Origin of the sequence: Ideonella oryzae (genome assembly GCF_024055665.1) — a bacterium.
GTDB lineage: Bacteria > Pseudomonadota > Gammaproteobacteria > Burkholderiales > Burkholderiaceae_C > Ideonella > Ideonella oryzae.
Map to the genome: position 1 here is coordinate 168,438 of NZ_JAMXMC010000004.1, position 56,003 is coordinate 224,440.

The 56,003-nt window shown below is 68.8% G+C and carries 51 protein-coding genes and 1 tRNA gene (2 of these 52 cut by a window edge); 29 read left to right on the plus strand and 23 right to left on the minus strand.

Annotated elements, in window-relative coordinates; genetic code table 11:
* From lysA to M0L44_RS07690, 5 genes are all read left to right on the plus strand, one after another.
* A protein-coding gene (gene lysA / locus M0L44_RS07670; protein WP_252769052.1) for a diaminopimelate decarboxylase crosses the window boundary here: on the plus strand, positions 1–25 show its 3' end. 1,214 nt of this gene lie to the left of the window's left edge; the window shows 25 of its 1,239 coding nt (coding positions 1,215–1,239); its start codon lies beyond the left edge, outside the window; its stop codon occupies positions 23–25.
* A gap of 47 nt (positions 26–72) precedes the next feature.
* Positions 73–522 (plus strand): GatB/YqeY domain-containing protein, encoded by a 450-nt coding sequence (locus tag M0L44_RS07675; RefSeq protein WP_252769053.1) that lies wholly within the window; start codon positions 73–75, stop codon positions 520–522.
* A gap of 20 nt (positions 523–542) precedes the next feature.
* On the plus strand, positions 543–890 hold the full coding sequence (locus M0L44_RS07680) for a protein tyrosine phosphatase family protein (RefSeq protein ID WP_252769054.1): 348 nt from the start codon (positions 543–545) through the stop codon (positions 888–890).
* 142 nt (positions 891–1,032) lie between these two features.
* Positions 1,033–1,632, plus strand: coding sequence for a TRAP transporter small permease subunit (locus M0L44_RS07685; RefSeq protein WP_252769055.1), 600 nt, complete (start codon positions 1,033–1,035; stop codon positions 1,630–1,632).
* On the plus strand, positions 1,629–3,332 hold the full coding sequence (locus M0L44_RS07690; RefSeq protein WP_252769056.1) for a TRAP transporter large permease: 1,704 nt from the start codon (positions 1,629–1,631) through the stop codon (positions 3,330–3,332). The genes M0L44_RS07685 and M0L44_RS07690 overlap by 4 nt, the downstream gene beginning before the upstream one ends.
* 147 nt (positions 3,333–3,479) lie before the next feature.
* Here M0L44_RS07690 and M0L44_RS07695 read toward each other — a convergent pair whose 3' ends face one another.
* Both M0L44_RS07695 and pmbA read right to left on the minus strand, forming a co-directional pair.
* Positions 3,480–4,562 (minus strand): TRAP transporter substrate-binding protein, encoded by a 1,083-nt coding sequence (locus M0L44_RS07695; protein WP_252769057.1) that lies wholly within the window; start codon positions 4,560–4,562, stop codon positions 3,480–3,482.
* A gap of 115 nt (positions 4,563–4,677) precedes the next feature.
* Positions 4,678–6,048 carry a metalloprotease PmbA gene (pmbA, locus tag M0L44_RS07700; RefSeq protein WP_252769058.1) on the minus strand — a complete coding sequence of 457 codons (1,371 nt, stop codon included), beginning with the start codon at positions 6,046–6,048 and terminating at the stop codon, positions 4,678–4,680.
* Between the two features lie 85 nt (positions 6,049–6,133).
* Between pmbA and yjgA the strand changes: the two genes are divergently transcribed.
* From yjgA to M0L44_RS07715, 3 genes are read left to right on the plus strand one after another with little or no spacing between them, the layout of a single operon-like run.
* On the plus strand, positions 6,134–6,736 hold the full coding sequence (yjgA, locus tag M0L44_RS07705; RefSeq protein WP_252769059.1) for a ribosome biogenesis factor YjgA: 603 nt from the start codon (positions 6,134–6,136) through the stop codon (positions 6,734–6,736).
* A complete protein-coding gene (gene mog / locus M0L44_RS07710; protein ID WP_252769060.1) occupies positions 6,729–7,334 on the plus strand; it encodes a molybdopterin adenylyltransferase in 606 nt (201 codons plus the stop codon). The genes yjgA and mog overlap by 8 nt, the downstream gene beginning before the upstream one ends.
* Before the next feature lie 8 nt (positions 7,335–7,342).
* The gene (locus M0L44_RS07715; protein WP_252769061.1) at positions 7,343–8,995 is read left to right on the plus strand and encodes a FecR family protein; all 1,653 of its coding nucleotides are present in this window, start codon (positions 7,343–7,345) and stop codon (positions 8,993–8,995) included.
* Between the two features lie 39 nt (positions 8,996–9,034).
* Here the strand turns inward: M0L44_RS07715 and cysE are convergent, their stop codons facing one another.
* Positions 9,035–9,814: a serine O-acetyltransferase gene (cysE, locus tag M0L44_RS07720; protein WP_252769062.1), complete on the minus strand. Its 780-nt coding sequence runs from the start codon at positions 9,812–9,814 to the stop codon at positions 9,035–9,037.
* Between the two features lie 78 nt (positions 9,815–9,892).
* Positions 9,893–10,603, minus strand: coding sequence for an RNA methyltransferase (locus M0L44_RS07725; RefSeq protein ID WP_354004114.1), 711 nt, complete (start codon positions 10,601–10,603; stop codon positions 9,893–9,895).
* A gap of 288 nt (positions 10,604–10,891) precedes the next feature.
* Between M0L44_RS07725 and M0L44_RS07730 the strand changes: the two genes are divergently transcribed.
* Positions 10,892–11,875, plus strand: a complete 984-nt coding sequence (locus tag M0L44_RS07730; RefSeq protein WP_252769064.1) for an inositol monophosphatase family protein — start codon at positions 10,892–10,894, stop codon at positions 11,873–11,875.
* 21 nt (positions 11,876–11,896) lie between these two features.
* Here M0L44_RS07730 and fdhD read toward each other — a convergent pair whose 3' ends face one another.
* The 11 genes from fdhD to fdnG form a co-directional block, all read right to left on the minus strand.
* Positions 11,897–12,787 (minus strand): formate dehydrogenase accessory sulfurtransferase FdhD, encoded by an 891-nt coding sequence (fdhD, locus tag M0L44_RS07735; protein WP_252769065.1) that lies wholly within the window; start codon positions 12,785–12,787, stop codon positions 11,897–11,899.
* Positions 12,788–12,828: 41 nt separating this feature from the next.
* Positions 12,829–14,049, minus strand: coding sequence for a ferritin-like domain-containing protein (locus M0L44_RS07740; protein WP_252769066.1), 1,221 nt, complete (start codon positions 14,047–14,049; stop codon positions 12,829–12,831).
* Positions 14,006–14,872: a phosphate/phosphite/phosphonate ABC transporter substrate-binding protein gene (locus M0L44_RS07745; RefSeq protein ID WP_252769067.1), complete on the minus strand. Its 867-nt coding sequence runs from the start codon at positions 14,870–14,872 to the stop codon at positions 14,006–14,008. The genes M0L44_RS07740 and M0L44_RS07745 overlap by 44 nt, the downstream gene beginning before the upstream one ends.
* Before the next feature lie 16 nt (positions 14,873–14,888).
* Positions 14,889–16,004: an acyl-CoA dehydrogenase family protein gene (locus tag M0L44_RS07750; RefSeq protein ID WP_252769068.1), complete on the minus strand. Its 1,116-nt coding sequence runs from the start codon at positions 16,002–16,004 to the stop codon at positions 14,889–14,891.
* A gap of 212 nt (positions 16,005–16,216) precedes the next feature.
* Positions 16,217–16,309, minus strand: a tRNA-Sec gene (locus M0L44_RS07755).
* A 13-nt stretch (positions 16,310–16,322) separates the two neighbouring features.
* On the minus strand, positions 16,323–18,290 hold the full coding sequence (gene selB, locus M0L44_RS07760; protein ID WP_252769069.1) for a selenocysteine-specific translation elongation factor: 1,968 nt from the start codon (positions 18,288–18,290) through the stop codon (positions 16,323–16,325).
* Positions 18,287–19,753 carry an L-seryl-tRNA(Sec) selenium transferase gene (gene selA, locus M0L44_RS07765; protein ID WP_252769070.1) on the minus strand — a complete coding sequence of 489 codons (1,467 nt, stop codon included), beginning with the start codon at positions 19,751–19,753 and terminating at the stop codon, positions 18,287–18,289. Before selA ends, selB begins: the two co-directional genes overlap by 4 nt.
* Complete coding sequence (fdhE, locus tag M0L44_RS07770; RefSeq protein ID WP_252769071.1) at positions 19,750–20,703, minus strand: formate dehydrogenase accessory protein FdhE; 954 nt, start codon at positions 20,701–20,703, stop codon at positions 19,750–19,752. Before fdhE ends, selA begins: the two co-directional genes overlap by 4 nt.
* Before the next feature lie 74 nt (positions 20,704–20,777).
* Entirely contained in the window at positions 20,778–21,404 is a 627-nt protein-coding gene (locus M0L44_RS07775; RefSeq protein WP_151123423.1) for a formate dehydrogenase subunit gamma, read from the minus strand.
* Positions 21,401–22,324 carry a formate dehydrogenase subunit beta gene (gene fdxH / locus M0L44_RS07780; protein WP_252769072.1) on the minus strand — a complete coding sequence of 308 codons (924 nt, stop codon included), beginning with the start codon at positions 22,322–22,324 and terminating at the stop codon, positions 21,401–21,403. Before fdxH ends, M0L44_RS07775 begins: the two co-directional genes overlap by 4 nt.
* 11 nt (positions 22,325–22,335) lie before the next feature.
* Positions 22,336–25,404 carry a formate dehydrogenase-N subunit alpha gene (fdnG, locus tag M0L44_RS07785; RefSeq protein ID WP_252769073.1) on the minus strand — a complete coding sequence of 1,023 codons (3,069 nt, stop codon included), beginning with the start codon at positions 25,402–25,404 and terminating at the stop codon, positions 22,336–22,338.
* A gap of 189 nt (positions 25,405–25,593) precedes the next feature.
* Here fdnG and mutS point away from each other — a divergent pair, with 189 nt between their 5' ends.
* The 9 genes from mutS (at position 25,594) to M0L44_RS07830 (ending at position 35,525) form a co-directional block, all read left to right on the plus strand.
* Complete coding sequence (mutS, locus tag M0L44_RS07790; RefSeq protein ID WP_252769074.1) at positions 25,594–28,203, plus strand: DNA mismatch repair protein MutS; 2,610 nt, start codon at positions 25,594–25,596, stop codon at positions 28,201–28,203.
* Positions 28,200–29,024, plus strand: a complete 825-nt coding sequence (locus M0L44_RS07795; protein WP_252769075.1) for a proteasome-type protease — start codon at positions 28,200–28,202, stop codon at positions 29,022–29,024. Before mutS ends, M0L44_RS07795 begins: the two co-directional genes overlap by 4 nt.
* 5 nt (positions 29,025–29,029) lie before the next feature.
* Entirely contained in the window at positions 29,030–29,830 is an 801-nt protein-coding gene (locus M0L44_RS07800) for an alpha/beta fold hydrolase (RefSeq protein ID WP_252769076.1), read from the plus strand.
* Between the two features lie 135 nt (positions 29,831–29,965).
* Positions 29,966–31,624, plus strand: a complete 1,659-nt coding sequence (gene pyrG / locus M0L44_RS07805) for a CTP synthase (RefSeq protein ID WP_252769077.1) — start codon at positions 29,966–29,968, stop codon at positions 31,622–31,624.
* Between the two features lie 11 nt (positions 31,625–31,635).
* Positions 31,636–32,493: a 3-deoxy-8-phosphooctulonate synthase gene (gene kdsA, locus M0L44_RS07810; RefSeq protein ID WP_252769078.1), complete on the plus strand. Its 858-nt coding sequence runs from the start codon at positions 31,636–31,638 to the stop codon at positions 32,491–32,493.
* Positions 32,494–32,547: 54 nt separating this feature from the next.
* Entirely contained in the window at positions 32,548–33,831 is a 1,284-nt protein-coding gene (gene eno, locus M0L44_RS07815; RefSeq protein WP_252769079.1) for a phosphopyruvate hydratase, read from the plus strand.
* A 49-nt stretch (positions 33,832–33,880) separates the two neighbouring features.
* Complete coding sequence (gene ftsB / locus M0L44_RS07820; RefSeq protein WP_252769080.1) at positions 33,881–34,162, plus strand: cell division protein FtsB; 282 nt, start codon at positions 33,881–33,883, stop codon at positions 34,160–34,162.
* 48 nt (positions 34,163–34,210) lie between these two features.
* A complete protein-coding gene (gene pnuC / locus M0L44_RS07825; RefSeq protein ID WP_252769081.1) occupies positions 34,211–34,846 on the plus strand; it encodes a nicotinamide riboside transporter PnuC in 636 nt (211 codons plus the stop codon).
* Positions 34,839–35,525, plus strand: a complete 687-nt coding sequence (locus M0L44_RS07830) for an AAA family ATPase (RefSeq protein ID WP_252769082.1) — start codon at positions 34,839–34,841, stop codon at positions 35,523–35,525. The genes pnuC and M0L44_RS07830 overlap by 8 nt, the downstream gene beginning before the upstream one ends.
* A gap of 18 nt (positions 35,526–35,543) precedes the next feature.
* Here the strand turns inward: M0L44_RS07830 and hslO are convergent, their stop codons facing one another.
* The gene (gene hslO, locus M0L44_RS07835; RefSeq protein ID WP_252769083.1) at positions 35,544–36,500 is read right to left on the minus strand and encodes an Hsp33 family molecular chaperone HslO; all 957 of its coding nucleotides are present in this window, start codon (positions 36,498–36,500) and stop codon (positions 35,544–35,546) included.
* A gap of 34 nt (positions 36,501–36,534) precedes the next feature.
* On the opposite strand from hslO, the gene M0L44_RS07840 reads away from it, so the two are divergent.
* The 3 genes from M0L44_RS07840 to M0L44_RS07850 all read left to right on the plus strand — a co-directional run bounded on the left by M0L44_RS07840 (position 36,535) and on the right by M0L44_RS07850 (position 39,095).
* Positions 36,535–37,347, plus strand: coding sequence for a ferritin-like domain-containing protein (locus M0L44_RS07840; protein WP_252769084.1), 813 nt, complete (start codon positions 36,535–36,537; stop codon positions 37,345–37,347).
* A 103-nt stretch (positions 37,348–37,450) separates the two neighbouring features.
* Positions 37,451–38,311, plus strand: coding sequence for a basic amino acid ABC transporter substrate-binding protein (locus tag M0L44_RS07845; protein WP_252769085.1), 861 nt, complete (start codon positions 37,451–37,453; stop codon positions 38,309–38,311).
* A gap of 31 nt (positions 38,312–38,342) precedes the next feature.
* Complete coding sequence (locus M0L44_RS07850; protein ID WP_252769086.1) at positions 38,343–39,095, plus strand: amino acid ABC transporter permease; 753 nt, start codon at positions 38,343–38,345, stop codon at positions 39,093–39,095.
* Positions 39,096–39,169: 74 nt separating this feature from the next.
* Here M0L44_RS07850 and M0L44_RS07855 read toward each other — a convergent pair whose 3' ends face one another.
* A complete protein-coding gene (locus M0L44_RS07855; RefSeq protein WP_252769087.1) occupies positions 39,170–39,769 on the minus strand; it encodes a MarC family protein in 600 nt (199 codons plus the stop codon).
* A 251-nt stretch (positions 39,770–40,020) separates the two neighbouring features.
* On the opposite strand from M0L44_RS07855, the gene M0L44_RS07860 reads away from it, so the two are divergent.
* Positions 40,021–40,968, plus strand: coding sequence for a porin (locus M0L44_RS07860; RefSeq protein WP_252769088.1), 948 nt, complete (start codon positions 40,021–40,023; stop codon positions 40,966–40,968).
* Between the two features lie 63 nt (positions 40,969–41,031).
* Here M0L44_RS07860 and xerD read toward each other — a convergent pair whose 3' ends face one another.
* On the minus strand, positions 41,032–41,964 hold the full coding sequence (gene xerD, locus M0L44_RS07865; protein WP_256490155.1) for a site-specific tyrosine recombinase XerD: 933 nt from the start codon (positions 41,962–41,964) through the stop codon (positions 41,032–41,034).
* A gap of 100 nt (positions 41,965–42,064) precedes the next feature.
* On the opposite strand from xerD, the gene M0L44_RS07870 reads away from it, so the two are divergent.
* A complete protein-coding gene (locus M0L44_RS07870; protein ID WP_252769089.1) occupies positions 42,065–42,967 on the plus strand; it encodes an AEC family transporter in 903 nt (300 codons plus the stop codon).
* Positions 42,968–42,978: 11 nt separating this feature from the next.
* On the opposite strand, the gene queG is transcribed toward M0L44_RS07870, so the two are convergent.
* A complete protein-coding gene (gene queG / locus M0L44_RS07875; protein WP_252769090.1) occupies positions 42,979–44,073 on the minus strand; it encodes a tRNA epoxyqueuosine(34) reductase QueG in 1,095 nt (364 codons plus the stop codon).
* On the opposite strand from queG, the gene tsaE reads away from it, so the two are divergent.
* Together tsaE and M0L44_RS07885 are read left to right on the plus strand one after the other, a co-directional pair.
* Positions 44,074–44,550, plus strand: a complete 477-nt coding sequence (tsaE, locus tag M0L44_RS07880; protein WP_252769091.1) for a tRNA (adenosine(37)-N6)-threonylcarbamoyltransferase complex ATPase subunit type 1 TsaE — start codon at positions 44,074–44,076, stop codon at positions 44,548–44,550.
* Positions 44,547–45,917, plus strand: a complete 1,371-nt coding sequence (locus M0L44_RS07885; RefSeq protein WP_252769092.1) for an N-acetylmuramoyl-L-alanine amidase — start codon at positions 44,547–44,549, stop codon at positions 45,915–45,917. Before tsaE ends, M0L44_RS07885 begins: the two co-directional genes overlap by 4 nt.
* 22 nt (positions 45,918–45,939) lie before the next feature.
* Here M0L44_RS07885 and pabB read toward each other — a convergent pair whose 3' ends face one another.
* Complete coding sequence (gene pabB, locus M0L44_RS07890; protein ID WP_252769093.1) at positions 45,940–47,787, minus strand: aminodeoxychorismate synthase component I; 1,848 nt, start codon at positions 47,785–47,787, stop codon at positions 45,940–45,942.
* A gap of 1 nt (position 47,788) precedes the next feature.
* Positions 47,789–48,436 carry a DedA family protein gene (locus M0L44_RS07895; protein WP_252769094.1) on the minus strand — a complete coding sequence of 216 codons (648 nt, stop codon included), beginning with the start codon at positions 48,434–48,436 and terminating at the stop codon, positions 47,789–47,791.
* Positions 48,437–48,484: 48 nt separating this feature from the next.
* Between M0L44_RS07895 and mutL the strand changes: the two genes are divergently transcribed.
* From mutL to M0L44_RS07915, 4 genes are all read left to right on the plus strand, one after another.
* Positions 48,485–50,398: a DNA mismatch repair endonuclease MutL gene (gene mutL, locus M0L44_RS07900; protein ID WP_252769095.1), complete on the plus strand. Its 1,914-nt coding sequence runs from the start codon at positions 48,485–48,487 to the stop codon at positions 50,396–50,398.
* A 388-nt stretch (positions 50,399–50,786) separates the two neighbouring features.
* The gene (locus M0L44_RS07905; RefSeq protein ID WP_435526396.1) at positions 50,787–51,680 is read left to right on the plus strand and encodes a pseudouridine synthase; all 894 of its coding nucleotides are present in this window, start codon (positions 50,787–50,789) and stop codon (positions 51,678–51,680) included.
* On the plus strand, positions 51,667–52,641 hold the full coding sequence (gene miaA, locus M0L44_RS07910) for a tRNA (adenosine(37)-N6)-dimethylallyltransferase MiaA (RefSeq protein ID WP_252769096.1): 975 nt from the start codon (positions 51,667–51,669) through the stop codon (positions 52,639–52,641). The genes M0L44_RS07905 and miaA overlap by 14 nt, the downstream gene beginning before the upstream one ends.
* A gap of 43 nt (positions 52,642–52,684) precedes the next feature.
* On the plus strand, positions 52,685–53,458 hold the full coding sequence (locus M0L44_RS07915) for an oxygen-binding di-iron domain-containing protein (RefSeq protein ID WP_252769097.1): 774 nt from the start codon (positions 52,685–52,687) through the stop codon (positions 53,456–53,458).
* Positions 53,459–53,542: 84 nt separating this feature from the next.
* Here the strand turns inward: M0L44_RS07915 and M0L44_RS07920 are convergent, their stop codons facing one another.
* Together M0L44_RS07920 and M0L44_RS07925 are read right to left on the minus strand one after the other, a co-directional pair.
* Positions 53,543–54,346 carry a GGDEF domain-containing protein gene (locus M0L44_RS07920; RefSeq protein ID WP_252769098.1) on the minus strand — a complete coding sequence of 268 codons (804 nt, stop codon included), beginning with the start codon at positions 54,344–54,346 and terminating at the stop codon, positions 53,543–53,545.
* Between the two features lie 111 nt (positions 54,347–54,457).
* Positions 54,458–56,003 carry the 3' portion of a DHA2 family efflux MFS transporter permease subunit gene (locus tag M0L44_RS07925; protein WP_290429043.1) on the minus strand. 20 nt of this gene lie beyond the right edge of the window, so 1,546 of the gene's 1,566 nt are visible here — the last part of the coding sequence; the start codon falls outside the window, past its right edge; the stop codon is at positions 54,458–54,460.

A 56,003-nucleotide genomic window follows, 5' to 3' on the forward strand; every position in this document is an offset into this window, starting at 1 on the left:
ACTGATCGCCCTGGAAAACGTCTGAGCGCGCTTCGGGACGACAATGCAGGCTTTGCTGCCAAGACATCGACCATGAGCACGCTGAAAGAACGCATCACCGAGGATATGAAGGCCGCCATGCGGGCCAAGGAAGCCGAGCGACTGGGCACCATCCGCCTGCTGCTGGCCGCCTGCAAGCAGAAGGAGGTCGACGAGCGCATTGAGCTCGACGACGCCGCCGTCATCGCCGTGGTGGACAAGCTGATCAAGCAGCGCAAGGACTCGGTGGCCGCCTACAGCCAGGCCGGCCGCAGCGACCTGGCCGACAAGGAAAGCGCCGAGATCACCGTGCTGCAGGTCTACCTGCCCCAGCGCCTGAGTGAGGCCGAGATCGCCGCAGCCGTGGCCACCATCGTGGCCGAGGTGGGCGCCACCGGCCCGGGCGACATGGGCAAGGTGATGGGCACGGTCAAGAGCCGCCTGGCCGGCAAGGCCGACATGGGTCTGGTGTCCGCCGCGGTCAAGAAAGCCCTTCAACCCTGATGCCCCACGAGGTCCCCCCGATGCAGACCACCCTGCCCCTCCAGGCCATCGCGCCAGACGTCTATGTCGCCCCGCAGATGCCCCCCGAGGCCATGGCCGAGCTGGCCCGCCTGGGCTTCAAGGCGGTGATCAACAACCGCCCGGACTTCGAGGGTGGACCGGATCAGCCCACCAGCGCCGCCGTGCAGGCCGCGGCCCTGGCCGCTGGCCTGCAGTACCGGCATCTGCCGGTGCAGGGGGCCTACCAGAGCCCGGAGGAGATCGCTGCCTTCGGTGTGCTGCTGGCCGAACTGCCCCGCCCGCTGCTGGCCTTCTGCCGCTCGGGCGCACGTTCAACCAAGCTCTACACGGCGGCCCGCACCGTCTGAGTGCACCGACCGACGGCGCAGGCGTCCGCCGTCCTAGGACTTTCCCGCAGTTGCGCTGAGCCATTGCTGCAAAGCGCCATGACTTCCGTACAGTGCGGCGATTCACCGGCCCAGGCCGGTGTTGCTTTACTCAGGAGACGCTGTGTCCGCATTGTTAGCCCTTTCACGATGGATCGACCGACTCAACGAGTGGGTTGGTCGCAGCGCCGCCTGGCTGGTCCTGGCCGCGGTGCTCATCAGTGCCCTCAACGCCATTGCCCGCAAGGCCTTCGACGTCGGCTCCAATGCCTTCCTGGAGATCCAGTGGTATCTGTTCGCCGGTGTCTTCCTGCTGGCCTCGGGCTACACCCTGCTGCGCCAGGAGCACGTGAAGATCGATGTGGTGCTCAGCCGCTTTTCCAAGCGCACCCAGATCGTCATTGAAGCCGTCTGCCTCGTTGTCTTCCTGCTGCCCTTCTGCGGGGTGGTCATCGACCTGGTCCTGCCCCTGGTCACACGGGCCTATGAGACGGGCGAGACCTCCAGCAATGCCGGGGGCCTGATCCGCTGGCCGGTCTACGCCCTGGTGCCCGTGGGCTTCAGCCTGCTGGGCCTGCAGGGCATCTCCGAGCTCATCAAGCGCATCGCCTTCCTGATGGGCCTGATCGAGGACCCGACCGAGAAAAAGCAGGAGAAGACCGCCGAGGAGGAACTGGCCGAAGCCATCCTGCGCGCCCAGAAGAACCAGGGGGCCGCGCAATGACCGAGTTCCTGCACGCCAACATGGCCCCGGTGATGTTCGGGGGCCTGATCGTCTTCCTGCTGATCGGCTTCCCCGTCGCCTTCTCGCTGGCCGCGGCCGGCCTGATGTTCAGCTTCATCGGCATCGAGTTCGGCATTCTGCCGTCCTCGCTGATGCAGGCCCTGCCGCTGCGCATCTTCGGCATCATGCAGAACGAGACGCTGCTGGCGATCCCGTTCTTCACCTTCATGGGCCTGATCCTGGAGCGATCCGGGATGGCCGAGGACCTGCTCGACACCATCGGCCAGCTCTTCGGCCCGATCCGCGGCGGCCTGGCCTTCGCGGTGATTCTGGTCGGCGCCATGCTGGCCGCCACCACCGGGGTGGTGGCGGCCTCGGTGATCTCGATGGGCCTGATCTCCCTGCCCATCATGCTGCGCTACGGCTATGACCGCCGCATCGCCTCGGGTGTCATCGCGGCCTCCGGCACGCTGGCCCAGATCATCCCGCCCTCCCTGGTGCTGATCATCATGGCCGACCAGTTGGGCCGCAGCGTGGGTGAGCTCTACAAGGGCGCCTTCATCCCGGGCTTCACGCTGACCGCGCTGTACACCGGCTTCATCGTCCTGGTCGCCATCTTCCGCAAGCACTGGGTGCCGGCGCTGCCCCCCGAAGCCCGCACCATCCGTGAAGACAATGGGTCGTCCGGCCTGCCCTCGCTGGGCCTGTTGGCCCTGGTGTCGGTCGGTGCGGCCGTCGCCTTCGCCAAGAGCCGCCCGGCCGAGACGCCCACCGACGAACTGATCGTGGTGTCGATGTGCGTGGGCGTGGGTATGGCCTTCGTGCTGTCCGTGCTCAACAAGGTCTTCAAGCTGGGCCTGCTCTCGCGCATGGCCGAACGGGTCACCTTTGTGCTGATCCCCCCACTGGGTCTGATCTTCCTCGTGCTGGGCACCATCTTCCTGGGCGTGGCCACGCCCACCGAGGGTGGCGCCATGGGCGCCGTTGGCGCGCTGGTCATGGCCCTGCTGCGCAAGCGCATCGACATGAAACTGCTGCGCCAAGCCATGGACTCGACCATGAAGCTGTCCTGCTTCGTGCTGTTCATCCTGATGGGCTCGACGGTCTTCAGCCTGACCTTCCAGGGCGTGGACGGGCCGAAGTGGGTCGAGCACCTGCTGACCAGCCTGCCCGGCGGCCAGGTGGGCTTCCTGATCGTCGTGAACATCCTGGTGTTCGTGCTGGCCTTCTTCCTGGACTTCTTCGAACTGTCCTTCATCATCGTGCCGCTGCTCGGCCCCGTGGCGGACAAGTTGGGCATCGACCTGGTCTGGTTCGGCGTGCTGCTGGCGGTCAACATGCAGACCTCCTTCATGCACCCGCCGTTCGGCTTCGCGCTGTTCTTCCTGCGCAGCGTGGCCCCCAACAAGGAGTACAAGGACCGCGTGACCGGCAAGCCGATCGCCCCGGTGACCACCGGCCAGATCTACTGGGGATCGGTGCCTTTCGTGATCATCCAGATCATCATGGTGGGATTGATCATCGCCTTCCCCAACCTGGTTTCAGGCGGGCTGGGACCGAAGGAAAAGATCGACCTCGACAAGGTGCAGATCCAGATCCAGCCGGAAAACGACTACGGCAATGACAGCAACCAGGACGTCAACGCCCTGTTCGGTCTGCCACCGGCGGCCAGCGGTGCCGCCTCGGACGCTGCACCCTGACCTTCTTGTGTCTCCATCGCAAAGGCCTCCTCGGAGGCCTTTTTTCATGGCGGGCTGCACAAGGATACCGATGACCCCACCGCACAACGACAGCCATGAAAAAGGGCGCCCCGCGGGGCGCCCTCTGCACGGCGTGAGCCGGTTCGCTCAGAGCTTCTGGGCTTGCATGAAGTCGTCGAAGCTGGCTTCGGCGAAGCGGAACCACAGGTTCTGGTCGCGACGGAACACGGCCATGTCCTCGTACACCTTCTTCCAGCGCGGGTTCTTGGCGTTCAGCTCGCTGTAGAGCTCCATCGATTCCTTGAAGGCCAGTTCCATCACGTCCTTCGGGAAGCGGGCCAGTTTGGTGCCGGAGCCCACCAACTGCTTGAGCGCGCCCGGGTTGCGGGCATCGTACTTGGCCTGCATGTCCACGTGGGCGGCGGCCGAGGCGGCATCGACGATCGCCTTGTACTCGGCCGACAGTGCGCCGTAGGCCTTCTGGTTGACGAACAGGTCGATCTGGGGACCGCCTTCCCACCAGCCGGGGTAGTAGTAGTGCGGGGCCACCTTGTTGAAACCCAGCTTCAGGTCGTCGTAGGGGCCGATCCACTCGGCCGCATCGATGGTGCCCTTCTCCAGCGCCTGGTAGATCTCGCCACCCGGGATGTTCTGCGGCACGCCGCCCATGCGCTCGATGACCTTGCCGGCGAAGCCGCCCACGCGGAACTTCAGGCCCTTGATGTCGGCCACCGACTTGATCTCCTTGCGGTACCAGCCGGCCATCTGGGCGCCCGTGTTGCCGCAGGGGAAGCTGATCATGTTGTAGCCGGCGTAGAACTCACGCATCAGCTTCAGACCATTGCCTTCGAACATCCAGGCGGTCATCTGGCGGGAGTTCAGGCCGAAGGGCACGGCCGCGCCCAGGGCGAAGGTCTCATCCTTGCCGAAGAAGTAGTAGGGCACGGTGTGGCAGGCCTCGACGGTGCCGTTCTGCACGCCGTCCACCACGCCAAAGGCAGGCATCAACTCACCGGCAGCATGCACAGTGACCTGGAACTTGCCGCCGGACATCTCGCCGACCTTCTTGGCGAAGACTTCGGCCGCGCCGAAGATGGTGTCCAGCGACTTCGGGAAGCTGGAGGCAATGCGCCAGCGCACGGCGGCTTGGGCATGAACGATGGCCGGTGCGGCACCAGCCGCCAGCACGCCAGCCAGGCCCGCACCTCTCACAAACGAACGACGTTCCATCAGCAAGTCTCCTGTTGAGTGTTGCATGTTGCAGCACTCATTCTCAGGGACGCCTGCCCCATGCGGCAGCCGGGGTATTCCCACCCGTCCAGTGGCTCGGCAGGTCAGTCTGGCGTCAGCTGCCTGCGACCTTCATGCGCTCCAGCAGCATGGAGCCGACCGTCTTGGCGCCCAGGTTGTAGGCGTCGGCGCCAACGGCCACCACCCCCCGCAGCATCTCGCGCAGGTGACCGGCGATGGTGATCTCATGCACTGGGAAGGCAATGCGGCCGTCCTCGACCCAGTAGCCCGCGGCACCGCGCGAGTAGTCACCGGTCACGTAATTGACGCCCTGGCCCATCAGTTCGGTGACGAACAGGCCGCGGTGCAGCTTGCGCAGCATCTCTTCCAAATGGTCGCCTGGTCGGGTCAGGCGGCTGACCAGGCGCAGGTTCTGCGAGCCGCCGGCATGGCCGGTGGTGTGCATGCCCAGCTTGCGGGCCGAGTAACTCGACAGGAAGTAACCCTGCACCACACCGGCCTCCACGACGCGGCGGGCCCGGGTGCGCACCCCTTCGTCGTCGAAGGGCGCACTGCCCTTGCCGCCGACGATATGGGGGTCCTCTTCAACGTTGATGTGGTCGGCCCAGACGGGCTGGCCCAGGCTGTCCTGCAGGAAGCTGGCCTTGCGGTACAGCGCGCCACCGCTGGTGCCCTGCACATAGGCGCCCAGCAGGCCGGCGGCCACCGTGGACTCGAACAGCACCGGCACCTCGCAGGTGCCGATCTTGCGGGACTTCAGGCGCGACAGTGCGCGCTCGGCGGCGTAGCGGCCCACGGCCTCGGGCGCGGCCAGGTCCAGCGCATTGCGCATCGAGCTGTACCAGTAATCGCGCTGCATGTCGCGGCCCTTGCCGGCAATCGGCGAAACCGACAGCGAATGGCGCGAGCTGGCATAGCCGCCGCGGAAGCCCCGGCTGTTGCCGGCCCAGAAGTGCGACTGCTGGGCCGACACCGAGCCGCCCTCGGAATTGGTGATGCGCTTGTCCACCGACAAGGCGGCCGCCTCGGCGCGCCGGGCCAGTTCGGCGGCCTCCTCGGCCGTCACGTCCCAGGGGTGGAACAGGTCCAGGGACAGCGCGGCCTCCTCGGCCGTGGCCAGGTCGGCCTCGTCGGGCAGGCCGGCGGCCGGGTCTTCTGCCGTGAAGCGGGCGATGTCGTAGGCCGCCCGCACCGTCTGCTCCAGCGCCAGCGTGGAAAAATCGGAGGTGCTGGCGTTGCCGCGGCGCTGGCCCAGGTAGACCGAGACGCCCACCGACTTGTCGCGGTTGCGCTCGACGTTCTCCACCTCGCCCTTGCGCACCGAGACGCTCAGGCCGCTGCCCTCGGACACTTCGACGCCAGCGTCCGAAGCCCCCAGCGCCTTGGCCATGGACAACACGTCCTCGACGATCTGCTGGAACTGGTCACGGGAAAAGCCGAAGCCCTGGGTGGCGGAGGAGGTCATGGACAGATGGAATGGGGAACGATTGGGGAACAGATGCGGGACAATCATAGCGACCCACCGATCTCCGCCGATTCCACTGCCCCACATGCGCGCTGCACCGCCCCGTTCCGCCCCCGCCGACTCTGCCGATGATTTCGACACCGATGGCCGGCCCAGCAAGTCCGCGCTCAAGCGCCAGATGCACGAGCTGCAGGCCCTGGGCCTGGCCCTGGCCGAGCTGCCAGTCTCGCGCAGCAGCAAGCTGGACCTGCCCGATCAGCTGCGCGACGCGCTGCAGGAATACCACCGCACCCGCTCCCACGAAGGGCGCCGGCGCCAGGTGCAGTTCATCGGCAAGCTGATGCGCCAGATCGACCCCGAGCCGGTGCGCGAGGCCGTGGCCGCGTTCAAGCTCGGCAGCGCCGCCGAGACCCTGGCCCTGCACGGGATCGAGCGCTGGCGCGAAGAGCTGATGGCCAGCGACGATGCCGTCACCCGCTGGATGGCAGATTATCCCGAGACCGACGCCCAGCAGCTGCGCAACCTGCTGCGCTCGGCCCGCAAGGATGCCGGCAAGGCCGCCCCTGACGACGGCCTGGGCCAGCGCCACGGCCGCGCCTACCGCGATCTGTTCCAGCTGATCAAGTCAGCGCTGGCCGCCCCGGGCGCCTCCGCATCCGATGAAGACGACGAGGCCCACAATGCCTGAGGCGGCGAGCGACGCCTTCGAGCCCGTGCGCATCGGCGTGGTGTCGGTCAGCGACCGCGCCTCCAGCGGCATCTACGAGGACAAGGGCATTCCGGCCCTGCAGGACTGGCTGGGCCGCGCGCTGCGCAACCCGATCACCTGGGAGACCCGGCTGATCCCCGACGAGCAGGACACCATCAGCGCCGCACTGCGCGAGCTGGTCGACACCGCCGGCTGCCATCTGGTGCTCACCACCGGCGGCACCGGCCCGGCACCGCGCGACGTCACCCCCGAAGCCACGCTGGCCGTGGCCGACAAGCTCATGCCCGGCTTTGGCGAGCAGATGCGCACCATCAGCCTGAACTTCGTGCCCACGGCCATCCTGTCGCGCCAGGTCGCGGTGGTCCGTGGCCAGGCCCTGATCATCAACCTGCCGGGCCAGCCCAAGTCCATCGCCGAGACCTTGCAAGGCCTGCCCCAGGCCAGCCCACCGGTGCACGGCATCTTCGCCGCCGTGCCTTACTGCATCGACCTGATCGGCGGCCCTTACCTGGAAACCGATCCGGCCCTGTGCCAAGCCTTTCGCCCCAAGTCGGCCCAACGTCCCGCCCGAGCCTGAGCCCCACCATGCGCCTGCTGGCCCTTCGCCGTCTGCCGGGCCTGCTGGCCCTGTGCCTGCCCGCCCTGTCCTGCCTGCCCTCGCATGCCGGCCCCGCCCCCGAGCCGATGCTGCGCTACACCGTGCAGCCGCAGGACACCCTCTGGGACCTCAGCGCGCGCTGGTTCCGCCGCCCTGCCAGCTGGCCCGAGGTCGCTCGGCTGAACCGCCTGTCCCAGCCGGACCGACTGACGCCAGGGCAGACGTTGAAGCTGCCACTGCGCCTGCTCAAGCCCGAGAACGTGCCCGCCACGCTGAGCGGGGTCGAAGGCCAGGTGCTGCTGGACGGTCAGCCCGCCCAGGCGGGTGCGGCCATCCAGCCCGGGCAACGGGTGCAGGCCGGCGCCGACAGCTCGGCCGTGGTCCAGCTGGGCGATGGTTCGCGCGCCAGCCTGCCGCCCCAAAGCGAGGTGGAACTGGTCCAACATCAGCGCTACACCCTGAAGGCCGCGCAGCCGGTGCAGGACGAGGGGCTCTACGCCGCCACACTGCGCCTGCTCCGGGGCACGCTGGAGATGCTGGCCACCCAGGTCCAGCGGGCCAAGCCGCTGGAGGTGACCACCCCCACGGCGGTGATTGGCGTGCGGGGCACCCGCTACCGCGTGCATGCCGATGCCCAGCAGCCCCGCACCCAGACCGAGGTGCTGGAGGGGCGGGTCTGGGCTCAGACCCAGGCGCGGCCACCGGCCAGCGCCACGCTGGACGCCGGCCAGGGCGCCGTGCTGCGCAATGACGCGCCGGTGATGGTCCAGCCGCTGGCGGCCGCCCCCGATCTCTCGGGTGTGCCCACGCGCTTCGAGCGCCCTCTGCTGCGCTTCACGCTGCCCAGCCAGGCCGGCGAGGTCCGAGTGCAGATCGCCTCGGACGAGGGCTTTCTGCGCATCGTCCGGGATCTGATGCTGCCTGTGGGCGCCGAGGCCAGGATCGCCGGCCTGGCCGATGGCCCCTGGTACCTGCGAGCCCGCCAGGTGGCACCCGATGGGCTGGAAGGCCAGGACGCCGTGCACCCCTTCGCGCTCAAGGCCCGTCCGGAGCCGCCCCCGAGCACCGCCCCGCGGCCCCAGGCCCGGCAAAGCGTGGGCACGGTGGACTTCGCCTGGACGAGCAACACCGAAGCCGCCCGCTACCACCTCCAGGTGGCCCGCGACGCCGGCTTCCAGCAGATCGTGGCGCAGCAGGATGCGCTCGGCGACACCACCAGCAGCGTGACGCTGGATGCCCCGGGCACCTACCACTGGCGCCTGGCCAGCGAACGGGCCGACGGCGATCGCGGCCCCTGGGGCGACGCGCAGCGCTTCGAACTGCGCCCCCTGCCCGAGCCGCCGCAGGTGCACACCGGCGAAGACGGCCAGATCCAGCTCAGCTGGAGCGCCCGTCCGGACGAGAAGCAGCAGGTGGAGCTGGCGCGCGATCCGGGCTTCAGCTCGGTGGTGACCAGTGCCGAATTGGAAGGTGGCCAGTGGACGCTGCCCAGCCTGCCGGTGCCGGGCACCTACTACTTCCGCTACCGCTATGTGGACGACCAGGGCTTCGTCTCGCCCTGGACGGCTGCGCTGGGCGTGGACGTGCCGGTGGACTGGCACATGCTGCTGCTGGGCGCGCCGCTGCTGTTCGCGCTCTGACCCCGAACTGATCTCGACCGCCCGTGGGGCGGCCCGGGCTCACTTGACCAGGCGGTTCAGACGCTCGGCGTCGAACTGCTCGGTAGTGCGGGCCCCTTGCGGCACGCAGGTGTCGGCCGGCAGCTCGCGGGCCTGCATCGAGAGCTTCTCGATCGCCTGCCACAGCAGGGCGATCTGGTGCTCGTGCGAGGAGGCGTTGTCGATCAGGCCCTTCATGGCCTGGGCCACCGGGTCATCGCCGCTGGTCACGCCGTAGGCCGAGAACCCCATGCGCGCTGCTGCAGCCTCCCGCTTGGCATCGGCCTCGGCCTGGATGATGCGCGCCGGGTTGCCCACAGCCGTCGCCCCGGCGGGCACCGGCTTGGTCACCACGGCACCGGAGCCCACGCGGGCGCCCGTGCCCACCGTGAAGCCGCCGAGCACCGCGGCATTGGCGCCGACGATCACCCCGGCCTCCAACGTCGGATGGCGCTTGGCCCCCTTGACGAGCGAGGTGCCACCCAGCGTCACACCCTGGTAGATCGTGCAGTCGTCGCCGATCTCGGCCATCTCGCCAATGACGACGCCCATGCCGTGGTCGATGAAGACACGTCGGCCGATGGTGGCGCCAGGGTGGATCTCGATGCCGGTGGCCCAGCGGGCGATGTGCGAGATGAAGCGGCCCAGCCACTTGAAGCCACGCAGCCAGCACCAGTGGCCCAGGCGCTGCATCCACAGCGCGTGCAGGCCGGGATAACAGGTCAGCACCTCCCAGCGGCTGCGCGCGGCAGGGTCGCGCTCCAGAATGCAGGCGATGTCTTCGCGCAGGCGGGAGAACATGGCGGCTCCGTGGGTGGTTGATTCGTAAAACGAGAATGAAAACTCAGTGTAGCCGGGCCTCCCGGATCCCGACCGGGCTCAGGGCTCTTTGCCCTGCGCCGGAGAGAGCTTCTGCATGGCCCGGGCGATGCCGCGCAGGATGTGCACTTCCTCCTGGGTCAGCTGGGCCCGGTTGGCCAGCTGGTTCAGGCGCGGCAACAGCTTCTTGGGCGCAGCCGGGTCCAGAAAGCCGATGTCCACCAGGGCAGCCTGCCAATGGGCCAGCAGGCCCTGGATGGCCGCGCCATCGGCCCACTGTACCGGGGCCGTGCGCGGCTCGACGGGGAAGCCACCCAGCGCCTGACGCCAGTCATAGGCCAGCACCTGCACGGCCTGGGCCAGGTTGAGCGAGCCGTAGGACGGATCGGTGGGAATGGACAGGCAGGCGTGGCACCGGTAGACATCCTCGTTGCCCAGGCCGAAACGCTCGCTGCCGAAGACGAAGGCCACCCGGTGGCCCTGCGGTGCCAGCTCGGCGAAGTGGGCCCGCGGCGCATGCGTGGGCGGGCCGAAGTCACGCGGTGTCATCGCCGTGGCGCAGGCCCAGGTGATGCCGTCCAGCGCCTCGGCCAGGGTGGGCACGATGCGGGCCTGCGCGAGCACATCGGTCGCGCCGCTGGCCAGAGCCAACGTGTCCTCGTGCTGCAGCACATCGGCAAAGCGCGGGGCCACCAGCACCAGGTCGGAAAAGCCCATCACCTTCATCGCGCGGGCGGTCGCCCCCACGTTGCCGGGATGGCTGGTGCGCACCAGCACGAAGCGTGTATCGTCAACCGGCGAGGCCGTGGTTTCGTGATCTTTTGCTGCTGTGCTGGGAGAGGGATCGAGGGGACGGGACATTGCCAAACGGGCGCTGAGCGCTAGAATCAAGGGTTTTCCGCAGCCCGTATTGTCGCTGCGATGCTCTTTGTCCATCGCCAAGATCGCTCCACGAGAGCACCCGCCACGCGCTGCACTATCCTTGCAGGTTGGCGTGCCCTCGTCCCCCACCCCGGGAACCCAGGCCGCACGCCGACCGTCCCCTTCGCAGGTTGAACCATGACCCAGCAGACCCTCCACCCCATGCTCAACATCGCCGTGAAGGCCGCCCGTGCCGCCGGAGCGATCATCAACCGGGGATCGATGGACCTGGATCTGCTGAAGATCAACACCAAGAGCCCCAACGACTTCGTCACCGAAGTCGACCAACTGGCTGAAGAAGCCATCATCGACATCATCCTGCAGGCCTATCCCGCCCACGGGATCCTGGCCGAGGAGAGCGGCCGCGAGCGGGGCAACAAGAGCAGCGATTTCGTCTGGGTCATCGACCCGCTCGATGGCACGACCAACTTCATCCACGGCTTCCCGGTCTATTGCGTGTCCATCGCGCTGACCTTCCGCGGCAAGGTGGAGCAGGCGGTGGTCTACGACCCCAACCGCAACGACCTCTTCGTGGCCTCGCGCGGCCGCGGCGCCTACCTCAATGACAAGCGCCTGCGCGTCTCGCGCCGCACCCGCCTTCAGGACAGCCTGATAGGCACCGGTTTCCCCTTCCGCCGCGGCGACAACTTCCAGCGCTACATGAAGATGTTCGAGACGCTGATGCCGCTGTGCGCCGGCCTGCGCCGCCCGGGGTCCGCCGCGCTGGACCTGTGCTACGTGGCCGCCGGCTACTACGACGCCTTCTTCGAGACCGGCCTGAGTCCCTGGGACATCGCCGCGGGCTCGCTGATCGTCACCGAGGCCGGTGGCCTGGTGGGCAACTTCACCGGCGAGCCCGACTTCATGAACCAGCGCGAGATCCTGGCCGGTGCGCCCAAGATCTACGGCCAGCTGGTGCCGCTGCTGAGCCCCTTCACCCGCGTGATCCAGGAAGAGGACGCTGCGTCCGCCGAAAACGCGGCAGCGGCCAGCACCTCGACCACCGACACCGCCGCCGAGGAGGCGCCCAAGGTCCGCAAGCCGCTGCGCCTGCGCAAGAAGGTGGCTGAGGGCGACGATGCAGCCCCGGCCGCAGGCACCGCCGAGGACGCTCCGTTCTGACCCGGGCCTGATGCCGCTGCTTCAGCCTGCGGGCGTGTAGAGCACGGCCCGCGGCGGGCGGCACAACCCCCACAGGCGCAGGCCGGCCGCCTGCGCCGCCTGCACGCCCAGCGCCGTGGGCGCGGACACCGTGGCCAGCGCCTGCAAGCCCACACGCGCGCACTTGGCCACCAGCTCGTGGCTGGCGCGGCTGGACATCAACACCACGCCGGGCGCGCCCAGCAACCCTTGCCGGGCCAGCACGCCGATCAGCTTGTCCAGCGCGTTGTGCCGACCCACATCCTCGCGGGCCCAGCGCAGCCCACCTGCCAGGTCGGCCCAGGCCGCCACGTGCACCGCGCCGGCCTGCAGGTTGAGCGGCTGGAAGGACGGCAGCTGGGGGATCACCTGAGCCAGCAGCGCAGGATCGACGCGGTCCAGCCAGTCCGCAGCCGGCAGGCTTGGCGGCAACAGCTCCAGCGCCTGCAGACTCTCGATGCCACAGATGCCGCAACCGGTGCGCCCAGCCAGGGTGCGACGCCGCCGCTTGAGGCCCTCCAGCCGGCGCGGCGACAGTTCGATGTGCACCTCCCAGGCCGGGGGACTCCCCGGCGTCTGGCAGGCCGCGGGCCGGGCTTCGACGTCCCGCAGCTCATCGGCCGAAGCCACGATGCCCTCGCTGAGCGCGAAGCCCAGGGCGAAGTCCTCCAGATCCAGCGGCGAAGCCATCATCACCGCGTGCGAGATGCCGTTGAACACCATGGCCACCGGCACCTCGTCGGCCAGCCAGTCATCTGCCCGGTCCAGGGCTGCACCAGCCACGCTGCGCTGCACCGGCATGCGGACCAATCCTGGCGGCGCGACAAAGGCTTCCTCGGAGGGATCGGTGGCTGGAGCGGGCTTGACGACGGGATGGGCGAGCGACCGGGACATGGTGGGCAGGATTATCGGCGGCCCTTCCCGGCCCTGCTGGCTCACATGAAATTGCGCGTGTGCAGCGCCGACAGCCGCGCGGCCTGCTCGGGCGCGAAACCCAGCCGCACAAGCTTGGCATGGCGCCCATCGGCCATGTCACCCATGAGCTGCTGGACCTGGGCATAGCCGTGGGCCACCTGGGCAGGTGAAAGACCGCCGGCCGCGATCAAGACCAGGGCGTCAAACACTTCCTCGTTGAGCCCGGAGGTGCCGGCCAGGGCATCAAAACGCTGCTCCACCGCGGCCGCCAGGCGGTGCCGGAAATCCGGCTCCTGCTGCAGCCGGTACAGCAGGTGCGACATGCCCAGGGCCACATGCCGGGCCTCGTCCCGTGCGGCCAGGCGGGCGATCTGGCGGGTCAGCGGATCGGGCGCCTGGGCCTGCAGGAACTGCAGCAGATTGACGAAGGTGCCCTCGCCCAGCACAGACAACAGAAAGCTCGCGACCGAGAAGTCCGGCTCGTCCAGCAGGCTCTTGAGCGAGGCCTGCCCACCGGCCGTGGACAGGGCAGGTGCCAAGCCCCCATGGCGGATGCGCCGGGTGAACACCTCGATGTGGCGGGCCTCGTCGCAGACCTGCATGGCCAGCGCGGCCTGCATCTCGCGGAAGTGCGGATGCAACTGCCCCAGGAAGCGCGCAGGCACCAGCAGAGCGGCATTCTCGTTCTCGATCATGTAGGTCATGACCTGGACGATGGCCTGCTCCACCGGGGCCGGCAGTTCCACCGGTTGCGACCAGTCGATGGCCTCGTCCGGGTTCCACTGCGCTGCCACGGCCTGGGCGTAGAGATCGGCCGCGCTGTCGCTCCAGGCCTCGTCCTTGTACACCAGCCGGAAATGATGGGCGGGTGCCCCGGCCTCCACGGTGGCACCACGCGCGGCCAGCCCCCAGTGGGGCAGGGCCTCCTGCGCCACGGCCCCGGGCTGGCGCGGGTCGATCGCCCCCGTGGGCTCGGCCCCTCGCCAGCGGCCGCTCTGCAGACCGCCGCGGGTCACCCGCGCCACGCTCTGGGCCTCGGCTGGCCGCTCGCAGCCATGGCCCTGGCTGCGGCACCAGTCGGCCAGTTGGACGGCCCAGCCCGGCGCCCGGCCCTGGACCTCAAGCAGGCCGCCCACCGGCAGCGCGATCAGCGCCTGCTTGACCAATAGATGGGCCCCGGCGTCAAAGCCGAGGGCCTCAATATCGATACGCGGGTTCGGTGATGTGGCCTTGGTCGTCATAGAAGTGCTCATCGCTCACCGCCCGCTCCAGCAGGGCATACCCCGTACTGCGGCCCGGCTGCCAGGCCTTGAGGCCTTCGAGTTCCAGCAGCGGCCGCACCGCGGGGTCGTTCCAGTCCATCGCCAGCAGGATCTCGCCAAAGCGGCGGGCCACCTCGGCCGGCACCCCGGGGCTGACAGTCATGTTGCAGTGATCGAACAGGCCGGTGGTGGCGACGATGCGGCTGCCCCCTGCCGGCAGCGTGCCCTCGTGCGCGAACGCGCGGTGGTTGCCGGCGATCATCCAGGCCGCGTCGATCTCGCCGTTCATCAGCGCCAGCGCCGCATCGCGCTCGCCGCCGATGTGGTCGCCATGTTTGCCGCCCAGCACGTCGAAGCGACGGGCGGTGTAGTCACGCCCGGCCACCAGATCGGCTTGATAGCGCAGATGGTCCAGCGGAATCAGCGTGGCCTGGGGCGAGTCGATCGCCCCGAAGCCGATGGTCTTGCCCCGCAGGTCGGCCAAAGCCTGTACCGGGCTGCCGCTGCGCACCACCAGCACCGACGCCAGGTCGATGTCGCTGTCGCGCATGGCCAGGGCCTGCACTTCCTGCCCTCTGGCGCGCGCCATGCGCTCGGCCCGCACCCAGGCCAACGGGGAATTCCAGGCGAAGGCGATGTCGCCCTTGAACTGGGCCTCCACCTGGGTCTCGTAGTTCGAATAGAGCAGGTAGTCGAAGGCAAAGCCACGCTCGGCAAAGTAGGCCTTGAAGCCCTCCCAGATGGTGACCACTTTGGGCGCGTAGGCCACGGCCCCCAGCATCCACGGTTGTGCTTGCGTCATGTCGAAGATCCTCTGTTCAGGCCAGGGGCAGGCCACAGAGGGCCCGGCCGATGAAGTCGTACAGCACGTCCGAGGTCGGCGCCATGACCGAGGCCGCGCGGGCATCCCGGAACAGGCGTTCAATGCCCACGTCCTTGCGGAAGGCCGCACCGCCGCCGATCCGCATTGCGGTGTCGGTCACCTCCAGCGCCGCCTCGGCCGCACAGGCCTTGACCTCCAGCACGCGCAGCATCGCATCGGGCCGGCCCGCGGCCAGGGCGGCCACCGTGTCGTCGCGCAGCAGCCGCGCCTGGTCAACACGAATGCGTGCCCGGGCCAGGTAGGCACGGATGGTGGGCAGGTCGGCCAGCGAACTGTCGCTCTCGGCGAAGCGGGTGCGGGTGAGGTGGGCGGTCACGCGGGCCAGCACACCGTCCATCAGGCCGATGGAGGCCGAAGCGATCAGGCTGGCAAAGACCGGCAGCTCCTCGCCGTTCATGATGTCGGCCCCCGCGCCATCGGCACCCAGCATGGCGTCCTCGCCCACCACCACGCCCTGCGCCGTCACGGGCGCCGAGGCATTGCCGCGCAGGCCCAGCCCGTCATAGCGGACCGGGATGCTCAGGCCATCGGCCCGGCTGCTGACCAGCCACAGCGTGCTGGCCCCCTCGGCAGCCACCGGCCTGGACGACCACACATACGAATCGGCCTCGCCCGCCGAAGTGACCATGCTCTTCTGGGCATCCAGCCGATAGCCATCGGAAACACGCTGGGCCGTGCCGACCGGAGCCCAGAAGTGGCTGCGCGAACCGATCTCGGACCAGGCCAGCGTGGACACATGGCGGCCCGCCGCGATCTCGCGCCGTACGGCCTCGGTGCCATGCTTCTCGATGAGCACCGTGGCGGCGTAATGCATGCACACCACCATGGCGGTGGAGGGGCAGTCCTGCGCGATGCGCTCGACCACCGCAGCCGCATCAGCCAGCCCGCCCCCCAGGCCCCCGACAGCCTTGGCACTCACCAAGCCCAACAGACCCGACGCGCCCAGCGCCTGCAGTGCAGCACGCGGGAAGCGTCCCTCTCGGTCCGTGTCCAGCGCCGCAGGGGCGATGGTGTTCTGGGCGATGGGCTCGAGAAGGGCGAGATGGCTCATAGAATGCGACTCCGGCTGAGCCGCCGGCAGCCGTGCTCGGCACGCCTCAACCCACCGTGCAGGGCCATGGCCTTGCGGCGACCTCCGGGTGCAGACCTGCAACACGCCCTGCCTGACGGCGGGTGAAGAACGCCGGCAAAAAGCACCGGGTTCAGGTTCAGATGATTATTGCACCCGCATGCCGTGAAGCCACGGTGACGGCCCACGGCGGGCGGAAGGCAGCCGGAGTCGAACCGACCAGGGAGCGGCTGACGCCCCCTACCGGGTTTGAAGCCCGGGCGCACCACCGGATGCGTTTGCCTTCCAGAACCCCCCCCATCAAGGGGGCGGCGCGGATTGTAGGGGGCCCTCAGAGGCCTGTTCGGGCTGGGGCCACCCGGCTTCGGCCCGCAGCACATGGCTGTCCTGCACGCGCCGGGTGTACCCCACCCGGTTGAAGAATTCCAGCACCTGGATGGCCCGCTTGCGGCCCAGGCCGGCGTGGTCCCGGAACACGCGGGCCTCGACCTGCCCGCCGGGGCCGCGTGCCGCCAGCAGGGCCAGCAGGCCCGACAGCAGCTGCACCTGCGAGGCGGCATAGAACAGGTCCTTGACGACCTGGAACAGCTGCCCCTGGCGGGCCAGCTTGCGCAGGAGTTGGCGGACCACCTCCTCGGGCGCACCGGCGCGACCAGCCAGGTCACGCACCCAGGGCGGGTCGAAACCGCCCTCCTCCACCCAGGGCAGCAGGCGCTCGGCCAGCGCCCGCTCGCCCTCGCTCAGGCGCACCTCGTGCCCGGGCAGGTGCAGCCAGGCGCCGCTGGACGCAATGGCGCCGTCCTGCCACAGCGCCGCCAGCAGGGCGCGCCACAGCGCATCGTGCTGCGGCTGGGCCTGGCCAGGCAGGGCCATGCGACGCAGCCGGGCGGCGTTCACCCCCGGTTCATCGGGCGTGCGCTCGTGAAAGCGCGCCAGCGCCGCCAGCACCTGCTCGCGCCAGCGCTGCCAGACGGCCTCGGTCAGCAGCAGCGCGTCTTCCGGCCCGCTGGGCAGCTGCACCAGCCCGGCTTCGACCAGGGCCAGCGCCTCGGGCGGGCGGCCCATCAGCAGCGCCAGGCGGCTGCGTAGCAGGCCGGTGGGCGACTGCGCCACCAGATTGGCCAGCGGCCCACCGGCCAACGCCGCTTCCAGCGCATCCAGGTAGGCCAGGCGTTCGGTGCTGCGGCGCTTGCGCTCGGGGGCGAAGGGGTCGATCACCGCCCCGCCGCCGATGGTGCGGCTGGCCTGGGCATTGCGCAGGATGAAGCGGTCGCCAGGCAGCACGAACACCGACTGCTCCAGGACCAGCTGCACCCGGGCCGTCTGGCCGCGCGCCAGTGCGGCATCGTCCAGCAGGGCCACGTGGGCCGTCTGGTGGCTGGTGCCCACATGCACATGCACCGGGGCCCACTGGGCCAGGGCCGGTGCATCCGACAACAGCTGCAGGCGCACGTCCATGCGGGTGCTGGCCTGCAGGGCCCTCGGGTCGGCGATCCAGTCGCCGCGCCGGATCGCCTCACGCTCGATGCCGGCCAGGTTCAGCGCGCAGCGCTGGCCGGCCACGCCGCGGGCGGCCGCCTGGTTCTGGGCATGGATGGAGCGCACCCGCACTCGCTGCCCGGAGGCGGAATGGGCCACCGTGTCGCCCACCGCCACCTGACCGCCGAACACCGTGCCGGTGACCACGGTGCCCTGCCCGGCCAGCGTGAACACGCGGTCCACCGCCAGACGGAAAAGACCGTCCTGCCGGCGCTGGGCATGGTGCTCGGCCAGGGCCCACAGATGGGCGCGCAGCGCGGCCACGCCGGGGTCGCCGTCGGCCGTGGCGGCCGTCTCGAACACGGGGGCGGTGGCCAGCGGCGTGCCGGCCAGCAGCGCGGCCAGCTCGGCCCGCACCTCGGCCACCCGGGCGGGCTCGGTGCGGTCCACCTTGGTCAGTGCCACCGTGCCTTCGCGCACGCCCAGCAGGCCCAGGATGGCCAGGTGCTCGCGGGTCTGCGGCATCACGCCGTCGTCGGCCGCCACCACCAGCAGGGCATGGTCCACGCCCACGGCGCCGGCCGCCATGGTGTGGACGAACTTCTCGTGGCCGGGCACATCGATGAAGCCCAGCACCTCACCGCTGGCCAGCGGCGCATAGGCATAGCCCAGCTCGATGGAGATGCCGCGCGCCTTCTCTTCCTTCAGGCGATCGGTGTCCACGCCGGTGAGCGCGCGCACCAGCGTGGTCTTGCCATGGTCGATGTGACCGGCGGTGCCGATGATCATCGCGCGCGGTCCTCCGCCAGGGCCTGCTGCAGGGCGCCGAACTGGGCGGCGAAAGCGGCCTCGTCACGCTCGTCCAGGCAGCGCAGGTCCAGCCACAGGGCGTTGTCGCCGATGCGGCCGATCACCGGCCGCGCCAGGCCACGCCAGGCCGCTTCCAGACGCGAGAGGGCCCGGCCGGCCCGCCTGGCTTCGCTGGGCTCAATGCGCAGGCCCGCGCTGGGCAGGGTGTTGACCGGCAGCGCGCCACTGCCGATCTGGCTGAACATGGGCGCCAGGGACACTTGGTAGGCGCTGCCCAGGGCGGCCTGCAGCGGCGCCAGCAGGCGCTGGGCCTGGGCCTGCATGGCGGCCTGCGGGCGGGTGAACAGGCGCAGGGCCGGCAGGCGCTCGGCCAGGAATTCCGGCGCCTGGTACAGGCGCAGCACCGGCTCCAGCGCGGCGAGGGTGAGCTTGCCCACCCGCAGCGCGCGCTTGAGCGGGTTCTTCTTGATCTTGGCGATCAGGTCCTTGCGGCCGACGATCAGGCCGGCCTGCGGGCCGCCCAGCAGCTTGTCGCCACTGAAGCTCACCACGTCGGCCCCGGCGGTCACCACATCGCGCACCGTTGGCTCGTGCGGCAGGCCCCAGTCGGCCAGGTCGATCAGGGTGCCGCTGCCCAGGTCCACCGCCAGCGGCAGGCCCTGGGCATGGGCGATGCGGGCCACCTCGCTCTCGGCCACGCTGGCGGTGAAGCCGGTGACCGCGTAGTTGCTGCAATGCACCTTCATCAGCAGCCCGGTCTTGGGCGTGATGGCGCCTTCGTAGTCACGGGCGTGGGTGCGGTTGGTGGTGCCCACCTCCACCAGCCTGGCGCCGGCGCGGGCCATGATGTCGGGAATGCGGAAGGCCCCGCCGATCTCCACCAACTCGCCGCGGGAGACGATGACCTCCTTGCGCGCGGCCAGGGCGTTGAGCATCAGCAGCACCGCGGCGGCATTGTTGTTGACCACGGTGGCGGCCTCGGCGCCGGTCAGCTCGCACAGCAGGTCGTTGACCAGGTCGTCGCGGTCGCCCCGGCCACCGGTGGCCAGGTCGTACTCCAGGTTGGCCGGGCTGGTCAGGGCCTGCACCACGGCCTGCACCGACTCGTCTGGCAGCAGGGCCCGGCCCAGGTTGGTGTGCAGCACCGTGCCGGTGAGGTTGAAGACCGCCCGCAGGCGGGGTGCCCGCTGGCGCTGCAGGTCAGCCTCGACGGCGCGCGCCAGCGCCTCGGGCGCGGCCATCTCGGCTGCCAGCACCTCGCCTGCACGCAGGCGGCTGCGCAGGGTCTCCAGCTGCCGCCGCACGGCCGCGGTGACCCCACTGAGCCCGTGCGCGCCCAGCACGGGCTGGAGTGCGGCGCTGGCCAGCAGCTTGTCCACGGCCGGCAGCTGGGCCGGTGAGCTCAGCGCCACGCCGGCGTCCAGGGAGGGGTTGGCGCTCATGCGTCCTGTGTCTCCAGGTCTTCCCCCGAGGGCTCACCGGACGCCAGCGCCAGCAGCGGGTTGCCACTGGCCCGGGCGTACGCGGTGTCGGCCATCAGCAGGTCCAGGGTCAGGCTGGCCAGGTCGTCGGCCAGGGGCTCGACCAGCGGGTCCTTCTCCTGGTTCACCTGCTTGCGGTAGGTGTGGCATTCGTCGCAGGTCTCGGCCAGCACGGCCGGGTCACCGCCCTCAATGCCCTGGTAGCGCACACCCTTCGTGGATTCGCAATGGCTGCACTTGACCCGCACCATGTGCCATTCGGTGGCGCACAGGCCGCAATGCAGGTAGCGGTGGCCGCCGGCCTCGCCACCGATGCGCAGCACGCTGACCACCGGCGCGCTGCCACACACCGGGCAGATGGAAGCCGGATCCACATAGGCGATGCGCTGGGTGTCCAGGCGACTGGCGATGTCGGCGTAGACGACCTGCAGCGCGGCCATCACCAGCGGCTGGGCCGCCAGTTCGGCCGGCGTGGCCTGGTCGGTCAGGAAGGCCTGGGCCAGCGCCTCCAGTTCGGCATCGCCGCGTGCCGCCAGGGCCTGGGCGTTCTGGCGCAGGGCCTGCGGCAGGTCCTGCAGGGCGAGCACGCCGGCCAGCAGCTGCCGCAGCACGCCCAGCCAGGCCGGGTCGGGCCGCAGCGGCGCGGGCAGTACCGGCATGCCGTGGTCCAGCGATTGCGCGATCACCGCCTCGGCCACCGGCTGGGTGGCCACGGTGGCGGCAGCCTGCGCCTGGAGATCGACCAGGGCCGCCAGAAAGCGCAGGTAGTCGGCAATCGGATGGCCGTCGGCCTTCTGGCGCAGGCGAGCCGCCCGCTCGGTGAACAGCACGGCCGGCTGCGGCAGGCGCACCCGGGGGAACTCGATGCGGTCCAGCGATTCGATCTCGCCGGGTTGAAGAATGCGTTGCACGCCCAACTCCAATCAGAAAGAAACAGGCCGCCGGTGCTGGACAGCAGCCGGCGGCCGGGATGGGACGAAGCCGGTCAGCTCTTGTCGCCGGTCATCTGGCGGTACCAGCCGCGGTGGTGCTGCTTGGCCCAGGCGCGGGTGACCGTGCCGTAGAGCATGGCCCGGATGGTGCCACGGGTCCAGATGGCCGCGTAGACGTGCATGATGATCAGGCCGATCATCCACACCGCGCCGACCGCATGCAGCAGCGAGGCCAGGCGCACCGCCGTCACCGGCGGGGTCCACCAGGCGCGCCACATCAGCAGGCCGGACAGGAACAGGATGACCATGCCGATCACCAGGCCCCAGAACAGGACCTTCTGACCGCCGTTGTACTTGCCCTGCTCGGGCATGTCGTGGTCATTGCCGTCCACCATCTTGCGCACATTGCGCAGCCACTCCTTGTCGCGCGGCTCGATGACGTTGAGCTTCCAGAAGCGCCCGGCCATCACCACGAAGAACAGCATCATCACCACCCCGATGTAGGGGTGGAGGATGCGGGTCCAGGGGCCGCCCCCGAAGAGCTGTGTGAGCGGGAAGAAGGCCGGGTGGAAGAAGGCCAGGCCCGACAGCGCCAGCAGGATGAAGCAGATGCCCACCACCCAGTGGTTGGCCCGCTCCGAGGCGTTGTAGCGCTGCAGGTCACGAGGATTGCGTCTCATCGCTGTGACTCCTTCTCCAGGGCGTCCTGGTCCTTGCGCTCCATTTCATCCTCCAGCTCCTTGGACACCTCGTTGGGGCCCTTGGTGATGAAGTGGAACAGGCCCCCCAGTGCGGCCGCGCCCAGGGCCACCATCGCCAGCGGCTTGGTGATGCCCTTCCAGACGCTGACCATGGGGCTGATCTTGGGCTCGTCGGGCAGGCCGTGGTAGAGCGAGGGCGTGTCCGCGTGGTGCAGCACGTACATGACGTGCGTGCCGCCCACGCCGGCCGGGTCGTACAGGCCCGCCTTCTCGAAGCCGCGCTCCTTCAAGTCGGCGATGCGTTCCTCGGCCTGGTCCTTCATGGCCTGCTTGGTGCCGAACATGATGGCCCCGGTCGGGCAGGTCTTCACGCAGGCCGGCTCCTGCCCCACCGCCACACGATCCGAGCACAGCGTGCACTTGTACGCCTTCTTGTCCTTTTGCGAGATGCGCGGGACGTTGAAAGGGCAGCCGGTGACGCAGTAGCCGCAGCCGATGCAGTTTTCCTCGTGGAAATCGACGATGCCGTTGGTGTACTGGATGATGGCGCCCGGCGAGGGACAGGCCTTCAGGCAACCCGGATCGGCGCAGTGCATGCAGCCGTCCTTGCGGATCAGCCACTCGAAATTGCCGGTGCTCGGGTTGTCGTACTCCGTGAAGCGCATCACCGTCCAGGCGTTGGCGGTGAGGTCCGCAGGGTTGTCATAGACCCCCACGTTCTCGCCCGGCTCCTGGCGCAGGTCGTTCCACTCCATGCAGGCGGTCTGGCAGGCCTTGCAGCCGATGCACTTGGACACGTCGATGAGCTTGGCGACCTCGCCCGAGGCCGGGGTGCGCGCACTGGGCGACGGCGTGGTCGTGGCCGAGCGCTGCTGGATGTCGAGAGATTGCAGTGACATGGCGCTCTACCTCAGACTTTCTCGACCTTGACCAGGAAGGTCTTGAACTCGGGGGTGTTGGTGTTGCCATCCCCCACGAAGGGCGTGAGCGTGTTGGCCAGGAAGCCCGGCTTGGTCACGCCCTTGAAGCCCCAGTGGATGGGGATGCCGACGTGGTGCACCGGCTTGCCCTCGATGGTCATCGGCTTGATCCGCTTGGTCACCACCGCCCGGGCCTTGATGAAGCCCCGCTTGGACGAGACCTTCACCATGTCCCCCGCTGCGATGCCCAGGCTCTGCGCCAGCACCTCGCCGATCTCGACGAACTGCTCGGGCTGGGTGATGGCGTTGAGCAGCGCGTGCTTGGTCCAGTAGTGGAAGTGCTCGGTCAGGCGGTAGGTCGTGCCCACGTGCGGGAACTCGTCGGCCTTGCCGAAGGTGTCCCAGATCGGCTTGAACACCCGCGCCGCCGGCGAACTGGTCGCCTTCGGATTCTTCGGGTGCATCGGGTTGTAGCCCAGCGGGGTGTCGAAGGGCTCGTAGTGCTCGGGGAACGGACCTTCGGCCAGACCTTTTTTGGCGAAGAAGCGGGCCACCCCCTCGGGGTTCATGATGAACGGACCGGCCCCTGTTTCCGGCGCCAGCGTGGGCGCCATGTCGGGCACGTCCGCACCGCCCCAGGCCGTGCCGTTCCAGCCGATGAGCTTGCGCTTCGGATTGAACGGCTTGCCGTTGACGTCGCAGGAGGCGCGGTTGTAGAGCACGCGGCGGTTGGCCGGCCAGGCCCAGGCCCAGTTCAGCGTGTTGCCGATGCCCGTCGGATCGGCGTTGTCCCGGCGCGCCATCATGTTGCCCGCCGTCGTCCAGGCCCCGGCAAAGATCCAGCAGCCGCCGAGGGTGGTGCCGTCGTCGCGCATCTCACCGAAACCGGCCAGTTGCTCACCCGCCTTGCGGATCACCTTGGTCGGGTCCTTGGGGTCCATCAGGTCGACCAGCGCGCGACCGTTGTACTCCTTGGCAACCTCTTCCGGCGTGGGTTCCTCCGCCTGCGCGTAGGGCCACCACAGCTTGGTGATGGGGTCGGGGAACTTGCCGCCGTCCTTGGCGTACAACGCACGCAGACGCAGGTGCAGGTCCGACATGATGCGGATGTCGGTGCGCGCCTCGCCCGGGGGCTCGGCCGCCTTCCAGTGCCACTGCAGCACGCGCGAGGAGCTGACGATCGAGCCCTCTTCCTCGGCGAAGCAGGTGGTGGGCAGGCGGAACACCGTCGTCTGGATCTGAGAGGCGTCCACGTCGTTGTACTCGCCGTGGTTCTTCCAGAACTCCGAGGTCTCGGTGGCCAGCGGGTCCATCACGACCAGGAACTTCAGCTTGGACAGACCCTCGCGCACTCGGTCCTTGTTGGACAGCGAAGCCAGCGGGTTGAAACCCTGCGCCAGATAGCCATTGACCTTGCCCTGGTGCATCAGTTCGAAGATCTGCAGCATGTCGTACTGCTTGTCGAACTTGGGCAGGAAGTCGTAGGCCCAGTGGTTCTCGGCCGTGGCGGCCGGACCGTACCAGGCCTTCATCAGGCTGACGTGGAACTTCGGGTAGTTCTGCCAGTAGCTCATCTGGCCCGGGCGCAGCGGCTTCTGCGTGCGGGTGTCGATGTACTTCTGGTAGTCCTGCTCGGCCTGGCTGGGCAGCGACAGGTAGCCCGGCAGGCTGGTGGACAACAACCCCAGGTCGGTCAGGCCCTGGATGTTGGAGTGCCCGCGCAGAGCGTTCATGCCGCCACCGGCCACACCGATGTTGCCCAGCAGCAGCTGCACCATCGCCCCGGTACGCAGGATCTGCGCGCCGATCGAGTGCTGCGTCCAGCCCAGCGCGTACATGATGGTCATGGCGCGGCCTGGCACGGCGGTGCTGGCCATCTTTTCGCACACGTGCAGGAACTTGTCCTTGGGCGTGCCGCAGATGCTCTCGACCTTTTCGGGCGTGTAGCGGCTGTAGTGCTTCTTCAGCAGCTGGTAGACGCAGCGCGGGTGCTCCAGCGTCGGGTCGGTCTTGACGAAGCCATCTGTGCCGAGCTCGTAGTCCCAGCTGGTCTTGTCGTAGCTGCGCTTTTCCTCGTTGTAGCCCGAGTAGATGCCGTCCTCGAACGCGAAGTCCTCGCGCACGATGAAGCTCATGTCGGTGTAGTTGACAACGTACTCGCGGTGGATCTTGTCGTTCGTCAGCAGGTAGTTGATCACCCCGCCCAGGAACGCGATGTCACTGCCCGACCGGATGGGGGCATAGAAATCAGCGACCGAGGCCGAGCGGTTGAAGCGCGGATCGACCACCATGAAGTACGCCTTGTTGTGCGCCTTCGCTTCGGTGACCCACTTGAACCCACAGGGGTGGGCTTCGGCGGCATTGCCGCCCATGACCAGGATGACGTCCGCATTCTTGATGTCGACCCAATGGTTCGTCATCGCTCCACGGCCAAACGTCGGGGCAAGACCTGCCACCGTCGGGCCGTGTCAGACACGGGCTTGGTTGTCGAATGCGAGCAGGCCCCAGGAGCGGGCCACTTTGTGGGTGATGTAACCGGCCTCGTTGCTGGAGGCCGAGGCCGCCAGCATGCCGGTGGTGAGCCAGCGGTTGACCGTCAGGCCATCGTCGGTCTTTTCGACGAAGTTGGCGTCGCGGTCTTCCTTCATGAGCTTGGCGATGCGGCCCATGGCCTCATCCCAGGACACGCGCTTCCACTCGTTGCTGCCCGGCTCGCGCACCTCGGGGTACTGCAGGCGGTTGGGGCTGTTCACAATGTCCAGCAGGCTGGCGCCCTTGGGGCACAGCGTGCCGCGGTTCACCGGATGGTCCGGATCGCCTTCGACGTGGATGACCGAGCGCTTGGCGTTCTTGGCGCCATCGCCCAGCGAATACATGAGGATGCCGCAACCGACCGAGCAGTATGTGCAGGTCTGGCGCGTGACCGTGGTCGCGGCGAGTTTGTACTGGCGGACTTCGGCCAGAGCGGTGGTGGGCGAAAAGCCCATCAACGCCAGGCTGGAGCCCGCCAAGCTTGAGCCAGTCACTTTCATGAACTGGCGCCTGGAGAGTTGCACCATGGGGCCCTCGTGATCAACATCAAGAATGGTGCGATCCATTCTAGGTTTCGGGGGAACCCTGGGAAGGTGCGGGCCCTACGTGGTAATACGTAGAAAAGGGGCATTGCGTGGGCCAAGCCTCGAAAACGGGCCGCGCACGGGCCTGTGCGAAGATGCCGAGTTCCCCGAGAGAACCGCCCGCTTCTCGCCATGAACTCTTCCCTCCTCCCGCCCGACAGCCCCGAACTGGCCGCCTCGCTCGAAGGCCACACGCCGATGATGGCCCAGTACCTGCGGCTCAAGGCCGGCCATCCGGACACGCTGCTGTTCTACCGGATGGGGGACTTCTACGAGGTGTTCTACGACGATGCCCGCAAGGCCCATCGCCTGCTGGACATCACGCTGACCACCCGGGGCCAGAGCGCCGGCGAGCCGGTGGTGATGGCCGGCGTGCCGGTGCACGCGGTGGAGAACTACCTGGCCCGGCTGCTGAAGCTGGGCGAATCGGTGGCGGTGGCCGAGCAGATCGGCGACCCGGCCACCAGCAAGGGGCCGGTCGAGCGCAAGGTGGTGCGGGTGGTCACCCCCGGCACCGTGACGGACAGCGAACTGCTGAACGACCGGGCCGACACCCTGCTGCTGGCCGTGGCCCGCCAGCGCGCCACCTGGGGCCTGGCCTGGCTGGGCGTGGCCAGCGGCCAACTGGGCCTGGCCGAGTGCGGCGAGCGCGAGCTGGGCAGCTGGCTGGCCCGCCTGGCACCGGCCGAGCTGCTGGTGGACCGGGACGAACTGCCCCCCGCGCTGCTGCAGTGCCGCGCCGCCCGCACCCGGCGCCCGGCCTGGCAGTTCGACAGCGGCCTGGGCCTGCGCAAGCTGTGCGAACAGCTCAAGGTGGCCAACCTGGCCGGCTACAACGCCCAGGAGCTGGGCACCGCCCATGCCGCCGCGGCCGCGCTGCTGAGTTACGCCGAACACACCCAGGGCCGTGCCCTGGCCCACGTCAACACCCTGTCGGTGGAGCGCAGCAGCGAGCTGATCGAACTGCCGCCCACCACCCACCGCAACCTGGAGCTGACCGAGACGCTGCGCGGAGAGGCCTCGCCCACCCTGCTCTCGCTGATCGACACCTGCCGCACCGGCATGGGCAGCCGTGCCCTGCGTCACTGGCTGACCCACCCGCTGCGCGACCGGGCCCAGGCCCTGGCCCGGCACGGCGCCATCGCCCAGATGCTGGCCGACGGGGTGGAGCCGCTGCGCGAGCTGCTGCGCGGCGTCAGCGACGTGGAGCGCATCTCGGCCCGCATCGCCTTGCGCCAGGTGCGGCCGCGCGAGCTGTCCGGCCTGCGCCAGACGCTGGCCGAGCTGCCGCGCCTGCGCGCCGTGGCCCCACGCGGCAGCGCCCTGCTGGACAGCCTGCACGCCGAGCTGGCCCCGCCGCCGGCCGTGGGCGAGTTGCTGACCCGCGCGATCGCCGCCGAGCCCGCGGTGCTGCTGCGCGATGGCGGCGTCATCGCCACCGGCTTCGACGCCGAGCTGGACGAACTGCGCGCCATCGGGCAGAACTGCGACGACTTCCTGCTGGCCCTGGAGGCCCGCGAGCGCGAGCGCACCGGCATCACCAACCTGCGGGTGCAGTTCAACAAGGTGCACGGCTTCTACATCGAGGTCACCAGCTCCGGCCGCGACAAGGTGCCCGCCGACTACCAGCGCCGTCAGACCCTGAAGAACGCCGAGCGCTTCATCACCCCTGAGCTCAAGGCCTTTGAGGACAAGGCCCTGTCGGCCCAGGACCGCGCCCTGGCCCGCGAGAAGTGGCTGTTCGAGTTGCTGCTCGATGAGTTGCAGGGCTTCCTGGGCCCGCTGACCGCGCTGGGCCGCGCCCTGGCCGCGTTGGACGCCCTGGCCGCGCTGACCGAGCGGGCCGCCACGTTGGACTGGTGCGCGCCCGAGTTCGTCAACCCCCCGTGCATCGAGATCCAGGCCGGCCGCCACCCGGTGGTGCAGGCCCGCCTGGCCGAGACGGGCGCGGGCGACTTCATCGCCAACGACTGCCGGCTGGATGCCCGCACCCGGCTGCAGATCATCACCGGCCCCAACATGGGCGGCAAGAGCACCTACATGCGCCAGGTGGCGCTGATCGTGCTGCTGGCCTCGATGGGCTCCTACGTGCCGGCACGCTTCTGCCGCCTGGGGCCGATCGACGCCATCCACACCCGCATCGGCGCGGCCGACGACCTGGCCAACGCCCAGTCCACCTTCATGATGGAGATGACCGAGGCCGCCGCCATCCTGCACAGCGCCACCGAGCACTCGCTGGTGCTGATGGACGAGATCGGCCGCGGCACCTCCACCTTCGACGGCCTGGCCCTGGCCTCGGCCATCGCCGCCCAGCTGCACGACCGCAACAAGGCCTTCACCCTCTTCGCCACCCACTACTTCGAGCTGACCGAGTTCCCGCGGCGCCACGAGCGGGCGGTGAACCTGCACGTGAGCGCTGCCGAGAGCGGCGACGACATCGTGTTCCTGCACGCCATCGAGCCCGGCCCGGCCAGCCGCAGCTACGGGGTGCAGGTGGCGCGGCTGGCCGGCATGCCGCCCACGCTGATCCGCCAGGCCCGCGCCACGCTGGAAGCGCTGGAGGGCCAGGCCCAGGCCCGGGAAGCCCAGGTCGACCTGTTCGCCCCGCCGCCGGTGCCGACGGCCCCGGTGCCGTCGGAACTGGAAGAAGCCCTGGGGGCGATCGACCCCGATGTGCTGACCCCCCGCGAGGCCCTGGACGCGCTCTACCATCTCAAGAAACTGCAGAAAGCCACCCCATGACCTACTGCGTCGGCATCCGGCTCAACGCCGGGCTCGTGTTCCTCTCGGATTCCCGCACCAACGCGGGCGTGGACGCCATCAGCACCTTCCGCAAGATGATCGTCTACGAAAAGCCGGGCGACCGCTTCATGGTGCTGATGTCCGCCGGCAACCTGAGCATCTCGCAATCGGTGCGGGAGATCCTGCAGGTCGAGAAGCTGCCCAATGGCGACGACGAGCCGATCTCCATCTGGAACGCCAAGAGCATGTTCGACGCCACGCGGGTGCTGGGCGCGGCCGTGCGCCGCGTCTACGAGCAGGACGGCCCCTCGCTGAAGGCCGCCGGCATCGACTTCAACTGCAGCATGATCTTCGGCGGCCAGATCGGTGGCGAAGCCATGCGCCTGTTCCTGGTCTATTCGGCCGGCAACTTCATCGAGGCCACCCGCGAAACCTGCTTCTTCCAGATCGGCGAAAGCAAGTACGGCAAGCCCATCCTGGACCGGGTGCTCACGCCCCACACCCCGCTGGACGAGGCGGCCAAATGCGCCCTGGTGTCGATGGACTCGACCCTGAAGTCCAACCTGTCGGTGGGCCTGCCGCTGGACCTGCTGGTCTACGAGGCCGGGCGACTCCGAAGCGAACGCATCGCGGTGCTGGACGAACACAACCCCTACTTCCAGATGATCCACACCACCTGGGGCCAGCGACTGCGCGAAGTGTTCGAGAGCATCGACGACCCGCAGTGGGACGGGGCCGAGGCGGACCACCCGCTCCTGGCCTCCAGCGAGCGCTTCGAGCCAATGCGCAAGATCGCCGGCCCCGACGAGAAGATCGTCTGAACCCCATGAACGGCACGCTGGTCTTTTCGCACGGCAACAGCTTCCCCGCCGGCACCTACCGGCAAATGCTGGACCTCTGGACCGAGGCCGGCCTGACGGTGCGGGCCGTGCCAATGTTCGGCCACGACCCGGCCTACCCGGTGGCCAGCAACTGGCGGGGTCTGCGCGACCAGTTGATCCACTTCATCGAGACCCAGCAGGCAGGTGAGCCGGTCTGGCTGGTGGGCCATTCGCTGGGCGGCCTGCTCAGCCTGATGGCGGCCTGCCGGCGCCCGGACCTGGCCCGGGGCCTGGTGATGCTGGATTCGCCGGTCATCACCGGCTGGCGCGCCCACAGCGTGGCCGTCTTCAAGCGCAGCGGACTCATCCAGCGGGTTTCGCCCGGCAAGGTGTCCCAGCAGCGGCGCCACCACTGGCCGGACCTGGCCAGCGTGAAACAGCACTTTGCCAGCAAGCCGGTGTTCGCGCGCTGGGCCCCGCAGGTGCTGGACGACTACGTCGCCGCCGGTTTCGTCGAGGCCCCGCAGGGCGGCGTGCAGCTGCGCTTCAGCCGCGAGGTGGAAACGCGCATCTACAACACCCTGCCTGACCACCTGGGCGCCCTGCTGCGCCGCCATCCGCCGCGCTGCCCGGTGGGCTTCATCGCCGGCACGCAGTCGGCCGAGATGCGCCAGGGCGGCACCGCCGCCGCACGGGCGCTGGCCCAGCACCGCTTCGTCCGCTTCGAGGGCACGCACCTCTACCCGATGGAGCGCCCGCAGGACACCGCCCGCGAGGTGCTGGCCCTGCTCGCCGACATGGCGTGACGTGCTGCCTGCCAGCCGGCTCGGGCGGGCCGATATAATGCCGATTTACCACCACAGCGCACGTGCATGTCTGCCTGGGCGGGTTCCGTTGGAGGAGCTGGCGTCTGGCAGGGGTGTGAGTGTGCGCTGCACGACATGACCAAGTTCGTCTTCGTCACCGGCGGTGTGGTGTCCTCCTTGGGCAAGGGCATCGCGTCGGCCTCTCTCGCAGCGGTCCTGGAATCGCGCGGTCTCAAGGTCACCCTCATCAAGCTGGACCCGTACCTCAACGTGGACCCGGGCACGATGTCCCCGTTCCAGCACGGGGAGGTCTTCGTCACCGACGACGGCGCCGAGACCGACCTGGACCTGGGCCACTACGAGCGCTTCATCACCACGCGGATGAAGAAGGCCAACAACTTCACCAGCGGCCAGGTCTACAAGACCGTGCTGGAGAAGGAGCGCCGCGGTGACTACCTGGGCAAGACGGTGCAGGTCATCCCGCACGTCACCAACGAGATCCAGGAATACGTCAAGCGCGGCGCCGGCTTCGGCACGCCCGATGCGGTGGATGTGGCCATCGTCGAGATCGGTGGCACGGTGGGTGACATCGAGTCCCTGCCCTTCCTGGAGGCCGTGCGCCAGCTCAGCCTGAAGCTGGGCCCGACCAACACCGCCTTCGTGCACCTCACCTACGTGCCCTACATCAAGGCCGCGGGTGAGCTGAAGACCAAGCCAACCCAGCACACGGTGCAGAAGCTGCGCGAGATCGGCATCCAGCCCGACGTGCTGCTGTGCCGTGCCGACCGCGAGGTGCCGGCCGACGAGCGCGAGAAGATCTCGCTGTTCACCAACGTGCCGCTGCATGGTGTGATCTCCATGTGGGACGTGGACACCATCTACAAGGTGCCGCGCATACTGCACGAGCAGGGCCTGGATGAGCAGGTCTGCATGAAGCTGCAGCTGCTGACCAAGCCGGCCGACCTGAAGATCTGGGATGACCTGGTTTATGAGGTGGAGCATCCGCGCGGCGAGGTGACCATCGCCATGTGCGGCAAGTACACCGACCTGTCGGATTCCTACAAGTCGCTCAACGAGGCCCTGCGCCACGCTGGCCTGAAGAACCATGTGCGGGTCAAGATCGAGTACGTCGATTCCGAGACCCTGACACCCGAGAACGCCAACCAGGCCCTGGGCGCCTACGACGCGGTGCTGGTGCCCGGCGGCTTCGGCAAGCGCGGCGTGGAAGGCAAGATCTGCGCGGCCCAGTTCGCCCGCGAGACCCAGGTGCCCTACCTGGGCATTTGCCTGGGCATGCAGGTGGCCACCATCGAGTACGCGCGCCACAAGGCCGGCCTGGCCGGCGCCAACTCCACCGAGTTCGAGCCCGAGGCCCCGCACAAGGTCATCGCGCTGATCGACGAGTGGCAGGATGCCGACGGCACCATCCAGAAGCGCGACGCCAGTTCCGACCTGGGCGGCACGATGCGCCTGGGCGCTCAGAGCTCCGACGTCAAGCCCGGCACCCTGGCCTTCGACATCTACGGCCCGGTCGTGACCGAGCGCCACCGCCACCGCTACGAGGCCAACGAGCACTACCTGGACGCGCTGCAGAAGGCCGGCCTGGTGATCTCGGCCATCACCCAGCGCGAGAAGCTCACCGAGATCGTCGAGCTGCCGCGCCAGACGCACCCCTGGTTCGTCGGCGTGCAGTTCCACCCCGAGTTCAAGTCCACCCCCTGGGATGGGCACCCGCTGTTCAACAGCTACATCAAGGCCGCGCTGGACCACCAGGCCGCGCGCGCCAAGGCCTGAAGGAGACCGGCATGCAACTCTGTGGATTCGAGGTCGGTCTCGACAAGCCCTTCTTCCTGATCGCCGGCCCCTGCGTGATCGAGAGCGAGCAACTGCAGATGGACGTGGCCGGCCGCCTGAAGGAAATCACCTCGGCGCTGGGCATCCCCTTCATCTTCAAGAGCAGCTACGACAAGGCCAACCGCTCCTCCGGCAGCTCGCCGCGCGGCCCGGGCATGGACAAGGGTCTGGAGATCCTGGCCAAGGTCCGCAAGGAACTGGGCGTGCCGGTGCTGACCGATGTGCACAGCGAGGCCGAGGTGCCGGCTGTGGCCGCCGTGGTGGATGTGTTGCAGACGCCGGCCTTCCTGTGCCGGCAGACCGACTTCATCCGCGCCGTCGCCCAGTGCGGCAAGCCGGTGAACATCAAGAAGGGCCAGTTCCTCGCCCCGCACGACATGAAGAACGTGATTCAAAAGGCACGGGATGCGGCTCGCGAGGCTGGCCTGTCCGAGGACCGCTTCATGGCCTGCGAGCGTGGCGCCAGCTTTGGCTACAACAACCTCGTCTCCGACATGCGCAGCCTGGCGATCATGCGCGAGACGCAGGCGCCGGTGGTGTTCGACGTGACCCACTCGGTGCAACTGCCCGGCGGCCAGGGCACCAGCTCGGGTGGCCAACGCGAGTTCGTGCCGGTGCTGGCCCGTGCCGGCGTGGCCGTCGGTGTGGCCGGGCTGTTCATGGAGACGCACCCGGACCCGGCCCATGCGATGTCGGACGGCCCCAACGCCGTGCCGCTGCACCACATGAAGGCCCTGCTGGAGCAACTGGTGGCCCTGGACCGCGTGGTCAAGACCCAACCCCTGCTCGAGAACGATTTCAGCTGCTGAGGCGCACGCGCCCCTCGGTACGCCAGACCCCGTTTCAACATCAATGGAGAGAACATGAGCGCCATCGTTGACATCGTCGGCCGCGAAGTGCTGGACAGCCGCGGCAACCCCACCGTCGAGTGCGACGTGCTGCTGGAAAGCGGCACCATGGGCCGTGCCGCCGTGCCCTCGGGTGCTTCCACTGGCTCGCGCGAAGCCATCGAGCTGCGCGATGGCGACAAGAGCCGCTACCTCGGCAAGGGCGTGCTCAAGGCCGTCAGCAACATCAACACCGAGATCAGCGAAGCGGTGCTGGGCCTGGATGCTTCCGAGCAGGCCTTCCTGGACAAGACCCTGATCGACCTGGACGGCACCGAGAACAAGAGCCGCCTGGGCGCCAACGCGATGCTGGCCGTGTCGATGGCCGTGGCCCGCGCCGCCGCCGAAGAGTCCGGCCTGCCCCTATACCGCTACTTCGGCGGCATGGGCGGTGTGCAACTGCCAGTGCCGATGATGAACGTCATCAACGGCGGCGCCCACGCCAACAACACCCTGGACATCCAGGAGTTCATGATCATCCCGGTGGGTGCCCCCAGCTTCCGTGAAGCGATCCGCTATGGCGCCGAGGTGTTCCACGCCCTGAAGAAGCTGATCGACAGCAAGGGCATGAGCACCGCCGTGGGCGACGAAGGTGGCTTCGCCCCCAGCGTGGCCAGCCACGAAGCGGCCATCCAGCTGATCCTGGAAGCCATCGAGAACGCCGGCTACACCGCCGGCAGCCAGATCGCCATCGGCCTGGACTGCGCCTCCAGCGAGTTCTACAAGGACGGCAAGTACCAGCTGGCCGGTGAAGGCCTGACGCTGACGGCCGCCGAATGGACCGACATCCTGGCGACCTGGGTCGACAAGTACCCGATCATCTCCATCGAAGATGGCATGGCCGAGGGCGACTGGGACGGCTGGAAGCACCTGACCGAGCGCCTGGGGCAGAAGGTCCAGCTGGTGGGTGACGACCTGTTCGTGACCAACACCAAGATCCTGAAGGAAGGCATCGACAAGGGCATCGCCAATTCGATCCTCATCAAGATCAACCAGATCGGCACCCTGACCGAGACCTTCGCCGCCATCGAGATGGCCAAGCGCGCCGGCTACACCGCCGTGATCAGCCACCGCTCGGGCGAGACGGAGGACTCGACCATCGCCGACATCGCCGTGGGCCTGAACGCCGGCCAGATCAAGACCGGCTCGATGAGCCGCAGCGACCGCATGGCCAAGTACAACCAGTTGCTGCGCATCGAGGAAGACCTGGGCGACGTGGCGGTGTACCCGGGCCGCAGCGCCTTCTACAACCTGCGCTGACGGCCGTCTGCCGCAGCCAGGCCCCTCGGCTGCGGCATACTCCCGCCCCATGCGTGCCCTGCCCATCCTCCTGGCAGCCCTGTTGCTGATCGTGCAGGCCGAACTCTGGTTCGGCCGCGGCGGGGTGTCGCATGTGATGGAGCTGCAGCGCGAGGTGGCCGCGCAACGCGCTGCCAACGACCAGGCCCGCACGCGCAACGAGCGCCTGCAGGCTGAGGTGACCGACCTGCGCGAGGGGTTGGAAATGGTCGAGGAGAAGGCCCGGATGGAACTGGGCATGATCCGCCCGGACGAGATGCTGGTGGTGATCTCCCCCAACGTCACCCGCTGACCCTCTTTTCGTCCCCCAACCGCCGCGCCCCGCCCGGCGCTTCCCGCGATGGATGCATTGCACGATGTGGCCAGCCTCTGGCTGCAACCCGCCTTCACCCTTTGGGGCAGCCCCATCACCTGGACCGAGCTGCTGGCCTGCGTGCTGTCCCTGTGGATGGTCGGCTGCAACATGCGTGTGCATCCGCTGGGCTGGCCCCTGGCCATCGTGAGTTCCCTGCTCTACGCCGCCCTCTTCCTGCACTACCGGTTGTATGGGGAAGCCAGCCTGCAGTTGATCTTCGTCGCGCTGGCGGGATGGGGCTGGTGGGAATGGTTGAAGGGCCGCGGCGAGGATGGCCAAAGACTGACCGTGCACCGTCTGGGTGGACGGGCCCGGCTGCGAGCCGCGCTGCTCACCGCCACGGCCTGGCCTCTGCTCGGCCTGCTGCTGCACCGCATGACCGACAGCGACGTGCCCTTCCTCGATGCCCTGCCCACCGTGGGCAGCGTGGCCGGGCAGATCCTGCTGGGCCGCAAGCTGATCGAGAACTGGCCGGTGTGGATCGCGGTGAATCTGGTGAGCGTCGGGCTCTTCGCCTACAAGGGTCTGTGGCTCACCGTGCTGCTCTATGCGCTGTTTGCCGGCCTGGCGGCCTGGGGCTGGCGGCGTTGGCAAGCCCTGGAGGGCCAGGTGCGTGGCTGAGCCGGGTCGCATCATCGCCATCGTCGGCGCGGAAAGCACCGGCAAGAGCACGCTGGCCCGCACCCTGGCCGAGGCGCTGCCCGCGCTGACCGGCTGGCGCTGCACCTGGGTGCCCGAGGTGCTGCGGGAGTGGTGCGAGACCGCCGGACGCACCCCGCGCGAGGACGAGCAGGCCAGCATCGCGGCCGAGCAGGCCAAACGACTCGAGGCGGCCGCCCGCCAACATGAGCTGGTGCTGGCCGACACCACCCCGCTGATGACCGCGGTCTACCACCACCAGGTGTTCGGCAGCAGCGCGCTGGACGCCCTGGCCTTGGACTGGCAGCGCCGGCATTGCGAGATCACCTTGCTGACCGCGCTCGATCTGCCTTGGCAGGCCGATGGGCTGCAGCGGGACGGCCCCCATGTGCGCCAGCCGGTGGATGCGCGGCTGCGTCAGTTGCTGGTGGGGCAGCGGCTGCCGTTCACCGTCGTGGCCGGCCAGGGGCCGCGGCGGACGGATGCCGCCCTGGACGCCCTGGGCGCGCTGTGGCGACCTCAGGCCGTCTCGCACGGCATGCGCTCACAGGGCCTGTTCAGCCGCCTGGAGGACCGCGAAGCCCGCCAGCCTGCATGGTTGTGGACCTGCAGCGACTGCGACCAGCCGGACTGCGAGCACCTGGCCTTCCAACGCCGCTGAATGGCGTTCGGCGAGCGGTCAGTGCACCGTCGCCGAGCCGGGTGGCTGATTCTGCCCGGGGGTGAACAGCTCGCCCACGTCGACCGCATCGAAGCGGTACTGCCGCCCGCAGAAGTCGCAGCCGACCTCCACCTGCCCCTGCTCGGCCAGGATGTCCTGGACCTCCTCCTCGCCCAGGCTGGTCAGCATGCCCTTGACCCGCTCGGTGGAGCAGGTACACGAGAAGCGCGGGGCCAGCGGCTCGAAGCGCTGCAGCGGCTCTTCCCAGAAGAGGCGGCGCAGCACCGTGTCGGCATCCAGGGTCAGCAGTTCGTCCCGGGTCAGCGTGCTGGCCAGGTGGGCGATGCGGTTGAAGGCCTCGGACAGGCCGATGTCGTCCTCGTTGCGGCGCCCGCCCAGGTTGCCCTCGCCTTCCACCGGCAGGCGCTGGATCAGCAGCCCGGCGGCGATCTCGTCGTTGGCGGCCAGCACCAGGCGGGTGTCGAGCTGTTCGGACTGCAGCATGTAGTGCTCCAGCACCTGGGACAGTTGCTGCAGCGGCTCGCGCTGGTCGCCATGCAGCGGCACCACGCCCTGGTAGGGCTGCTGGCCGGGCAGGCGGTCCTGGGGGTCGAGCGTGATCGCGCAGCGGCCCTGGCCATGGACGTTGAGCATGGCTTCCAGCCGGGCGTCCTCGGGCACCTCGCCCACCACCTTGGCCGTCACACGGAAGCCCAGGTCCGAGCGCGATTCGGCCACAGCCAGCTTGACCGGGCCATCGCCAAAAACCTGCAGGATCAGGGCGCCATTGAACTTGATGTTGGCCTGCATCAGTGAAGCGGCTGCGGCCATCTCGCCCAGCAGTTCGCGCACCGGGACAGGAAACTCGCCCGCCTCCTCGCGCCGCGCCAGCACCTCGCGCCAGCTGTCGGTCAATCGGACCAGCATGCCGCGCACCGGCAAGCCTTCGAACAGGAATTTGTGGAGTTCGCTCATGAAGCAGGATCAGGGGTGACCGATAATTTTACGGATGGAACTGAGGACGCAGGCGCTCAAGGTCTTGTGCGAGACCGACCCCACGCGCAAGGCCGAGCAGGCCCGCGCGCTGTATCTCGCCCCCCCGGCGCTGGATGCCGGGGCGACACTGACCGTCCCCCCGGGCCTGCCCGGACGGCCGGAGCGCCCTCTTCTGGTGCCTGCGGACCAGGTGCCCGCCCGGTCGCCCTTCACGCCACCAGGCCGGGCCGCGTTGCTGCACGCCATCTGCCACATCGAGTTCAACGCGATCAACCTGGCCCTGGACGCACTCTGGCGCTTTCCGGGCCTGCCTGAGGACTTCTACCGCGACTGGCTGCAGGTGGCGGGTGAGGAGGCCCTGCACTTCACCCTGCTGCGCGAACATCTGCGGAGCCTGGGCCACGACTACGGCGATTTCGACGCCCACGACGGCCTGTGGCAGATGGCCGAACGCACCCGCGAGGACGTGCTGGCCCGCATGGCCCTGGTGCCTCGCACACTGGAGGCCCGCGGCCTGGACGCCACGCCCCCCATCCAGGCCAAGCTGCGCAAGGCCGGCGACGAGCGCGCGGTGGAGATCCTGGACATCGTCCTGCACGACGAGATCGGGCATGTGGCCATTGGCAACCGCTGGTATCGCTGGCTGTGCGAAGGGCGGGGACTGGACCCGGTGACCTTGTATCCCACCCTGGTTGCCCAGTACGAAGCCCCGCGGCTGCGGCGCCCTTTCAACCTGGCCGCCCGACAGGCCGCCGGTTTCGCGCCGGAAGAACTGGCCTGGCTGGATCAGGATGGCGTCACCAGCCCGGTGCGCCACACACCATGATGGTGCGGGTACACCCCAGCCCCGCGTGGCGTGGAATTTGCACCCCCCGCTTTACACTGTGCGATGCGCACATACACCACTTGGTATTAACCCGAGGAACCCCATGTCTTCCATGAGCACCCGTCACTTCCTGAAGCTCGCCAGCACGCTGGCGATGGGTCTGGTCTTGGCCGCCTGCAGCAAGCAGGAACCTGCCGCGCCGGTCGAGGCCGCTTCTGCGCCCGCGTCCGAACCCGCCCCGGTCAAGGTCTACACCGTGGGCACCGATGCCGCCTACGCGCCGTTCGAGTACCAGAACGAGAAGGGCGAGATCGTCGGCTTCTCGGTGGATCTGCTGACCGCCGTCGCCGAAAAGGGTGGCTTCCAGGTCAAGTTCATCAACACCCCCTGGGAAGGCATCTTCAATGCGCTGACCCAGGGTGACCGCGACCTGCTGATCTCGTCGATCACCATCACCGACGAGCGCAAGCAGACCATGGACTTCTCCGATCCGTACTTCGACGCGATCCAGCTGATCGCCGTCAAGGCCGACTCCAAGGTCGCCAAGTTCGAGGACCTGAAGAAGCTGAAGGTGGGTGTGCAGACCGGCACCACCGGCGATGAAGTCGTCACCAAGCTGCAGGGCAAGACCTCCACGCTGATCAAGCGCTTCGAGTCCACCCCGCTGGCCCTGAAGGAACTGGAAGCCGGTGGCGTGGACGCCGTGGTGGCCGACAACGGCGTGGTGATCCACTACGTGGCCAACAACCCGGATGCCAAGTTCAAGACCGTGGCCGACACCAAGTCCTTCGCACCCGAGCAGTACGGCATCGCCGTGAAGAAGGGCAACGCCGAGCTGATGGCCATGATCAACAAGGGTCTGGCCGCCGTGAAGGCCGATGGCAGCTACGCCGCGATCTACAAGAAGACCTTCGGCACGGAGCCGCCGGCCGCTGCCGCACCGGCTTCTGCCGCTTCGAACTGATCGACCCCAGCCCTGAAGAGAGAAGCGTTCCGTGGATTTGCGTTGGGACATTCTGGCGGGCTACGGCCCGCTGTTTCTGGAAGGCCTCTGGACCACGATCGAGCTCACCCTGGTGGCCATCGCCTGCGGGCTGGCGCTTGGTGTGCTCCTGGGCCTGATCAGCAGTTCGCGGGACGCGCCACCACCCAAGTCGGTGGCGCTGTACTGGGTGCTCAAGGGCATTCGGGGCGTGGCACTGGCCTATGTGACCTTCTTCCGCGGTACGCCGCTGTTCGTGCAGATCCTGCTGGTCCACTTCGCTGTGATGCCGGCGCTGATCCACCCGGACCACGGCCTGCTGCTGTCTGGGGACCTGGCCCGCCAGTTCCGGCAGGACCACGGCGCCTTTTTCTCGGGGGCTGTGGCCCTGAGCCTGAACGCGGGGGCCTACATCTCCGAGATCTTCCGTGCCGGCATCCAGAGCATCCACCTGGGCCAGACACAGGCCTCGTGGAGTCTGGGCCTGACCCATGGCCAGACCATGCGCTACGTGGTGCTGCCGCAGGCCTTCCGCCGCATGGTGCCGGCCCTGGTGAACGAGGGCGTCTCGCTGATCAAGGACTCGTCCCTGGTCTCGGCCATCGGCCTGGCCGAGCTGGCCCTGGCCGCACGCACGGTGGCGGGTGCCTACTCCCGCTACTGGGAGCCCTACCTGGCCATCTCGGCCATGTACCTGGCGCTGACGCTGCTGCTGTCGCTGGCGGCGCGCAAACTGGAAGCCCCCAGCCATCTGCGCGGTCGCTGAGAGACCGCCCTCCCCGCTTCACACAACGCGCCCTTGTGGCGCGTTTTTCATTTTGGCGACGCGGCGGACCCCGTTCAAGAAGGATCGAAGAAGTAGCGCTTGAGTCCGGCCAGCACCATCTCGACGGCGATGGCGGTCAGGACCAGCCCCATCAGCTTCTCGATCGCGTTGACCATTTGCGACCCGATCCAGCGGCGGATGGGCTCGGCCAGCACCATCACCGCACCGCAGACCAACATCGCCAGAGTCAGCGCACCAATCCAGTAAGCCAGACGCTCCGGTTGCCGGGACGCCAGCAACAGGACCGTGGCCATGGCGGAGGGCCCCGCCAGCAGGGGCACGGCCAGCGGGAAGATCATCGGTTCCCGGTCGCCGTCGGTTGCGTAGATTTCACCGCCGTTGGCGAAGATCATGCGGATGGCGATGATCATCAGGATCACCCCGCCGGCCACCTCCAGGGAACGCTCCGACAAGTGCATCAGGCGCAGAAAGCCCTCGCCAGACAGCATGAAACCCAGCAGAACGAAGAAGGCGATCAGCACCTCCCGCAGGGCCACCCGCGTCCGGCGTTCCGGCGCGACCCCCTTGAAGACCGCCACGAAGATCGGCAGGCTGCCAAAGGGATCCAGCACCAGCAGCAGGAGCACGAAGGCGGAAACAAAGGTATGGTCCATGCTCAGGATTCTCGCCTGGGCAGAACCTCTTTGCTCAGCAGCCGGCCGCCCGCCCGAAGTTGCATCAACGCAACACAAGAGGGCACAGGGAGGCGCCAAACAGGTCCCGCCATGGGGCAAACCCGAAATGCACAGCTAAACTCGGTTTCACAGTGCTGTCATACGGCACTTCCGAGTTTCGGCGTCCTGCGCTGCGTAGCACAAGCACAGACGTGAGACTCCTTTGTTTCACTGACCAAGGGTCCTTCAACATGAAGAAATCTCTCGTCCTGACCGCGATCGCGGCCACCCTGGCGGCTCCCGCCTTCGCCCAAAGCTCCGTGACCATCTACGGTCGCCTGAACCTGTCGGTCGAAAGCACCAAGGTTGATGGCGCCGACAAGCGCGACTGGCAAGAAGTGGACAACTCGTCCCGCATCGGCTTTGCCGGCGAAGAAGACCTGGGCGGCGGCAACAAGGCCATCTTCAAAATCGAACACGGCTTCGACGCTTCGACGGGCACGGTCAAGGGCGATCGTTTCTGGGGTCGTGAGTCGACCGTGGGTCTGGCCACCCGTTACGGTACCCTGAAGCTGGGCAACCTCGACAACAACGAGGCTTACCACGCCACCGCCGACTACGTGTCCTGGGTCAACCACGACACCGGCACCACTTCTGACTTCCTGTACCGCGGCCCGAACTACTACGGTTCGCTGCAGAACGCCGTGTCGTACAACACCCCGGACCTGAACGGTTTTGTGGGCTGGGTGCAAACCGCTGAAGCCTACGGCGGCGAAAAGAGCAAGCCCCTGGCTCTGGCTGGCTACTACGACCGTGGTGCCCTGCATCTGGGTGCTGGCTTCGACAAGCATGGCGACGACAAGGCCACCACCGTCCGCGCCAACTACGACCTGGGCGCCTTCGGCGTGGGCGGCTACTTCAGCCACACCACCGGCTCCTACGAGTTCAACACCTGGCGTCTGGTGGGTATGTACACCCTGGGCGCCAACGAGTTCCACCTGAACTACGGTGGCACCAACAAGGTGAAGATCGACGGTCTGGGCGAAGCCGCCAAGGCATGGCAAGCCACCGCTGGCTACAACTACAACCTGAGCAAGCGCACCAAGGTCTACGCCTTCGTGACCAAGGTGAAGGACGACGATGCCGCTTTCACCGGCACCTTCAACACCTTCGGCGCTGGCATCCGCCACAACTTCTGATGCTCGAGGCCCACGGGCCTCTGCTCAGCAAGTGCTGAAAGCCGACCTTCGGGTCGGCTTTTTTCATTTCAGGCCCCGGGGATGGTGACGTGCGTGCAGCGACTTCAGCCGTTCGCGCGCCACGTGGGTGTAGATGGTGGTCGTGGAGATGTCCGCATGCCCCAGCAGCATTTGCACCACCCGCAGGTCGGCCCCGTGGTTGAGCAGATGGGTGGCAAAGGCATGCCGCAAGGTGTGCGGAGACAGCGGTACGGTCACCCCGGCCAGGCCCGCGTAGCGCTTGACCAGCGTCCAGAACATCTGGCGGGTCATGCCCTCCCCGCGCCCCGTCACGAACAAGGCTGTGGATTGGCGCCCCTTCAGAATCTCGCCCCGTGCCTCGGCCAGATAGCGGCGAATCCAGCCCTCGGCCTCCTGCCCGAAGGGCACCAGCCGCTCCTTGCGGCCCTTGCCGGTGACTCGGAGCACCCCCTCCGCCAGCCCCACCTCCACCGAAGAAAGCCCCACCAACTCCGACACCCGCAGGCCGCTGGCATACATCAACTCCAGCATGCAGCGGTCGCGCAGCCCCAAGGGGTTGCCTACATCGGGCGCCTGCAGCAGGGCCTCGACCTGCGTCTCGGTGAGGGTCTTGGGCAGACGCAGCGGCTGACGGGCCGACTGCAGTTGCAAGGTCGGATCCTCGGCGACATGGCGCTCCCGCACCGCCCAGCGGTAGAAACGGCGAAACACCGCCAAGCGGCGGTTGGCCGTGGTGGCGCGTGTGCCGGCGTGTCGGTCGGCCGCGTAGGCCAGCAGATCACTCAGCCGAACAGACTGCAGCCCGACCGCAGGATCACGCCCCCCCAGCCACAACGCCAGTGCACTCAGATCACGCCGATAAGCCGCCAACGTGTTCTGGGAAAGCCCGTCCTCGATCCACAGGGCAGCGCAGAACGCGTCGATCAGGGCAGCATCCGCCTGCGCAAGCACGGGTGACGGTACGGAAGGAGACAAGGGCGACAAGACAGATCGTGGAGAAAGACGAAGTGGGGTCTGGACGATACCCGGTCGGGGCCGCACGCGTGCCAACGCTTGCTGGCACACTCTCAGCCCCATGAGCCAAGTGTTCCTGCTGCTGCCCGACTTCCTGCTGATTGTGCTTGGCTGGTTCCTGTGCCGCCACACCCTGCTGGACCGCAGCGTCTGGGACGGCGTCGAAAAGCTGGTCTACCACCTGCTCTTCCCGGTACTGCTCTTCGTCGCCATCCTGCGCCAGCCACTGCAACCCGGCGCGCTGATGACGCTGGCCGGCTGCGGCCTCACCGTGGTGGCCGTGGGCATCGCCCTGTCCTATGCGCTGGGACGCTGGCCCGGCGTGGATCCGCGCACCCATGCGTCCGGGGCGCAAACCGCCTTCCGCTTCAACTCCTACGTGGCCCTGGCACTGGCCGAGCGCCTGGGTGGGGTGCAGTCGGTGGCCTGGATCGCCCTGCTGATCGCGCTGTGCGTGCCCGTGTGCAATGTGGCAGCGGTCTGGCCGCTGGCCCGCCATGCCGGGCACAACTTTCTGCGCGAACTGGCTCGCAACCCGCTGATCGTGGGCACCGTGACGGGCCTGGTCGGCAATCTGCTGGGCCTGCGGCTGCCGGAGCTGGCCGAGATCACGCTCAGTCGCATCGGTGGCGCCGCCCTGCCCCTGGGCCTGATGGCCGTCGGAGCCGGCCTGCGCATGGGCGCCCTCAAGGAAGCCCCGGGCCTGGCCGCCGCGCTGCTGGGCATCCGCCATCTGGTGCTGCCGGTCGTGGCCATCGCGCTGGTGCTGTTCATTGGCCTGCCGCCGGCCCAGCAGACCGTGGTCGTGGCCTTCGCCGCGTTGCCCACCGCTTCCAGCGCCTATGTGCTGGCGGTGCGCATGGGCGGCCATGGAAGCTATGTGGCCGGACTGATCAGTGTGTCGACCGTGATCGGCATGGCCGGCCTGCCCATGGCACTGAGCGCGCTGGACGCACTGCGCTGAGTCCGCGTGATTCAGGCCCCGGCCTGTTGCGCCAAGGCCCAGTCGATGTGCTCGGCCACCAGCGCACTGGCCTGGCCGCGTGCGGCCTGCAGCAGCCCGACCAGTGGCTGCGAGCCCGCGGCCCGAGCTGCCAGCGCATTGCCCATGGCCACGGCCAAGTTGCGCCGCCAGCGCTCGAAGCCGATGCGCCGGATCGGGCTGCCCTCCATCTCGCGCAGAAAGCGCGCCTCGTCCCAGCCCCACAACTCGGCCAGGGTCGCGTCGCCCATCGCCGGCCGCGGGTCGAAGTCGGCCAGGCGGCTGGGCTGGGCGAACTTGTTCCACGGGCAGACGAGCTGGCAATCGTCACAGCCGTAGATGCGGTTGCCCATCTGCGACCGCAAGGCCTCAGGGATGGGGCCGTCATGCTCGATGGTCAGGTAGGAAATGCAGCGCCGCGCATCGAGCCGGTAGGGTGCCACGATGGCCCCGGTCGGGCAGGACTGGATGCAGGCCTCGCAGCGTCCGCAGTGGCCCTCCACCGGCGCGCTGACGACCAGCGGCGCATCCACGTAGATCTCGCCCAGGAAGAAGGTCGATCCGGCCTCACGCGACAAGGTCAGCGTGTGCTTGCCCCGCCAGCCCAGGCCGCTACGCTGGGCCAGTTCGACCTCCAGCACCGGCGCCGAGTCACAGAACACCCGGTGCCCCAGCGGGCCGACGGCCTCGGCCAGGCGGTCGGCCAACTGTTGCAGGCGCGCACGCAGCACCTTGTGATAGTCGCGCCCCCGGGCGTAGAGTGAGATATTGGCGCGCGCCGGCTGGCCCAGCCGCTGCCACTCGATGGCCTGCCAACCCTGCGGGGTCTGGTGTGGCAGGTAGTCCATGCGCGCGGTGATGACACGCACCGTCCCCGGCACCAGCTCCGCCGGGCGGGCCCGCTTCAGGCCATGGCGGGCCATGTACTCCATCTGGCCATGGAACCCGGCCTGCAGCCAGGCAGTCAACCCAGCCTCGGCCGAAGACAGGTCGACGTCGGCCACGCCGATCTGGGAAAATCCCAGTGCGCGTGCCCAGTCCCGCAATGCCTGCGTGAGATCCAGCTCCGCCCGATCGCTTTGAGTCATTTGCCGATTCTAGAAACCCGCTCCCTGTCCTGGCCCGATGAAGCGGCCTGTGGCCAGTTCGCCCTGTCGCTGGCCCGCCACCCGGGCATCGCCGATGCGTGCATCGAACTGGATGGCCCGCTGGGGGCGGGCAAGACGACCCTGGTGCGCCACCTGCTGCGTGCCCTGGGCGTTCAGGGCCGCATCAAGAGCCCGACCTATGCCGTGGTCGAGCCCTACGAGGTGGTGCACGCGGGGCAGCCCCTGCCCATCTCGCATTTCGATTTCTACCGTTTCAGCGACCCGCGCGAGTGGGTCGATGCCGGCTTCCGTGACATCTTCGCCCGGCCGGGCCTGAAGCTGTGTGAATGGGCCCAGAACGCCGGGCCCGAACGTCCGCAGGCCGACCTCCGGCTGGAGATCCAGCCTCAGCCGGATGAGAGCCGACGGGTGCTCGCTCACGCGATGAGCCAGCGCGGAAAGGAGTTGCTCGCATGAAACGACGCGAAATCCTGGCCCATGCCGGCCGCCTGGGCCAGGCCGCCCTGCTGCTCGGGCCGGCCCAGCTGGCCTGGGGTGCCAGCATCGTCTCGGTCCGGGTGTGGCCGGCCACCGAATACACCCGGGTCACCATCGAGTCCGACCAGCCGCTGGTCGCGCGCCACTTCGTGACCGAAGAGCCGCAGCGTCTGGTGGTGGACATTGACGGCCTGGAACTCAGCCCCGCGCTGCGCGACCTGGTGGGCAAGGTCAAGTCCGACGACCCCTTCATTGCCGGCGTGCGGGTGGGGCAAAACCAGCCGCGCGTGGTGCGCCTGGTCATCGACCTGAAGCAACCCGTGAACCCGCAGCAGTTCGCCCTAGCCCCTGTGGCGGCCTACCAGAACCGGCTGGTCTTCGACCTCTACCCGCTGCAGGCCCAGGACCCGCTGCTGGCCCTGGTGAACGACAAGCTGCAGGCCGAGCGCGAGGCCGCCCGCACCATGGACGACGCGCTGGGCGAGTTCATCCACCGCATGAACCGGCCGATGGCCGCCACCGAGGCCACCCACCCGCCCAGCCCCCCCATCGCCGCAGCCACGCCGCCCAAGCCGGGCATCACCCCGGCCCCGGCGCCCGCGCCCCGCCCCACCGCGGCCCAGCGCGACCGCATCAACCGCCTGATCGTGGTGGCCATCGACCCGGGGCACGGCGGCGAGGACCCGGGCGCCATCGGCCCCTCGGGCCTGCGCGAGAAGGACGTGGTGCTGCAGATCGCCATGGCCCTGCGCGACCGGCTGAATGACCGGCCCAACATGCGTGCGATGCTGACCCGCGACGCCGACTTCTTCGTGCCGCTGCAGGAACGTGTTGCCAAGGCCCGCCGCGTGCAGGCCGACCTCTTCGTCTCGGTCCATGCCGATGCCTTCTTCACACCCCAGGCCCGAGGCGCCAGCGTGTTCGCGCTGAGCGACCGTGGCGCCAGCAGCGCGGCGGCGCGCTGGATGGCCCAACGCGAGAACGCCGCCGACGTGGTGGGCGGCGTCAACGCCAACACCAAGGACGCCCAGGTGCTGCGCGCCATGCTGGACATGAGCACCACCGCCCAGATCAAGGACAGCCTGCGGCTGGGCAAGGAAGTGCTCTCGCGCATCGGCACGGTGGGCAAGCTGCACAAGGGCGAGGTGGAGCAGGCCGGCTTTGCGGTGCTGAAGGCGCCGGACATTCCCTCCATCCTGGTCGAGACGGCCTTCATTTCCAACCCGGAAGAAGAGAGCCGGCTGAAAGACCCCGACTATCAGGTCAAGCTGGTCGAGGCGCTCTACACCGGCATCGACCGCTACTTCGCCAAGAACCCGCCGCTGGCGCGCAACCGTCAGGTCTGAAGGCCCAGGCCGAATCGTGGGCTCAGGCCCCGGGCAGAGGCTGCGCGTCCAGCACGCCCCGCAAGGCATTGCAGACCCGCCATTCCAAGACGCGGTGCAGTTCCTCTCGGTGCACCGAGCGCTCCCGCAGGGCCCAGCTGGGGTCGGCAAGCAGCTGCGACCGCATGACGCCGGGCAGCACGCCATCGGACACCGGCGGGGTCACCCAGCCCTCCGGCAGGCGCAGTAGCACATTGCTGCGGCCGCCTTCCAGCAGCCAGCCGTCGTCGCTGAACAGCAGCGCATCGAAGGCCCCCTGCGCCTCGGCCTGCGCCACCAACTGGTCGTAGAGGGCCCGCGCGGTGGTCTTGTGGCGGGCCAACTGCCGGCCCCGCGGCACGGTGGCCTCACCCCAGGCCAGACGCAACGGCCCGTCAGGCAGCTCGATCAGCGGTGCGTGCCGCAGGGACAGCCCGCCCTGCGCGGACCAGTCCAGCCGGACCCGGTGCAGCCCCTGGCGCAGGGGGCCGGCCAGGGCCTCCTCCAGCAGCCGCCCGGCCTCGGCCCGGTCCAGCCCAAAGCCCAGGGCCGCCACACTGGCACTCAGTCGCTGCAGATGGGCCGGCCACAACAGCACCCGGCCCGCCTCCGCCCGCATCGTTTCGAACAGGCCCAGGCCCGGGTCCAGCGCCGACAGGAAGCGGCCCTTGAGCAGGCACTCCGCCCGCTCGGGGCGGGCCCGGCTGTCCAGCACGATGCCGGCGCCCACGCCCAGCGTGAGCGGCCGGGTGTCCGCCTGCGGCGGACCCAGCGTCAGGGTGCGGATGGCGACCGACAGCACGGCCCGTCCCAGGCCGTCCCCGGGTTCGGCCCAGCCGATGGCCCCGCAGTAGAGGCCGCGCGGCGCGGTCTCCAGGACCTGGATCAGCTGCATCGTGCGGTGCTTGGGCGCGCCGGTGATGGACCCGCAGGGAAAGGTGGCCCGCCACAGGGCCGGCCAGTCCACCTCCGGGCGCATGCGGGCCTCGATGGTCGAGGTCATCTGCCAGACGGTCCGGTAGCCCTCCACCTCGAACAGGGCCGGCACCCGCACCGAACCTGTCTCGGCCAGCCGCCCCAGGTCGTTGCGCAGCAGGTCCACGATCATCAGGTTCTCGGCCCGGTTCTTCACGTCCTGCTGGAGGGTCTGGGCCCGCTGCGCATCCTCGGCCGGGTCGGGCGCACGCGCGGACGTGCCCTTCATCGGCCGGGCCGTCACTTGCCGGCCCTCGACCTTCAGGAAAAGCTCGGGCGAGCAGGACAGCACCCAGCGATCCCCGGGCAAGGCCAGCAGCGCGCCATAGGCCACTGGCTGGCGTTCGCGCAGGCGGCGGTACAGATCCAGGGGCGAGCCAAAGGCCTGGCCGTTCAGGCGGAAGGTGTGGTTGACTTGGTAGGTCTCGCCGCGCCGGATGGCCTCGTGGATGGCGGCGATGGCGGCGTCGTAGGCGGCATCGTCCACGTCGGGCTGCAGGCCCAGCGTGCCTGCGGGCGCAGGCGTGTCCGAGCCCGCTGTGGCCGCCAGCCAGGCCGGCACCTGCGCGGCATCCAGGCGGTCGCAGCGACGGAACATCAGGACCCGCAGCCGCCCAGGGTCTGTAGCCCGTGGGCGCGAAGTGAGACCCTGCAGCGCCACGCCCCATTCATAGTCGGCCAGCACCACCGCCCACAGGCCGGCGCGCAGGTCGGCGTCCACGGCCTGCCAGCAAGCGGCGAGATCCTCCCGCCCCTGGCTCTCGTGGATGGCCGTCAGCCCGGTCAGCAGCCGGCAGGCGCCGGTCGCCAGGTCCAGCGCATCGTCCAGCAGGGCGAAGGCCTCGCCCTGCTGCGGGCGCGGCCACGCCCCGTCCATATCAGGCCACGGCCCCTTTGCGGCGGGCGCGCCAGGCGCCGGCGATGGCCAGCGCGCTGGGCACCAGGATCAGGGCCCAGATGATCTTCTCGAGGTTGCCCTTGACCCAGCCGATGTTGCCGAACCAGTAACCGGCCATCAGCACGCCCACCACCCACAGCGTGCCGCCGGCCAGGTTGTAGGCCGTGAAGCGGGCGCGCGACATGGCCGCCACGCCGGCCACGAAAGGCGCGAAGGTGCGGATGAACGGCATGAAGCGGGCCAGCACGATGGTGATGCCGCCGTAGCGCTCGTAAAAGGCATGGGCCTGCGCAAAGGCCGCCTTGTTGAAGAAGCGCGAGTTCTCCCACTGGAACACCCGCGGCCCCAGCCGCCGGCCGATGCTGTAGTTCAGCTGGTCACCCAGCACCGCGGCCACCAGCAGCACGGCCAGGCTCAGCGGCAGGTTCATCAGCCCGGCGCCGGCCAAGGCCCCCACGACGAAGAGCAGCGAATCGCCCGGCAACAGGGGCATCACCACCAGTCCCGTCTCGACGAAGACGATCAGGAACATCAGGGCGTAGACCCAGGGGCCGTACTGGGCCACGAACTCGGCCAGGTAGCGGTCCACATGCAGGATGAAATCGAACAGGGTCGGCAGCAGGTCCATGGCGCGGCATTATCGGCGCGCACCACCCGGCCTCTCTACAATCCGGGGATGAATTCCCCCGCGAACGGCTCGCTGGACGCCACCCGCCGCCCCATCCGAGAACTGCCCGACGAGCTGGTGAGCCAGATCGCCGCGGGCGAGGTGGTGGAGCGCCCGGCGTCGGTGGTGCGCGAGCTGGTGGACAACGCGCTGGATGCCGGCGCGGACCAGGTGACCGTGCGGCTGGTGGCCGGCGGCATCCGGGCCATCGTGGTGGAGGATGACGGTTGCGGCATTCCGCCCGAGGAACTGCCGCTGGCCCTCAAGCGCCACGCCACCAGCAAGATCGGTTCGCTGGCCGAACTCGAAGGCGTGACCACCATGGGCTTCCGTGGCGAGGCGCTGGCCGCCATCGCCTCGGTGTCCGAGACCGCCATCGTCAGTCGCCCGGTCGATGCGGCCCAGGCCCGCCGGCTGGACGCCCGCAGCGGCGAGCTGCAGCCGGCCGCCCGCGGCCAGGGCACCAGCATCGAGGTGCGCGAGCTGTTCTTCAGCACGCCGGCGCGGCGCAAGTTCCTGAAGTCCGAGGCCACCGAGCTGTCGCACGCGGTGGAGGCGGTGCGCCGCCACGCCCTGGCCCGCCCTGACGTGGGCTTTGCCATCTGGCACGAAGGCAAGCTGGTGGCGCAGTGGCGCCGCGCCACCCACGAGCAGCGCATGGCCGACGTGCTGGGCGCCGACTTCGTGGACCAGAGCCGGGCGGTGGAACTCCAGGCCGGGCCGATGCGCATCCTGGGCCGGGCCGGCCTGCCGGAGGCCGCCCGCAACCGCAGCGACCACCAGTACGTCTACGTCAACGGCCGCTATGTGCGCGACAAGCTGATCCAGCATGCGCTGCGCAGCGCCTACGAAGATGTGCTGCACGGCCAGCGCCAGCCGGCCTACGTGCTGTTCATCGACATCGAGCCCACACGGGTGGATGTGAACGTGCACCCCACCAAGATCGAGGTGCGCTTCCGCGAATCGGGCGAGGTCTACAGCACGGTGCGCCGGGCGGTGGAGCGCACGCTGGCCCTGCCGGCCGGCGCGGCCCTGCCTGTGGTGCCGCAGACCGCGGCCATCGCTCCGGCCGTGGATGGCGCGCCCCTCCCACCTTCCCAGGGCTGGGATGCCCCCGCCCCGCAGCCATCCGACACGGTCTCCGGCCTGCCGTTCGCCGCCCAGCAGCAGCGGCTGAGCCTGGCCGATCTCTCGCTGCTCTACGCCCGTGAAGAGCCACGCACGCCTTGGTCCGTGTCCGCCCCGGCGACGCCGTCGGCCCCCTTTGCCTCCACGGCGCCTGCAGACCGCGGCGACCCGCCAATGGACCGCGCGGCCGTGCTCAATGGCGACTGGCCACTGGGCCGGGCCCTGGCCCAGCTGGCCGGCGTCTACGTGCTGGCCGAAAATGCCCACGGTCTGGTGGTGGTGGACATGCACGCCGCCCACGAGCGCATCGTCTACGAACGACTCAAGGCCGAAGCCCGTGCCACCGGCATCGCCGCGCAGCCCATGCTGATCCCGGCCAGCTTTGCCGCCACCGGGCTGGAGATCGCCACCGCCGAAGCCCGCCAGGCCGATCTGCATGCCCTGGGCCTGGACCTGAGCCCCCTGGGCCCCACAACGCTGGCCGTGCGCTCGCGCCCGGCGGCCCTGGCCGACGCAGACCCGGTGGACCTGGCGCGTTCGGTGCTGCACGAACTGGCCGAACTGGCCGAGGCCGACGCAGGCCACCTGATCGAGCGGGCCCGCGACGAGCTGCTGGCCACCATGGCCTGCCACGGCGCGGTGCGGGCCAACCGGCGCCTGACCCTGGAAGAGATGAACGCCCTGCTGCGGCAGATGGAAGCCACCGAGCGTTCCGAACAATGCAACCACGGTCGCCCGACCTGGCGGCAGCTGACCATGAAGGAACTGGATGCCCTGTTCCTGCGCGGCCGCTGACCCCCACCGGCCTCCGACTCGAAAGACGCCCATGCGCTCCGACCGCAACATCCAACGCCCTCCCCGCCGCGCCGCCGCGCAACGCGATACCACAGCCGCACCGGCACCGGCCCACGCTGGCGTCAAGGTCAGCTACGCCGAGCCGCAGCGCCCCCCGGCCCGGGAGGCCCGAGACACCTGGGAGGGCCGCCCCCCCCGTGATGCCCGTGACACCCGAGACTTTCGTGAGGCCCGCGGGGACGCGCGTGAGCGCCCGGACCGGCCCGCAACCCGCGATGCCAAGCCCTGGGGAGGTCCGGCGCCGGCAGACAGACGGGACCGTCGCGCGGCCCCCTCGGCCGACGCACGCCCTGCCCGACCGGCACGCCCCGAGCGCGACGCCCAATCCATGGCATCCAGCCGCCCCCGCCAGGAGGATGGCCCCACCCGCACCGGACGCGTCCAGCCAAAGACGGGCGCGGTGGCAGCGGCGCACCCGCGCCGCGAGGTCCCCGAGGCGCCGCGCCCCCACACGCCGGCCCCCGCCCGCGTGGCCCCTGACGACGCGGGCGTGCGCCTGTCCAAGGTGATGACCGAACGGGGTCTGGCCTCGCGCAGGGAAGCCGATGACTGGATCGATGCCGGCTGGGTCAAGGTCAATGGCCAGATGGCCACACTGGGCCAGCGCGTGATGCCGGACGTCGTCATCGAGGTCGACCCGGCCGCGCGGCAGCAGCAGGCCCGACGGGTGACCTTGCTGCTGCACAAGCCGATCGGCTACGTGTCCGGCCAGGCCGAGGACGGTTACGAGCCCGCCAGCGTGCTGGTCACCCCGGGCAACCGCTGGACCGAAGACCCTTCGCGCAAGGAGTTCCACCCCGGCCACGCCCGCGGCCTGGCCCCGGCGGGCCGGCTCGACATCGACTCCACCGGCCTGCTGGTGCTGACCCAGGACGGCCGCATCGCCAAGCACCTGATCGGCAACGACTCCGAGGTCGAGAAGGAGTACCTGGTGCGGGTGGAGTACACCCGGCCCGGCCAGTTGCCCGAAGAAGATCTGAAGCGCCTGAACCATGGCCTGGAACTGGACGGTGTGCAGCTGCGCCCCGCCAAGGTGAGCTGGGCCAACGAGGACCAATTGCGCTTCGTGCTGCGTGAAGGCCGCAAGCGCCAGATCCGCCGCATGTGCGAGCTGGTGGGCCTGAAGGTGGTGGGCCTCAAGCGGGTGCGCATCGGCAGCGTGGTGCTGGGCAAGCTGCCCCTGGGCCAGTGGCGCTACCTGCGCGACGATGAGCGCTTCTGAGTCCAGCGGCCTGCGCTGGGTGGGCCTGGCCGGCCCCACCGCCTCCGGCAAGACAGCCGCGGCCCTGGCCCTGGCCGAGCGCTGGCCGGTGGAGATCATCAGCGTCGATTCGGCCCTGGTCTACCGGGGCATGGACATCGGCACCGCCAAGCCAAGCCTGGCGGAGCAGGCCCAGGTGCCCCATCACCTGATCGACATCCTCGACCCGGCCGAGAGCTACTCGGCCGCCCAGTTCGTGGCCGATGCCGAGCGCCTGATCGGGGAGATCCGAAGTCGGGGCCGACTGCCCCTGCTGGTGGGCGGCACCATGCTGTACTTCAAGGCCCTGATCGGCGGCCTGGACGCCCTGCCGCCAGCCGACCCCGCCGTGCGGGCCACCCTGGACGCGGAAGCGGCCGAAAAGGGCTGGCCGGCCCTGCATGCCGAGCTCGCACAGGTGGACCCCGCCACCGCCACCCGGCTGGCCCCGCAGGATGCCCAGCGCATTCAGCGGGCCTTGGAGGTCTGGCGGGTGACGGGCCAGCCGCTGTCCAGCTTCCACACCCGGGACAGTGCCGCCGCCGAGTTACCCTCGGACCATCTGCTGCTCTCGCTGGAGCCCGACAACCGGGCCTGGCTGCACGCCCGCATCGCCGAACGCTTTGCGCAGATGTTGCAGGCCGGGCTGGTGGAGGAGGTTCGCACATTGCGCGCGCGTGCGGACCTGCACCTGCAGTTGCCCGCCATGCGCTGCGTCGGCTACCGCCAGGTCTGGGAGGCCCTGGACGCCGGACTGGAGGGCCCCCGCCTGAACGCCCGGGTGCTGGACACCGGCGTGGCCGCAACGCGGCAGCTGGCCAAACGCCAGATCACCTGGCTGCGCAGCATGCAACGCGTCGCCATTGCGGCGGATCAGCCGCGTGCCACACAGGAAGTGACAAAGTGTTTGGCTGAACGTCTGGGCAGCCCGCTCCACACTTAATCTAGGTCAAGTTGTGCAACAGGCTGCGTCCCTAGGATGCGCCATGCCTGTCACCCTCTTCAATCAGAACGGCCACGAGTGCCTGATGTTCACCGATCTGGCCGACGAGCACGCCGGCGAAGCGGTGCAGTCGAACCAGTTCCTGATCATCGACGATGGGACGGGCGCAATCATCGATCCGGGTGGCAACCTCGCCTACAGCGAGCTCTACCTGACGATGACCCGGCACTTCACGCCGCAGAAGCTGGAGGCCATCATCGCCTCGCACGCGGATCCGGACATCATCGCCTCGCTGGACCGCTGGACCACTTCGGCCACGCAGGCCAAGATCTATGTGTCCAAGGTTTGGGAACGCTTCATTCCCCATTTCTGCAAGCCTGGCAAGACGGCGGGCCGCGTGGTGGGCATTCCCGACCCGGGCATGCGCATCAGGATCGGCCGCCATGACCTGATCGCCCTGCCGGCTCACTTCATGCACGCCGAGGGCAACTTCCAGTTCTATGACCCGGTCAGCAAGATCCTGTTCTCGGGTGACTTGGGCGTGTCCCTGGTGGGCGGTGAGATCGCCAAGAAGCCTGTGACCTCGCTGGCCACCCTGCTGCCTTCGATGGAAGCCTTCCATCGCCGTTACATGGTGTCCAACAAGGTGCTGCGGCTGTGGGCCGACATGGTCAGCACGCTGGAGATCTCGATGCTGGTCCCGCAGCACGGTGCGCCCATGGCGGGCCCGGCTATCCAGGAATTCATCGCCTGGGTGCGGGATCTGAACTGCGGCATCGATCTGGTCAGCTCGGCCAACTACCGCGTACCGAACTGACCGACCAGATCGCCCGGACGAACCTGTCCGGCCGAACGTGAAGACGGCGCCCGAGGGCGCCGTCTTCGTTCATCAGCCTGTTGATCAGCCCGGTGCCACCGACCGGGACGGATCGCTCTGCCGCGGCTGGATGGGCGCCGCGCGCACGCAGTTGCGGCCGGCATCCTTGGCGGCCAGCAAGGCCGTCTCGGCCTCCTGGATCAGCCCTTCCAGCGCCATTTGGCCCGCATGCACATGGGCCACCCCAACGCTGACCGTGACGACCAGATGGGCCTTGTCCCAGCGGAACGGTGTGGACGCCACCTGCTGGCGAATGCGCTCGGCCGCGTCCAGCGCGCCCAGAGGATCGGTGTGGGGCAGGAAGACCGCCAGCACGGCGCCGCCGAAGCGGGCCAGCACATCGGACTGGCGCAGCGTGGCGCTCACGCGGCGGGTGACCTCCAGCAGCACCGCATCACCGCAGCGCTGACCCATGGTGTCGTTGATACGGCGCAGGTAATCGGCATCGATCAGCAGCATGGCGCCGTCATCACCGTAGCGGCGGCAACGGGCCCAGTCGCGCTCGGCCAGGCGCAGGAACTGGCGGCGGTTGCCCACCCCAGCCAGCTCGTCGTCGACGCACAGCAACTCCCGCTGCTCGCCGGACTGGGCCAGGGCACGCGCCAGATTCAGGGCCACATGCCCGGTCAGCAGGGCCGGCACGGCCGCCACCAAGCCACCCAGCAGGGCGCTGCCCCAGGAGGCATGGTCCAGGCTCAGCAGCACAGCTGCCACCACGGCTCCCACCACGAGGGCAATGCCCACCTGGAACACCTGGGCAGACCGCCAGCCCAGGCGGTCCAGCGTCAGCGACAGTTGGTGGGGCCAATGCCCCTGACGATCACTCATGCCCATCGTTGCCTTGTCGATGATGTAGCCACATTCGACCACATTTCGGCGCCACCGTCGCCGGACTTGAGGGGCGGCGGTCGTGAACTTTCGCCCATCCGGCCAGGGTGCTCAGTGGGCGCCCCCGGCCTCCGCAGCGCCCGCGGCATGGGGCGCCGGCCGCCGGGTGATCCAGATGGCGGCGATCAGCACCACGAAGAGCGCCGAGGACACCAGGAAGACATCGTCGGCGGCGCGGGTAAAGGCCTGCTGGTCGATGAGCCGGTTGATCACCCCCCAGGCCTGGCCAGACTGCAGCCCCCCCTGGGTCAGCCCATGGGCCGCGGCATCCAGCACGGGCGAGCCCACGGGCAGGCTCTCGGTCAGCTGAGCATGGTGCAGGGTGGCGCGGTTCTCCCACACGGTGGTGGCGATGGAGGTGCCCATGGCCCCGGCGGTGATCCGCACAAAATTGGACAGACCGGCCGCGGCTGCAATGCGCTCGGGTTTCAGGCCGGCCAGGGTGATGGTGGTCAGCGGAATGAAGAAGAAGGCCATGGCACCGCCCTGCAGCATCGTCGGCACCAGGATATGGAAGAAGTCCGTGTCGGTCGTGAACATCGAGCGCATCCACAGCACGATGGAAAACACGATGAAGGCCCCGGTGGCCATGACCCGTGGGTCCCACACGCTGACCTTGCGCCCGACGATCGGTGTAAGCAGGATGGCCAGCACGCCCACCGGCGCCAGCGCCATGCCGGCGTCGGTGGCCGTGTAGCCCATCCACTGCTGCAGCCACAGCGGCATCAGCACCACATTGCCGAAGAACAGGCCGTAGGCCATCGACAGGGACAACGTGCCGAAGGCGAAGTTGCGCCCGCCAAACAGCTTGAGATCCACCACCGGGTGGTCGTCGGTGAGCTCCCACACCACGAAGACGGCGAAGGCCACCACCGCCACGACGGCCAGGGTCACGATGGTGCCGGAGGCGAACCAGTCCAGCTCCTTGCCCTTGTCCAGCATCAGCTGCAAGGCCCCAACCCAGATGACCAGCAGGGACAGGCCCACCGTGTCGATCGGCAGCTTGCGGGTGGGCGACTCACGGTGCCGGTAGATGCCCCAGGTGAGCGCGGCCGAGAGCAGGCCCACCGGGACGTTGATGTAGAAGATCCAGGGCCAGGAGATGTTGTCGGTGATCCAGCCGCCCAGCAGCGGCCCGACCACCGGCGCGACCAGCGTGGTCATGCCCCAGAGCGCCAGCGCCATGCCGGCCTTCGCCCGCGGGTAGCTGGCCAGCAGCAGGGTCTGCGACAGCGGGATCATCGGTCCGGCCACCAGGCCCTGCAGGACCCGGAAGCCCACCAGCATCTCCAGTGAGGTGGCAAAGCCGCACAGCCAGCTGCTGACGACGAAGAGCAGCACGCTCCAGGTGAAGAGCTTGACCGCGCCGAAGCGCTGGGTCAGCCAGCCGGTGAGCGGCACCGAGATGGCGTTGGCCACGCCGAAGCTGGTGATGACCCAGGTGCCCTGGTTGGGGCTGACCCCCAGGTCACCGGCAATGGCGGGAATGGACACGTTCGCGATGGACGAATCCAGCACGTTCATGAAGGTGGCCAGCGACAGCGACACCGTGCCCAGCAGCAAGGGCATGCCGTGCAGCGGTGTCGGTTCGTTGGCG

What these genes read in the sequence shown, in the direction of transcription:
- M0L44_RS07675 (WP_252769053.1), top strand. Translation starts at nt 73, where the DNA reads ATGAGCACGCTGAAAGAACGCATCACCGAGGATATGAAGGCCGCCATG.
- M0L44_RS07680 (WP_252769054.1), top strand. Translation starts at nt 543, where the DNA reads ATGCAGACCACCCTGCCCCTCCAGGCCATCGCGCCAGACGTCTATGTC.
- M0L44_RS07690 (WP_252769056.1), top strand. Translation starts at nt 1,629, where the DNA reads ATGACCGAGTTCCTGCACGCCAACATGGCCCCGGTGATGTTCGGGGGC.
- M0L44_RS07695 (WP_252769057.1), bottom strand. Translation starts at nt 4,562, where the DNA reads ATGGAACGTCGTTCGTTTGTGAGAGGTGCGGGCCTGGCTGGCGTGCTG.
- pmbA (WP_252769058.1), bottom strand. Translation starts at nt 6,048, where the DNA reads ATGACCTCCTCCGCCACCCAGGGCTTCGGCTTTTCCCGTGACCAGTTC.
- yjgA (WP_252769059.1), top strand. Translation starts at nt 6,134, where the DNA reads ATGCGCGCTGCACCGCCCCGTTCCGCCCCCGCCGACTCTGCCGATGAT.
- mog (WP_252769060.1), top strand. Translation starts at nt 6,729, where the DNA reads ATGCCTGAGGCGGCGAGCGACGCCTTCGAGCCCGTGCGCATCGGCGTG.
- M0L44_RS07715 (WP_252769061.1), top strand. Translation starts at nt 7,343, where the DNA reads ATGCGCCTGCTGGCCCTTCGCCGTCTGCCGGGCCTGCTGGCCCTGTGC.
- cysE (WP_252769062.1), bottom strand. Translation starts at nt 9,814, where the DNA reads ATGTTCTCCCGCCTGCGCGAAGACATCGCCTGCATTCTGGAGCGCGAC.
- M0L44_RS07730 (WP_252769064.1), top strand. Translation starts at nt 10,892, where the DNA reads ATGACCCAGCAGACCCTCCACCCCATGCTCAACATCGCCGTGAAGGCC.
- fdhD (WP_252769065.1), bottom strand. Translation starts at nt 12,787, where the DNA reads ATGTCCCGGTCGCTCGCCCATCCCGTCGTCAAGCCCGCTCCAGCCACC.
- M0L44_RS07740 (WP_252769066.1), bottom strand. Translation starts at nt 14,049, where the DNA reads ATGACGACCAAGGCCACATCACCGAACCCGCGTATCGATATTGAGGCC.
- M0L44_RS07745 (WP_252769067.1), bottom strand. Translation starts at nt 14,872, where the DNA reads ATGACGCAAGCACAACCGTGGATGCTGGGGGCCGTGGCCTACGCGCCC.
- M0L44_RS07750 (WP_252769068.1), bottom strand. Translation starts at nt 16,004, where the DNA reads ATGAGCCATCTCGCCCTTCTCGAGCCCATCGCCCAGAACACCATCGCC.
- selB (WP_252769069.1), bottom strand. Translation starts at nt 18,290, where the DNA reads ATGATCATCGGCACCGCCGGTCACATCGACCATGGCAAGACCACGCTG.
- selA (WP_252769070.1), bottom strand. Translation starts at nt 19,753, where the DNA reads ATGAGCGCCAACCCCTCCCTGGACGCCGGCGTGGCGCTGAGCTCACCG.
- M0L44_RS07775 (WP_151123423.1), bottom strand. Translation starts at nt 21,404, where the DNA reads ATGAGACGCAATCCTCGTGACCTGCAGCGCTACAACGCCTCGGAGCGG.
- fdxH (WP_252769072.1), bottom strand. Translation starts at nt 22,324, where the DNA reads ATGTCACTGCAATCTCTCGACATCCAGCAGCGCTCGGCCACGACCACG.
- mutS (WP_252769074.1), top strand. Translation starts at nt 25,594, where the DNA reads ATGAACTCTTCCCTCCTCCCGCCCGACAGCCCCGAACTGGCCGCCTCG.
- M0L44_RS07795 (WP_252769075.1), top strand. Translation starts at nt 28,200, where the DNA reads ATGACCTACTGCGTCGGCATCCGGCTCAACGCCGGGCTCGTGTTCCTC.
- M0L44_RS07800 (WP_252769076.1), top strand. Translation starts at nt 29,030, where the DNA reads ATGAACGGCACGCTGGTCTTTTCGCACGGCAACAGCTTCCCCGCCGGC.
- pyrG (WP_252769077.1), top strand. Translation starts at nt 29,966, where the DNA reads ATGACCAAGTTCGTCTTCGTCACCGGCGGTGTGGTGTCCTCCTTGGGC.
- kdsA (WP_252769078.1), top strand. Translation starts at nt 31,636, where the DNA reads ATGCAACTCTGTGGATTCGAGGTCGGTCTCGACAAGCCCTTCTTCCTG.
- eno (WP_252769079.1), top strand. Translation starts at nt 32,548, where the DNA reads ATGAGCGCCATCGTTGACATCGTCGGCCGCGAAGTGCTGGACAGCCGC.
- ftsB (WP_252769080.1), top strand. Translation starts at nt 33,881, where the DNA reads ATGCGTGCCCTGCCCATCCTCCTGGCAGCCCTGTTGCTGATCGTGCAG.
- pnuC (WP_252769081.1), top strand. Translation starts at nt 34,211, where the DNA reads ATGGATGCATTGCACGATGTGGCCAGCCTCTGGCTGCAACCCGCCTTC.
- hslO (WP_252769083.1), bottom strand. Translation starts at nt 36,500, where the DNA reads ATGAGCGAACTCCACAAATTCCTGTTCGAAGGCTTGCCGGTGCGCGGC.
- M0L44_RS07840 (WP_252769084.1), top strand. Translation starts at nt 36,535, where the DNA reads ATGGAACTGAGGACGCAGGCGCTCAAGGTCTTGTGCGAGACCGACCCC.
- M0L44_RS07845 (WP_252769085.1), top strand. Translation starts at nt 37,451, where the DNA reads ATGTCTTCCATGAGCACCCGTCACTTCCTGAAGCTCGCCAGCACGCTG.
- M0L44_RS07855 (WP_252769087.1), bottom strand. Translation starts at nt 39,769, where the DNA reads ATGGACCATACCTTTGTTTCCGCCTTCGTGCTCCTGCTGCTGGTGCTG.
- M0L44_RS07860 (WP_252769088.1), top strand. Translation starts at nt 40,021, where the DNA reads ATGAAGAAATCTCTCGTCCTGACCGCGATCGCGGCCACCCTGGCGGCT.
- M0L44_RS07870 (WP_252769089.1), top strand. Translation starts at nt 42,065, where the DNA reads ATGAGCCAAGTGTTCCTGCTGCTGCCCGACTTCCTGCTGATTGTGCTT.
- queG (WP_252769090.1), bottom strand. Translation starts at nt 44,073, where the DNA reads ATGACTCAAAGCGATCGGGCGGAGCTGGATCTCACGCAGGCATTGCGG.
- M0L44_RS07885 (WP_252769092.1), top strand. Translation starts at nt 44,547, where the DNA reads ATGAAACGACGCGAAATCCTGGCCCATGCCGGCCGCCTGGGCCAGGCC.
- pabB (WP_252769093.1), bottom strand. Translation starts at nt 47,787, where the DNA reads ATGGACGGGGCGTGGCCGCGCCCGCAGCAGGGCGAGGCCTTCGCCCTG.
- M0L44_RS07895 (WP_252769094.1), bottom strand. Translation starts at nt 48,436, where the DNA reads ATGGACCTGCTGCCGACCCTGTTCGATTTCATCCTGCATGTGGACCGC.
- mutL (WP_252769095.1), top strand. Translation starts at nt 48,485, where the DNA reads ATGAATTCCCCCGCGAACGGCTCGCTGGACGCCACCCGCCGCCCCATC.
- M0L44_RS07905 (WP_435526396.1), top strand. Translation starts at nt 50,787, where the DNA reads ATGGCATCCAGCCGCCCCCGCCAGGAGGATGGCCCCACCCGCACCGGA.
- miaA (WP_252769096.1), top strand. Translation starts at nt 51,667, where the DNA reads ATGAGCGCTTCTGAGTCCAGCGGCCTGCGCTGGGTGGGCCTGGCCGGC.
- M0L44_RS07915 (WP_252769097.1), top strand. Translation starts at nt 52,685, where the DNA reads ATGCCTGTCACCCTCTTCAATCAGAACGGCCACGAGTGCCTGATGTTC.
- M0L44_RS07920 (WP_252769098.1), bottom strand. Translation starts at nt 54,346, where the DNA reads ATGAGTGATCGTCAGGGGCATTGGCCCCACCAACTGTCGCTGACGCTG.